At 66.1% G+C, this 54,225-nt stretch carries 55 protein-coding genes, 3 pseudogenes and 1 riboswitch (2 of these 59 running past the window's edge); of the genes and pseudogenes, 31 read left to right on the top strand and 27 right to left on the bottom strand.

The features are described 5' to 3' along the window. The 3 genes in view from ACZ9J7_RS18085 to ACZ9J7_RS18075 are tightly spaced (at most 54 nt apart) and all read right to left on the bottom strand, a layout consistent with a single transcriptional unit that may run on beyond the window. Positions 1 to 2,397, bottom strand: partial view of an HAD-IC family P-type ATPase gene (locus ACZ9J7_RS18085; protein WP_476211339.1) — the 5' portion only. The gene continues 123 nt to the left of window position 1, outside the view; 2,397 of the gene's 2,520 nt are visible here — the first part of the coding sequence; its start codon is at positions 2,395 to 2,397; its stop codon lies off the left edge, out of view. A gap of 25 nt (positions 2,398 to 2,422) precedes the next feature. After that, the gene (locus ACZ9J7_RS18080) at positions 2,423 to 3,286 is read right to left on the bottom strand and encodes a universal stress protein (protein WP_476211337.1); all 864 of its coding nucleotides are present in this window, start codon (positions 3,284 to 3,286) and stop codon (positions 2,423 to 2,425) included. A 54-nt stretch (positions 3,287 to 3,340) separates the two neighbouring features. Beyond that, positions 3,341 to 3,799 carry a pyridoxamine 5'-phosphate oxidase family protein gene (locus ACZ9J7_RS18075; protein WP_476211335.1) on the bottom strand — a complete coding sequence of 153 codons (459 nt, stop codon included), beginning with the start codon at positions 3,797 to 3,799 and terminating at the stop codon, positions 3,341 to 3,343. Positions 3,800 to 4,040: 241 nt separating this feature from the next. On the opposite strand from ACZ9J7_RS18075, the gene ACZ9J7_RS18070 reads away from it, so the two are divergent. After that, entirely contained in the window at positions 4,041 to 5,723 is a 1,683-nt protein-coding gene (locus ACZ9J7_RS18070; RefSeq protein WP_476211334.1) for a GAF domain-containing sensor histidine kinase, read from the top strand. A 17-nt stretch (positions 5,724 to 5,740) separates the two neighbouring features. Here ACZ9J7_RS18070 and ACZ9J7_RS18065 read toward each other — a convergent pair whose 3' ends face one another. Continuing rightward, positions 5,741 to 6,415: a response regulator gene (locus ACZ9J7_RS18065; RefSeq protein WP_476211333.1), complete on the bottom strand. Its 675-nt coding sequence runs from the start codon at positions 6,413 to 6,415 to the stop codon at positions 5,741 to 5,743. A gap of 245 nt (positions 6,416 to 6,660) precedes the next feature. On the opposite strand from ACZ9J7_RS18065, the gene ACZ9J7_RS18060 reads away from it, so the two are divergent. Then, complete coding sequence (locus ACZ9J7_RS18060) at positions 6,661 to 7,161, top strand: universal stress protein (protein ID WP_476211332.1); 501 nt, start codon at positions 6,661 to 6,663, stop codon at positions 7,159 to 7,161. 90 nt (positions 7,162 to 7,251) lie between these two features. Here the strand turns inward: ACZ9J7_RS18060 and ACZ9J7_RS18055 are convergent, their stop codons facing one another. From ACZ9J7_RS18055 to ACZ9J7_RS18025, 7 genes are all read right to left on the bottom strand, one after another. Continuing rightward, positions 7,252 to 7,782, bottom strand: a complete 531-nt coding sequence (locus ACZ9J7_RS18055; protein ID WP_476211331.1) for a hemerythrin domain-containing protein — start codon at positions 7,780 to 7,782, stop codon at positions 7,252 to 7,254. Further along, positions 7,779 to 8,096 (bottom strand): DUF3040 domain-containing protein, encoded by a 318-nt coding sequence (locus tag ACZ9J7_RS18050; RefSeq protein ID WP_476211329.1) that lies wholly within the window; start codon positions 8,094 to 8,096, stop codon positions 7,779 to 7,781. Before ACZ9J7_RS18050 ends, ACZ9J7_RS18055 begins: the two co-directional genes overlap by 4 nt. A 40-nt stretch (positions 8,097 to 8,136) precedes the next feature. Further along, positions 8,137 to 8,415 carry an SHOCT domain-containing protein gene (locus ACZ9J7_RS18045; protein ID WP_476211327.1) on the bottom strand — a complete coding sequence of 93 codons (279 nt, stop codon included), beginning with the start codon at positions 8,413 to 8,415 and terminating at the stop codon, positions 8,137 to 8,139. A gap of 232 nt (positions 8,416 to 8,647) precedes the next feature. Continuing rightward, positions 8,648 to 9,115, bottom strand: coding sequence for a universal stress protein (locus ACZ9J7_RS18040; protein ID WP_476211326.1), 468 nt, complete (start codon positions 9,113 to 9,115; stop codon positions 8,648 to 8,650). Positions 9,116 to 9,190: 75 nt separating this feature from the next. Further along, positions 9,191 to 10,633: a DUF4389 domain-containing protein gene (locus ACZ9J7_RS18035; protein WP_476211324.1), complete on the bottom strand. Its 1,443-nt coding sequence runs from the start codon at positions 10,631 to 10,633 to the stop codon at positions 9,191 to 9,193. Positions 10,634 to 10,675: 42 nt separating this feature from the next. Beyond that, positions 10,676 to 11,542 (bottom strand): universal stress protein, encoded by an 867-nt coding sequence (locus ACZ9J7_RS18030; protein WP_476211323.1) that lies wholly within the window; start codon positions 11,540 to 11,542, stop codon positions 10,676 to 10,678. Positions 11,543 to 11,639: 97 nt separating this feature from the next. After that, positions 11,640 to 12,803, bottom strand: a complete 1,164-nt coding sequence (locus ACZ9J7_RS18025) for an AI-2E family transporter (RefSeq protein WP_476211322.1) — start codon at positions 12,801 to 12,803, stop codon at positions 11,640 to 11,642. A 103-nt stretch (positions 12,804 to 12,906) separates the two neighbouring features. Here ACZ9J7_RS18025 and ACZ9J7_RS18020 point away from each other — a divergent pair, with 103 nt between their 5' ends. From ACZ9J7_RS18020 to ACZ9J7_RS18005, 4 genes are read left to right on the top strand one after another with little or no spacing between them, the layout of a single operon-like run. Beyond that, positions 12,907 to 13,338 carry a hypothetical protein gene (locus tag ACZ9J7_RS18020; RefSeq protein WP_476211321.1) on the top strand — a complete coding sequence of 144 codons (432 nt, stop codon included), beginning with the start codon at positions 12,907 to 12,909 and terminating at the stop codon, positions 13,336 to 13,338. A 49-nt stretch (positions 13,339 to 13,387) separates the two neighbouring features. Beyond that, positions 13,388 to 13,912, top strand: a complete 525-nt coding sequence (locus tag ACZ9J7_RS18015; protein WP_476211320.1) for a mycothiol transferase — start codon at positions 13,388 to 13,390, stop codon at positions 13,910 to 13,912. After that, positions 13,905 to 14,852 carry a ribonuclease Z gene (locus ACZ9J7_RS18010; protein ID WP_476211319.1) on the top strand — a complete coding sequence of 316 codons (948 nt, stop codon included), beginning with the start codon at positions 13,905 to 13,907 and terminating at the stop codon, positions 14,850 to 14,852. Before ACZ9J7_RS18015 ends, ACZ9J7_RS18010 begins: the two co-directional genes overlap by 8 nt. Then, entirely contained in the window at positions 14,836 to 16,299 is a 1,464-nt protein-coding gene (locus tag ACZ9J7_RS18005; protein ID WP_476211318.1) for a protein adenylyltransferase SelO, read from the top strand. The genes ACZ9J7_RS18010 and ACZ9J7_RS18005 overlap by 17 nt, the downstream gene beginning before the upstream one ends. A 108-nt stretch (positions 16,300 to 16,407) precedes the next feature. On the opposite strand, the gene ACZ9J7_RS18000 is transcribed toward ACZ9J7_RS18005, so the two are convergent. After that, positions 16,408 to 17,247, bottom strand: a complete 840-nt coding sequence (locus ACZ9J7_RS18000) for a LysM peptidoglycan-binding domain-containing protein (protein WP_476211317.1) — start codon at positions 17,245 to 17,247, stop codon at positions 16,408 to 16,410. A gap of 3 nt (positions 17,248 to 17,250) precedes the next feature. Continuing rightward, positions 17,251 to 17,421, bottom strand: a riboswitch (cyclic di-AMP (ydaO/yuaA leader). A gap of 251 nt (positions 17,422 to 17,672) precedes the next feature. Between ACZ9J7_RS18000 and ACZ9J7_RS17995 the strand changes: the two genes are divergently transcribed. Genes ACZ9J7_RS17995 through ACZ9J7_RS17980 form a run of 4 tightly spaced genes read left to right on the top strand, consistent with a single transcriptional unit; the run spans position 17,673 to position 20,397 of the window. Further along, a complete protein-coding gene (locus ACZ9J7_RS17995; RefSeq protein WP_476211316.1) occupies positions 17,673 to 19,022 on the top strand; it encodes an aggregation-promoting factor C-terminal-like domain-containing protein in 1,350 nt (449 codons plus the stop codon). A gap of 21 nt (positions 19,023 to 19,043) precedes the next feature. Next, positions 19,044 to 19,403 (top strand): TraR/DksA family transcriptional regulator, encoded by a 360-nt coding sequence (locus ACZ9J7_RS17990; protein WP_476211315.1) that lies wholly within the window; start codon positions 19,044 to 19,046, stop codon positions 19,401 to 19,403. Further along, the gene (locus ACZ9J7_RS17985) at positions 19,400 to 19,930 is read left to right on the top strand and encodes a DNA alkylation repair protein (RefSeq protein WP_476211895.1); all 531 of its coding nucleotides are present in this window, start codon (positions 19,400 to 19,402) and stop codon (positions 19,928 to 19,930) included. The genes ACZ9J7_RS17990 and ACZ9J7_RS17985 overlap by 4 nt, the downstream gene beginning before the upstream one ends. A 20-nt stretch (positions 19,931 to 19,950) precedes the next feature. Next, a complete protein-coding gene (locus ACZ9J7_RS17980) occupies positions 19,951 to 20,397 on the top strand; it encodes a DUF1810 domain-containing protein (protein ID WP_476211314.1) in 447 nt (148 codons plus the stop codon). 56 nt (positions 20,398 to 20,453) lie between these two features. Here ACZ9J7_RS17980 and ACZ9J7_RS17975 read toward each other — a convergent pair whose 3' ends face one another. Further along, on the bottom strand, positions 20,454 to 21,347 hold the full coding sequence (locus ACZ9J7_RS17975) for a glucose 1-dehydrogenase (RefSeq protein WP_476211313.1): 894 nt from the start codon (positions 21,345 to 21,347) through the stop codon (positions 20,454 to 20,456). A gap of 223 nt (positions 21,348 to 21,570) precedes the next feature. Between ACZ9J7_RS17975 and ACZ9J7_RS17970 the strand changes: the two genes are divergently transcribed. Beyond that, complete coding sequence (locus ACZ9J7_RS17970) at positions 21,571 to 22,539, top strand: IS481 family transposase (RefSeq protein WP_476207300.1); 969 nt, start codon at positions 21,571 to 21,573, stop codon at positions 22,537 to 22,539. Between the two features lie 34 nt (positions 22,540 to 22,573). Here the strand turns inward: ACZ9J7_RS17970 and ACZ9J7_RS17965 are convergent, their stop codons facing one another. Beyond that, positions 22,574 to 23,080 carry a metallophosphoesterase family protein gene (locus tag ACZ9J7_RS17965; RefSeq protein ID WP_476211894.1) on the bottom strand — a complete coding sequence of 169 codons (507 nt, stop codon included), beginning with the start codon at positions 23,078 to 23,080 and terminating at the stop codon, positions 22,574 to 22,576. 73 nt (positions 23,081 to 23,153) lie between these two features. Between ACZ9J7_RS17965 and ACZ9J7_RS17960 the strand changes: the two genes are divergently transcribed. Then, on the top strand, positions 23,154 to 23,345 hold the full coding sequence (locus ACZ9J7_RS17960) for a DUF1918 domain-containing protein (protein WP_476211312.1): 192 nt from the start codon (positions 23,154 to 23,156) through the stop codon (positions 23,343 to 23,345). A 48-nt stretch (positions 23,346 to 23,393) separates the two neighbouring features. Continuing rightward, positions 23,394 to 23,924, top strand: a complete 531-nt coding sequence (locus ACZ9J7_RS17955; RefSeq protein WP_476211311.1) for an NUDIX domain-containing protein — start codon at positions 23,394 to 23,396, stop codon at positions 23,922 to 23,924. Between the two features lie 48 nt (positions 23,925 to 23,972). Here the strand turns inward: ACZ9J7_RS17955 and ACZ9J7_RS17950 are convergent, their stop codons facing one another. Continuing rightward, complete coding sequence (locus ACZ9J7_RS17950) at positions 23,973 to 24,650, bottom strand: endonuclease/exonuclease/phosphatase family protein (protein WP_141160303.1); 678 nt, start codon at positions 24,648 to 24,650, stop codon at positions 23,973 to 23,975. Between the two features lie 161 nt (positions 24,651 to 24,811). Between ACZ9J7_RS17950 and ACZ9J7_RS17945 the strand changes: the two genes are divergently transcribed. The 4 genes from ACZ9J7_RS17945 to ACZ9J7_RS17930 all read left to right on the top strand — a co-directional run bounded on the left by ACZ9J7_RS17945 (position 24,812) and on the right by ACZ9J7_RS17930 (position 28,806). Beyond that, a complete protein-coding gene (locus tag ACZ9J7_RS17945; protein WP_476211310.1) occupies positions 24,812 to 25,615 on the top strand; it encodes a thioesterase family protein in 804 nt (267 codons plus the stop codon). Between the two features lie 76 nt (positions 25,616 to 25,691). After that, positions 25,692 to 26,231: a PadR family transcriptional regulator gene (locus ACZ9J7_RS17940; RefSeq protein WP_476211309.1), complete on the top strand. Its 540-nt coding sequence runs from the start codon at positions 25,692 to 25,694 to the stop codon at positions 26,229 to 26,231. Between the two features lie 5 nt (positions 26,232 to 26,236). Then, positions 26,237 to 27,949, top strand: coding sequence for an ABC1 kinase family protein (locus ACZ9J7_RS17935; RefSeq protein WP_476211308.1), 1,713 nt, complete (start codon positions 26,237 to 26,239; stop codon positions 27,947 to 27,949). Between the two features lie 107 nt (positions 27,950 to 28,056). Further along, positions 28,057 to 28,806 (top strand): lipoate--protein ligase family protein, encoded by a 750-nt coding sequence (locus ACZ9J7_RS17930; RefSeq protein ID WP_476211307.1) that lies wholly within the window; start codon positions 28,057 to 28,059, stop codon positions 28,804 to 28,806. Between the two features lie 28 nt (positions 28,807 to 28,834). Here the strand turns inward: ACZ9J7_RS17930 and ACZ9J7_RS17925 are convergent, their stop codons facing one another. Next, positions 28,835 to 29,092, bottom strand: a complete 258-nt coding sequence (locus tag ACZ9J7_RS17925) for a mycoredoxin (protein ID WP_476211306.1) — start codon at positions 29,090 to 29,092, stop codon at positions 28,835 to 28,837. Between the two features lie 151 nt (positions 29,093 to 29,243). Here ACZ9J7_RS17925 and ACZ9J7_RS17920 point away from each other — a divergent pair. Beyond that, positions 29,244 to 29,549, top strand: a pseudogene (locus ACZ9J7_RS17920) (SOS response-associated peptidase family protein); the annotation flags it as partial. Between the two features lie 168 nt (positions 29,550 to 29,717). Here the strand turns inward: ACZ9J7_RS17920 and ACZ9J7_RS17915 are convergent. The 6 genes from ACZ9J7_RS17915 to ACZ9J7_RS17890 all read right to left on the bottom strand — a co-directional run bounded on the left by ACZ9J7_RS17915 (position 29,718) and on the right by ACZ9J7_RS17890 (position 35,652). Beyond that, a complete protein-coding gene (locus tag ACZ9J7_RS17915; protein ID WP_476211304.1) occupies positions 29,718 to 30,362 on the bottom strand; it encodes a hypothetical protein in 645 nt (214 codons plus the stop codon). Next, positions 30,359 to 30,970, bottom strand: coding sequence for an RNA polymerase sigma factor (locus ACZ9J7_RS17910; protein ID WP_476211302.1), 612 nt, complete (start codon positions 30,968 to 30,970; stop codon positions 30,359 to 30,361). The genes ACZ9J7_RS17915 and ACZ9J7_RS17910 overlap by 4 nt, the downstream gene beginning before the upstream one ends. A gap of 165 nt (positions 30,971 to 31,135) precedes the next feature. Next, entirely contained in the window at positions 31,136 to 31,855 is a 720-nt protein-coding gene (locus ACZ9J7_RS17905) for an SOS response-associated peptidase (RefSeq protein ID WP_476211300.1), read from the bottom strand. 89 nt (positions 31,856 to 31,944) lie between these two features. Beyond that, positions 31,945 to 32,358 carry a DUF6262 family protein gene (locus ACZ9J7_RS17900; RefSeq protein WP_476211299.1) on the bottom strand — a complete coding sequence of 138 codons (414 nt, stop codon included), beginning with the start codon at positions 32,356 to 32,358 and terminating at the stop codon, positions 31,945 to 31,947. Continuing rightward, a complete protein-coding gene (locus ACZ9J7_RS17895) occupies positions 32,355 to 34,487 on the bottom strand; it encodes a tyrosine-type recombinase/integrase (protein ID WP_476211297.1) in 2,133 nt (710 codons plus the stop codon). The genes ACZ9J7_RS17900 and ACZ9J7_RS17895 overlap by 4 nt, the downstream gene beginning before the upstream one ends. After that, a complete protein-coding gene (locus tag ACZ9J7_RS17890) occupies positions 34,474 to 35,652 on the bottom strand; it encodes a tyrosine-type recombinase/integrase (RefSeq protein WP_476211296.1) in 1,179 nt (392 codons plus the stop codon). Before ACZ9J7_RS17890 ends, ACZ9J7_RS17895 begins: the two co-directional genes overlap by 14 nt. Positions 35,653 to 35,832: 180 nt before the next feature. On the opposite strand from ACZ9J7_RS17890, the pseudogene ACZ9J7_RS17885 reads away from it, so the two are divergent. Next, positions 35,833 to 36,276, top strand: a pseudogene (locus ACZ9J7_RS17885) (SOS response-associated peptidase); the annotation flags it as partial. A gap of 25 nt (positions 36,277 to 36,301) precedes the next feature. On the opposite strand, the gene ACZ9J7_RS17880 reads toward ACZ9J7_RS17885, so the two are convergent. Continuing rightward, a complete protein-coding gene (locus tag ACZ9J7_RS17880) occupies positions 36,302 to 36,724 on the bottom strand; it encodes a VOC family protein (RefSeq protein WP_476211294.1) in 423 nt (140 codons plus the stop codon). Positions 36,725 to 36,743: 19 nt separating this feature from the next. Here ACZ9J7_RS17880 and ACZ9J7_RS17875 point away from each other — a divergent pair, with 19 nt between their 5' ends. Then, positions 36,744 to 37,064: a chorismate mutase gene (locus tag ACZ9J7_RS17875; RefSeq protein WP_168223142.1), complete on the top strand. Its 321-nt coding sequence runs from the start codon at positions 36,744 to 36,746 to the stop codon at positions 37,062 to 37,064. Positions 37,065 to 37,070: 6 nt separating this feature from the next. Here ACZ9J7_RS17875 and ACZ9J7_RS17870 read toward each other — a convergent pair whose 3' ends face one another. Beyond that, positions 37,071 to 37,460, bottom strand: a complete 390-nt coding sequence (locus ACZ9J7_RS17870; protein WP_476211292.1) for a hypothetical protein — start codon at positions 37,458 to 37,460, stop codon at positions 37,071 to 37,073. 131 nt (positions 37,461 to 37,591) lie between these two features. Between ACZ9J7_RS17870 and ACZ9J7_RS17865 the strand changes: the two genes are divergently transcribed. The 6 genes from ACZ9J7_RS17865 to pdxS all read left to right on the top strand — a co-directional run bounded on the left by ACZ9J7_RS17865 (position 37,592) and on the right by pdxS (position 45,890). Next, complete coding sequence (locus tag ACZ9J7_RS17865) at positions 37,592 to 37,942, top strand: DUF6504 family protein (RefSeq protein WP_476211893.1); 351 nt, start codon at positions 37,592 to 37,594, stop codon at positions 37,940 to 37,942. Between the two features lie 11 nt (positions 37,943 to 37,953). Then, positions 37,954 to 41,469, top strand: coding sequence for a DNA polymerase III subunit alpha (locus ACZ9J7_RS17860; protein WP_476211290.1), 3,516 nt, complete (start codon positions 37,954 to 37,956; stop codon positions 41,467 to 41,469). Between the two features lie 128 nt (positions 41,470 to 41,597). Continuing rightward, complete coding sequence (gene thrS, locus ACZ9J7_RS17855) at positions 41,598 to 43,607, top strand: threonine--tRNA ligase (RefSeq protein WP_476211289.1); 2,010 nt, start codon at positions 41,598 to 41,600, stop codon at positions 43,605 to 43,607. An 18-nt stretch (positions 43,608 to 43,625) separates the two neighbouring features. Further along, a complete protein-coding gene (locus ACZ9J7_RS17850; RefSeq protein ID WP_387565203.1) occupies positions 43,626 to 44,213 on the top strand; it encodes an HIT family protein in 588 nt (195 codons plus the stop codon). Further along, entirely contained in the window at positions 44,203 to 44,826 is a 624-nt protein-coding gene (pgsA, locus tag ACZ9J7_RS17845; protein ID WP_476211286.1) for a phosphatidylinositol phosphate synthase, read from the top strand. Before ACZ9J7_RS17850 ends, pgsA begins: the two co-directional genes overlap by 11 nt. A gap of 137 nt (positions 44,827 to 44,963) precedes the next feature. Continuing rightward, a complete protein-coding gene (pdxS, locus tag ACZ9J7_RS17840) occupies positions 44,964 to 45,890 on the top strand; it encodes a pyridoxal 5'-phosphate synthase lyase subunit PdxS (protein ID WP_476211285.1) in 927 nt (308 codons plus the stop codon). A gap of 288 nt (positions 45,891 to 46,178) precedes the next feature. Here the strand turns inward: pdxS and ACZ9J7_RS17835 are convergent. Next, positions 46,179 to 48,192: pseudogene (locus ACZ9J7_RS17835) on the bottom strand (M3 family metallopeptidase). 167 nt (positions 48,193 to 48,359) lie between these two features. Between ACZ9J7_RS17835 and ACZ9J7_RS17830 the strand changes: the two are divergent. Next, positions 48,360 to 49,730 carry a ferredoxin reductase family protein gene (locus tag ACZ9J7_RS17830; RefSeq protein ID WP_476211283.1) on the top strand — a complete coding sequence of 457 codons (1,371 nt, stop codon included), beginning with the start codon at positions 48,360 to 48,362 and terminating at the stop codon, positions 49,728 to 49,730. A 16-nt stretch (positions 49,731 to 49,746) separates the two neighbouring features. Here ACZ9J7_RS17830 and ACZ9J7_RS17825 read toward each other — a convergent pair whose 3' ends face one another. Together ACZ9J7_RS17825 and ACZ9J7_RS17820 are read right to left on the bottom strand one after the other, a co-directional pair. Then, the gene (locus ACZ9J7_RS17825; RefSeq protein ID WP_476211281.1) at positions 49,747 to 50,502 is read right to left on the bottom strand and encodes a type 1 glutamine amidotransferase; all 756 of its coding nucleotides are present in this window, start codon (positions 50,500 to 50,502) and stop codon (positions 49,747 to 49,749) included. Then, on the bottom strand, positions 50,499 to 51,791 hold the full coding sequence (locus ACZ9J7_RS17820) for a MurT ligase domain-containing protein (protein WP_476211279.1): 1,293 nt from the start codon (positions 51,789 to 51,791) through the stop codon (positions 50,499 to 50,501). Before ACZ9J7_RS17820 ends, ACZ9J7_RS17825 begins: the two co-directional genes overlap by 4 nt. 90 nt (positions 51,792 to 51,881) lie before the next feature. On the opposite strand from ACZ9J7_RS17820, the gene pdxT reads away from it, so the two are divergent. The 4 genes from pdxT to ruvA all read left to right on the top strand — a co-directional run. Further along, complete coding sequence (pdxT, locus tag ACZ9J7_RS17815; RefSeq protein ID WP_476211278.1) at positions 51,882 to 52,592, top strand: pyridoxal 5'-phosphate synthase glutaminase subunit PdxT; 711 nt, start codon at positions 51,882 to 51,884, stop codon at positions 52,590 to 52,592. 4 nt (positions 52,593 to 52,596) lie between these two features. Further along, complete coding sequence (locus ACZ9J7_RS17810) at positions 52,597 to 53,352, top strand: YebC/PmpR family DNA-binding transcriptional regulator (RefSeq protein ID WP_141160323.1); 756 nt, start codon at positions 52,597 to 52,599, stop codon at positions 53,350 to 53,352. Between the two features lie 68 nt (positions 53,353 to 53,420). Beyond that, complete coding sequence (gene ruvC, locus ACZ9J7_RS17805; protein ID WP_141160324.1) at positions 53,421 to 53,999, top strand: crossover junction endodeoxyribonuclease RuvC; 579 nt, start codon at positions 53,421 to 53,423, stop codon at positions 53,997 to 53,999. A 90-nt stretch (positions 54,000 to 54,089) separates the two neighbouring features. Further along, on the top strand, positions 54,090 to 54,225 hold the beginning of the coding sequence (ruvA, locus tag ACZ9J7_RS17800) for a Holliday junction branch migration protein RuvA (protein WP_476211275.1). It continues 509 nt past the right edge of the window; 136 of the gene's 645 nt are visible here — the first part of the coding sequence; its start codon is at positions 54,090 to 54,092; its stop codon lies beyond the right edge, outside the window.

Genomic DNA, 54,225 nt, shown 5'->3' with positions numbered 1-54,225 from the left:
CCGGCCGATGATTTCGATGGCCACGCATCCCGCGGCGGCCACTGCTGCCGCGGGCACCAGCAGGCCGGCAGGCGGCACGTTCACACGGAAAAAGTCCTGCGTCAACGGCACCGTGAACAGCAGGACCAGCCCCCCGTACATTCCGGCAAGGATCAGGACCTTGGTCCAGTTCAGCGGGCGGGAGGCCAGCACCAGGATCCACGCCGCCACCAGGCCCAGGGTCACCGTTGCCGCGGACTGGGCGTCTTCCTGGCCGTAGCCTTCCCAGGATTGGGCGTAGACGCTGACGGCCAGGACGCACAGGGCCGCGCAGGCACCAGCCGGCAGGGCGAAGGCCAGCGAGCGCCGCAGGAATCCGGGTGCGTAGCGCTGTCCGCCGGGCTGCAGGGCCAGGAAGAACGACGGCAGGCCAATGGTCAAGCCGTCCAGCGCGGACATTTGCCGGGGCAGGAACGGGAAGGCGAGCAGCATAATGCCGGTCACGACGGAGATGACCGTGGCGTAGACGGTCTTGCTGAGGAAGACCAGGGAGACGCGCTCGATATTGCTGATAGCCCGGCGTCCCTCGTCCACCACCGCCGGCAGCCTCTCGAACCGTCCATCAAGGAGCACCAGCCGCGCCACCGCCTTGGTTGCCGGTGACGCCGAGTCCATGGCGATGCCCAGGTCCGCCTCCTTGAGGGCCAGGACGTCATTCACTCCGTCCCCGGTCATCGCCACGGTATGTCTGCGCCGTTTCAGGGCCTGGATCAGGTCCCGCTTCTGCGACGGCGTTACGCTTCCAAAAAGGTCGCAGCCCTCTACCGTCTCCTCAAGCCGGAGGGGGTCCTCGGGCAGGCTGCGCGCGTCGAAGGCAACGCCGGTTCCAAATCCGACGGCGCGCGCCAGTGCAGCAACGGTCCGGGGGTCATCACCGGAAATGATCTTGACCGAAACCCCCTGGCGCCGGAAGTAGTCGAGCGTGTCGGCGGCATCACGGCGGATGCTCTCACGGAAGGTCAGCAGCAGCACCGGCACCAGATCCATCGGGAGGCCATCCTCCGGGGCTCCCTGCGGGAGCGGGGCAGGCAGATGCGCCAAGGCAAGGGTCCGGAGGCCGGTGGTGGCAAGGGCCGCGGCCTGGCTGTGCGCCGCGGCGCTTCCGGGTGAGGCAAGGACCGCGTCGGGTGCTCCCAGGATCCAGGTGCCCGGGGCCGCCGACTCCGGCGCGAATGTGACCGAGCTCCACTTCCGGGCTGAAGAGAACGGCACCGAATCCTGCTCACGAAGCGGCAGCAGGACCGGAAAGGCGGCTCCGATGGCGGCAGCGGTGCTGCTGGCGTCAGCGTTGCCGCCGAACCATTCCAGCGCCGCCTGCCAGCCCGCTGCCCGGGCCCTCCCGGTGTCGTGGAGGCCGTCGAATTCGATGGCCCCGGAGGACAAGGTCCCGGTTTTGTCGAGGCACAGGACGTCCACCCTGGCCAGGACCTCCACCGCGGCAAGTTCCTGGATCAGGACCTTTTGGCTGGCAAGCCGGAGCCCGCCCACGGCAAACGCCACGCTGGTCATCAGGAGGAGCCCCAGGGGAATCATGGCCATGATGCCCGCTATGGCGCCGACCGCGGCCGGGACCCACTGTCCCGATCCCATGGCCCCGGCCCAGCCGCCCTGCTCCAGCATCTGGGCATTCGTAAGCAGCAGGGCCGTCGGAAGGAGCAGCCACGTGATGACGGCAAAGACTTTTTCCAGCCCCCTGCGGATCTCGGACGTGACCAGGGAGAACCTGCGTGCTTCGGCTGCCAGCCGGTAGGCGAACGTCTCTGGACCCACGCGGAGCACCGTGGCCCGGCCGGTGCCGGCCAGGATCAGTGAACCGGACAGCAGCACCGCGCCGCCGGTTTTGGGTATCGGTTCGGATTCGCCGGTCAGGAGGGATTCATCCACCTCGAGCGGGGCTCCGGCCAGGAGCAACAGGTCAGCGGTGACCTGGTCCCCGGCGTTGAGGACCACGAGGTCGTCGGGGACAAGGTCCTCGGAGGAGATGGTTTCCCGGGCGCCGTTCCGGACCACCGTGTTCCTGGCAGCCTGCAAAATGGCCAGCTGGTCCAGGGACCGCTTGGCCCGGTACTCCTGGATGATGCCGATCAGCGAGTTGCTGACTGCCGACAGGCCGAAGAGCGCATCCCGCCACTGGCCAAGGACCAGCAGCAGGATGAAACACCCTCCCACCACCGCGTTGAAGAGGGTGAACACATTCGCCTGGACGATCTCGCGGACGCTCCTGCTGGTTGCCGTCGGCACGCTGTTGACGCGCCCGGCAGCGGTCCGTTCGAGTACTTCGGCGGTGGAGAGCCCGTCCCGGGAATGGCGGATGTCCACTCCCGGGCCCGGTGCGCTGTGGTCCCCAGGTATCGGCATCGCGCGGCGAGGCGGCAGGCCCCGGTCAGCCGTCGTGCTGCTTGTGCATCCGGGTGATCACGGTGGGGCACGGTGGTTGGCTGAGCACGGCATGTGCCGTGGACCCCAGGACGAACCTTCCGAAGCCACCTTTTCCGCGGCTTCCCAGGACCAGCAGCCGGGCCCCGGCGGCAGCGCGCAGCAACGCATCGGCCGGTTCCAGCACGGTTTCCATGACCGTGTGCACCGCGAGGTCCGGGTAGTCCTGCCGGAGGCCGGCCTCCGTTTCGGACAGCACGATCCGTTCCTCCTCGACCACATGGGTGGCAAAACTGCTCTGCGGGAGCCCTGCAGCGATCCACCGGTTGGGGCCGGTGAAGGCGTAGAGAATGGTCAGTTCCTCGCCGAGCGCGTCAGCTTCGGCGGCCGCGAACGCTACCGCCTGGGTTGCTTCCCGTGAGCCGTCCACGCCGACCAGGATGCCGCGGCCCTCCGCCTGGCCGTCGCCGATGACGGCCACGGGGCACTCGGCCGTCGCAGCTGCCTGGAGCGCCCGGTCCGTCAGGGCGCCGCGGTTGTGCCCGCTGGTCCCGAGGACAAGCATGGACGCATTCTTTGAATAGTCACCCAGTGCAGCCCCCACACCGCCTTCGAGGAGCTGCAGCGAGACCTCCAGGCCCGGTTCGGCGGCGGTGGCCTTTTCGCCGGCCTCCTTCAGCAGCCCCAGGCCGGATTCCCGCAGGACTTCCAGGTAGGGCAGGACTTCTGCTGCCATCCATCGGTCGTCAACAACGTTCACGACGGCGAGCGGGCAGTGGAGCCTGTTGGCCCGGGCGGCTGCCCACATCAGGGCAGCATTGGCAGCGGACGTTTCTGAGATGCCGACGGCGATAGGCTTGGCAGGTGCCATGGGGACCATCCTTTGCTGGTTCTATGAAAGTGGTGACGGGTGGGGCTGCACGGCCTAGTCTGCGGTGGGCTCCCGGGGCGGCCACCAATGGGTTGGGGCGGCGATGACGAACCTGCGGCCGCTGATGTCCTCCGGCGTGATCCGGAGCAGGACGTTTTTCTGGCCGGGCTGCCACGGGGACAGGCCCGCCTCCATGGCATCCCTGATTTCCTCGTCGTCGGACACCACCATGGCATGGCCCTTCAGGATGACGCTCCAGGCGATGGTGCCGTACTGGTTCATTCCGTCCGCTTCGACGGCCACCGCCTTCCGGTCCGGAAGGGAGGCCAGCCTGGTTCCTTCGCCGGTACGGATGAGCAGCGTGCCATTGGTGGGAACAAAGTTCACCGGGTAGTTTTCCACCCCGGCCCCGTCGGCGAAGGCGATCCTGCAAAGGGACGTCGATCGGAGGTACCGCCAGCAGTCGTGGACGCCGAGTTCCTTGATTTCCGGTTCTGTCGCTGCGCTGTTCATGGCCGTAGCCTAGGGCGGCAGGCCCGCTGCGGCTAGGGAAGAAGGTCCCGCCCCACAGCCCGGGCCGGATACCAAGACTACTGAGGGTATTTTTCGCCGTGCTCTCCTACCATTGGAGGAGAAGCGTCTTCATGCTCTTGTGAAGGCGGAATTGGGGGCGGAGGCCGGCACTTCCGTTTCGGATACTTAGACCGCGCCAGGGATCCGCAGCGCCGCAGGTTCCTTCCGCAGGAGGTGGGACGTGGGCACTGAGCAGCCGTGGCGCTCCCCGACGAGGGACACTGTGGAGGACCTGCTCCGGGACTTCGCTGCCCGGGGAGACGAACCGCCGGATAACCAGGAACGGATCAACGGCTTGTTGGCTGCGGTGGTTGCCCTCGCCCAGGATCTCAGCCTGGAGGCTGTCCTGGACCGCCTTGTCCGCTCGGCCTGCGCCCTGGTGGGCGCGAGGTACGGCGCGCTGGGGGTCATCGGCGAGGACCGCACGCTGAGCCACTTCATAACCGTGGGAATCGATGAGCAAGGTATCCGTGCCATCGGCGAATTGCCCACTGGCCATGGCGTCCTGGGGCTGCTCATCCGCGAACCGAAGCCCCTGCGCCTCCACGACCTTGGCCGGCACCCCATCACCTCCGGGTTCCCGCCGAACCACCCGCCCATGAAAACCTTCCTTGGCGTCCCTGTCCGCGTCCGCGACGAAGTCTTCGGAAACCTCTATTTGACCGAGAAACAGGGCGGGCAGGACTTCACCGCGGAGGATGAAGACCTCGCCGTTGCTTTGGCGGCCGCCGCCGGAGTGGCAATCCAGAATGCCCGCCTCTTTGAAAACAGCAGCCGCCGGCAGAAATGGCTGGAGGCAGGCATGGAACTGAGCAGCCGCGTGATCATGGCCTCCCAGCCGGGTGATCCGGACGACCTCGACCTTGTTGCAGGCACCGCTTTGAAGGTCTCAGACTCGGTGCTCGCGGTCATTGCCGTTCCTGCCGGCGACGGAGCGCTGCGGTGCCGGTCGTCCCTTGGCGTCCAGGGCATTCAATCCGGCCAGGAGCTGATGGCCTCCAGTGCAGTGTCCAACGTTATCCAGGACGGCGGTTCAGTCGTGGCACGGGACCCGCGGCAGGTTTTCGACGACGGGATGGCAGGAAAACTCGGTTCCGTCCTGGTGTGCTCCCTGGGGCACAGCTCCACCGAAAACGGGGTGCTCCTGCTGGCCCGCGCCCACGGGTCACCCGTGTTTACGCAGGCGGAGGCGGAATCCAGTGCCATTTTTGGGAGCCGCATAGGCCTGGCGCTGGACCTGGCGCGCGTCAACGCCCTGCGTGAACAGAACCTCCTTTTCACCGACCGGGAACGGATTGCCCGGGACCTGCATGACCTGGTGATCCAGCGCCTGTTTGCGGCCGGACTCAGCATCCAGAGCCTGCGCCGTTACACCCTTGATCCGGTAGCGCACGAACGGATTGCCGCCGTGACCACCGAACTCGATGACACCATCCGCAAGCTGCGGGACACCATCTACTCGCTCAGGACCGCCGACGAGGAACGCGAACCGTTGACCGGCCGGATCCTGCGCGTGGTCAGGGAAAGCTCCCGCAGCTACGCGGTGACGCCCAAGGTATCCCTGGACGGGCCCGTGGACTCGGTGGGGGAAGACGTGGCCGTCCACCTGCTGTGCGTGGCGTCGGAGGGACTCAGCAATGCCCTGCGGCATTCAGGTGCGGAGGACATCCAGGTCTCGGTGGCCGTGGGCCCGGACCAGGTGCAGCTCCTCATCAGCGACAACGGCCGGGGCTTCACCGAACCGGACCACGAAAGCGGCCTGGCGAACATGCGCCAACGAGCAGGCCAGCTGAAGGGCAGTTGCACCATCGACAGCGCGCCCGGAACAGGTACCAGCCTGACATGGACGGTCCCGCTGGCGTAGCCCCGGCCGGCGGGGCGTCAGGCAGGGTCCGTGGAGCTCTTGGTGACGAAGACGGCTGCCTGCGTCCGCCGCTCGAAGCCCAGCTTGGCCAGGATTGACGAAACGTAGTTCTTGACGGTTTTTTCGGCCAGGAACAGGTCATCGCCGATCTGCCGGTTGGTCAGCCCCTGGCCGATCAAAGCGAGCACTTTCTTCTCCTGCGCGCTCAAGCCGTCCAGCCGGGGGTCGGTAGGCGCCGTGGACAGGCCAGCAATGATCTGCTGCTCAACTCCCGGATCAAAGAGGGACTCGCCGGCAGCAGCCCTCCGGATTCCGGCAAGGAGATCATCACTCCTGATCTGCTTCAGGATGTACCCCGATGCGCCGGCCAGGACCGCTCCCCGGAGGGCCTGTTCGTCGTCGTAGCTGGTGAGGATCAGGCAGCGCAGGCGCGGATCAAGCGAGCGCACATCCCGGCAGACCTCGATCCCGGTGCCGTCCGGAAGCCGGCCGTCGAGGATGGCGATGTCCGGGTGCAGGGCGGGGATACGCCGCGTGGCTTCGGCCGCGGAGCCACTCTCGCCCACCACGAGGAACCCCTCACCCTCCAACAGGTCCTTCAGTCCCTGCCGGACGAGTTCGTGGTCATCAAGGATGAACACACGGACCTGCCCGGGAGATCCCGCCGCTTCGTCAGCCCCAGTCTCATGCATCTGCACCGAACGCTCCCACAATCTCCACGATTCAACCCGCCTGCGCGGGGCGGCCCCCAGGAAGGGCCTGGTCCCATTGTTCCCTGCGCCGCGGGGCGCGGGAAGGGACCAAAGTCCGGCAGGCCCGGCATGTCGCCGCCGCGGCTGCGGCCGGGCACCGTGGCACCGTCCCGCCGTGATGACCTTTGGCCCTGTCCTCCGCTGCGGTTCCAGTCCACGCTGGGGTGGGAGAAACAGGAGGCAACGTGGCAGACCAAGGGAACGGGGCGGCGGTGCCTGGCTCCGGCCAGCGTCCCAGGATCATTGTGGGCGTGGACGGATCCGAGGCGTCCGTCGCAGCGCTGCGGGTGGCCCGGACCCTGGCGGAGCCGCTCTCGGCGCCGGTGGAAGCCTGGGCATGCTGGGACGTTCCAGCCGGCTACGGGGTGTACCTCGCCGTGGGGATCGAAGGCTTCAAATATGCCGCCGACCAGGTACTCCAACAAACGCTGGTGGACGCTTTCGGTGAGGTGCCGGCCTTCGTGCACCCCCGCCTGGTACGGGGCAGGCCCGGCCCCGCGCTGATCGATGCGAGCCGAAACGCCTCACTGCTGATTGTCGGAAGGCGGGGGCACGGAAACTTTGTGCCGGGATCGGTCAGTTCAGCCTGCGTGAGCCATGCCTACTGCCCGGTGCTCGTGGTGCACGCCACGGAAGGCAGAGACAAGGCTGACGCCGGCGAAACCCATTCCGCTGCCGCCCCCTAATACGACAGGGCGCCTCCGGCGCCCTGGCCGGGTGCCCGCGTGAGGCTGGGCACGGTGGGGGCGCCGTCGTCGTACGGGCGCCGGAAGGTCCTAGTGCGTGTGCCGGCCCTGCCCATGGTGGTGTGCTGCCTCTTCCCCCACCAGTTCGTGAAGCCCTTCGACGGCCCTGGCGAGTGACAGGCCGGGGGAGTCGACGATCAAAGGCATCAGGAGCCGGTTCTCCTTGTCCAGGTGCAGGGCAAAGATCCGCTGGATGGCGCCCGCGGCCACGGCGGCCGCAACGCCCCCGGCCGTCCTGAGCTCGTCCACCAGTCCCACGATGGCCTGGTGCTCGGCCAGCATTCCGTCAACCAGCAGCCTGCCCTCAGGCATGCCGTGGGGGCCGCTGTAAAGGGGGCCCTCTTCCGCGAGGGCATGCGGCACCAGCTCTTTGTCGCACCAGTCCAGCAGGGCAGCCTGTGCCTGCTCCGCAGCGCCGGAACCGCCCGCCTCCACCGCTTCGGTGAGCAGGCCCACCAGCCCGTTCAGATGCCGCAGCATGGCGCCATGGTGCGCCTCCACCGCCTGCAGTGCCGCTGCCTCGGCGGAGGCATCCTTGGCAGTCCCGGGTTCGGCGTTCATTCGCTGTTGCCCTCCACGTGGGTGGCATGGCGGCTGGTGGTGCGCAGGGACCAGCGGAGGTCCTTGATGGCCCAGTAGGCCGCCGCGTTCATCACCGTGAAACCTGCGATGCCCAGCAGCGGTACCCGGACCACCAGCCCCAGGATCAGGACGGCCGCGCCCGCGGCAACCAGCGCAAGTCCGCGCCGGAAGCGGGTACGCAGTGAAACGGCAAAGGCATCCTTGTTGAGCATGGCTGCCAGCCTTGGGTCTTCCGACTCAAGGGCGTTGCTGATCAGGTCGAGTTCGCGTTTCTCGAATTCAGAGAGTGGCATGGCTGCAGCCCACTGTCCTTTGCCTGCGGGAGCCACGGTCTCAGGTACCCGGGTGGCCGCGCAGGACGGCCAGCCTGTTCTTGTATTCCGCAGCGTCGATCTCCCCGCGGGCGAAGCGCTCGGCCAATACGTCCTCGGCCATCCGAGGGGGCTGTGGGTGGGTGCCGTAGGGGGAGGGGGCCCGCAGGGAACGGGCCAGCAGCACGATGCCGGTGATGATGGCGCCCCAGACCACCACCATGCTGATGCTCATCAGGACGTAGCCCCACAGGCCCATGCCATCGTTCCAGCCGTACACTTCCGCGACCTCCGGTCCCATGAAGGCGGACGCCAGCCGTCTGCTTTCCGTTCCAGTATTGGGCCCCCGCAGGGTTGCCGGGGAGAGCCATTGGTCCCGTTTCGGCCTGCGTCAAAGCCCCAGCAGGGCGCCGGGCGTGGCGAAACCGTACCCCGCGGCCGTGACGCGGTCGACCACCTGCGGGATGGCCCGCTCTGCACCGCGCACCTGCTGGGCGATTGGGTCAGTGTCCAGGCCGATGAACGCCGGGTGGTCAGGAATCCCCGGACCCGCCGGGTTCGCTGTCCGGAGTGTGGACTACCAGCACCGGGCAATGGGCGTGCGCCACGATGGCGGAGCTGACTGAACCCAGGAGCAGGCCGCCGAATCCGCCGTGCCCCCGCCGGCCCACCACGACCATGTCGGCCTCGCGGCTCGCGTCGATCAGCGCTTCGCGGGGATGGCTGCGGACCAGGGTCGACGTGACGTTGGCCGGTGCCTCGCCTCCGAAGGCTTGGGCCAGGGCGTCATCCAGGACTTTCCGGGCACCCTCCTCGAAGCCCTCGACGCCCATCATCACGTAGCCGCTGTACATTTGCGGGTATTCCCAGCAGGCGATGGCCTGGACCTTGGCGCCCAGTGGGGTGGCCATCCGTTGGGCCTGCCGAAGTGCCTCCACGGACGCTTCCGACCCGTCGACGCCCACCACGATCCTGGCTATTGGTGCCCCGGCAATGCTCATGTCTGCTCCCTCATTGGACCCGCGTTTGTCACGCCCATCATGCCTGCGGATGCGTGCCGGGGCTAGGGACGAAGGTCATGGCGCTCCGGGAGCAGGGGGCACGGCCGGGGGAAGGGGCGCTGCGGGCCACCCGGGTTCGGCGGCGCCCTGGTCCAGCCGGAAGGGCGGATATTCGTCCCGCATCAGGGCTGTGTACACCACTACACGGTAGATCCAGCGGTTGATACCGAGGATGAAATCGAAGAGCGGGCGCTGGTACCGGCCGGTGAACAGCAGGATCACTGCCGCGACCAGGACCAGCAGTCCCAGCAGGGACAGTCCGGATCCCCGTTCGTAGGTGCTGCCGATGACGTTGTCGTCGCCCTGCCACCGCCAGACAGCGCCCGTTGTCCCCGCGAAGGCGCCCACCAGGAGCAGGTGCGGGATGGCCAGGAGCCACCACTTCACCAGGACCAGTCCGCGCGAGAGCCGCTGGGGGTAGTCCACCTCGAAGTCGGCGGGGTAGTTGGCCCGTTTGAGCGTGAACGGCGGGTAAAGATCGGTTCCCACGGCGGCGTAGGCGTAGAAGGCCACACGCCAGTTCCACCGCAGGACGCCGACGTTGAAGTCGAAGAGTGCCCGCGGGTAGCGGCCCGTGAACAGGATGGCGAATCCTGCCACGATGGTGGTGATGGCGAAAGCGAACCAGAGGAAGAAGAGCAGGATGAAGTGGGGTATCGCCAGGAACCACTTGACCAGCCACATCCACCGGGTAAGGGCCGGATCGATCTCGCCGAAGAGCCGTGCAGGGTAGCCGGGGCGCCCTCCCGCCGCGACTGTTCCCACGGTGGATGGCGGTGGGGGAACCGCGTGGCGGCCCAGTCCGGTGGCGCCAATAATGAGGAGGGGCACACCGATCAGCAGGGCTATGGTGCCGCCCACCAGCAGCCCTGTGGCGGCCGGTCGGATCAGGTCGGAACGGAAGCCGGCCTGCGCCTGCACATCGACCCCGGCGGAGGCGTCGGCGTTCATTACCACCACTTCCCAGGTGCCGGGCGTGATGTTCCAGCTAAGCTCCTGTGCTCCCGTTCCTGACACGGAGGCGGTCCAGAACAGCTGGTCCGCGGGCGGTGAAGCCGGGTTGCCGCCCGGTATGTCGCGGTATTCGGCGCGGAAGGGCCGCTGGCGGATGTCGAGCAATTCCGAGTGGTGAACCCCTGACAGGTACTGTTCGGCGTCGGCCTGCGGGGCGATGCCGACGAAGACCGGTTTGCCAGGGGCCACCGGTTCGATGCGCAGCCGCAGGGTGCCGACGTCGAAGGGCAGCCTGCCCGGAACATCGTCTCCGATGGCGTCGGCGCGCGGGGAAGTCAGGGCGTAGGAAGTGACGGAGAAACGCGACGTGCCGGACGTCAGGAAGCCATCTCCCTGGATGGTTCCCACGGCTGATGCCACGGCCCCGCCTGCCAACGCGGCCAGGCCCGGGAGTGTCAGCAGGATCCCGAGGATCAGCATGATGATGGCCGCGGTCTTCTTCATGGCAGTGGACCTTCCGCGTTGCAGGGCGGCCGGCGCTGCGGCCTAGATGGCGTTCTTGGCGGCCTGCGTCCGGGTAATGATGGTGGGGCAGGGCAGGTGCTTCAGGACACCGTGGGCCGTGGAACCGAGCAGGAGCCGTTTGAAGGCGCCGCGGCCCCGGCTGCCGACCACCAGGAGCCGGGCTCCGGCGGCGGCGTCGACAAGTGCGTCCACCGGGCCCCTGTCGGTTTCCAGCCGCTGGTGGACGGTTAAGTCGGGGTAGTCCTCCTTCAGCCCGGCGACGGTTTCGGAGAGGACCACCCTGTCCTCATCCACAATGAGGTCGGCAAGGGCGGCCGGGGTCAGGCCGGCATCGACAATGGGGTTGGGCACGCTCACCGCATAAACCACCGTGAGCTCGTCTCCCTCCCGGTCCGCCTCGGCGGCTGCGAAGGCAACGGCCTGGGTGGCTTCGGGGGATCCGTCGACGCCCACCACCACCCCTGACCTGCCTTCGAGGTCCTGGGTTCCGACGACGGCGACAGGGACTTTGGCGGCGGTGGCGACCTGGAGTGCGCGGTCGGCAAGGGAGCCGCCGAGGTGCCCGCTGCCGGAGCCGATCACCATCATCGACGTCTTCTTGGAGTATTTGGCCAGGGACCCGCCCACGCTTCCGGTGAGCAGTTCAGTGGCAGGGGTCAGGGGAACGGCTCCTTCGAGGCGTCCTGCGGCGGTCTTGAGGAGTTCCTCGCCCGCCTGCTGGAGTGTGCCGAACCATGGGTAGGGCTCGGCAACCCAGCGGTCGTCCACCACGTGGAGGACCACCAGCGGCAGGCCGGCGCGGTGGGCGCGGCGGGCTGCCCACAGGACGGCGGCCTGGCTTTGGGCAGAGTCGTTGGTGCCCACAGCGATGGGTTTCTGGGATGTCATTGCCGCACTTCCTGCTCGTCGTGAACTGGGTTCCTGCCTTTCAAGACTGTCCCCGGCCCGCGCCGGGCTGTAGGGCCAAAGGTCACCGAAGCGCTGGTCAGGACCCTGCAGGCCCGGGTCCGCTGGGGGCGGCGGGAGCGGCGGGCTCCGGCCCGGGCGCATCGCTTTCTGCCAGGGTCTTGTAGATGGTCCAGCCGACGGCGGTGAGCGGGACCGCCAGCAGGGCACCGATGACACCTGCGAGGGTGGCTCCAGCCGCCAGGGCCAGGATGATCACCAGTCCGTGGATCCGCAGTACCCGGCCCATGAAGAGGGGCTGCAGGATGTGGTGTTCAAACTGGTTGGCGGCCACCAGGAGCACCAGGACGATGAGCGCGGGAACAGGCCCATTTTCGACCAGGGCCACCAGCACGGCCAGGCTGCCCGCGGTGGTCGCGCCGATGATGGGAATGAAGCCGCCCAGGAAGACCACCGCTGCCAGGGGGACTGCCAACGGAACCCTCAGTACCAGGAGCCCGATCAGCACGATGACGGCGTCAATGGCGGCAATGACAAGGGTTCCCCGCACATATCCGCCAAGTACCACGATGCTGCGGTCGGCAGCGAGATGGGCCTTTCCCTGGCGTCTTCCGGGAAGGAAGCCGATCAGGAAGGCCCGGATCTGCTCCCCGTCCTTGAGGAAGAAGAACAGGATGACCGCCGTCAGTACCGTGCCGGCGGCAATCTCACCCGCTGTCCTCAACCCGGTCAGCGCGTCGGCCCCCAGGGTGCCCCCGGCCAGGAATTTCTGGAACTCCGCGCGGGCGGCATCGATCTGTTCGTTTGTCAGGGCGACGGGTCCGGTGGTGATGAATTGCTGCAACTGTCCGATTCCTGCTTCTGCCCGGGCCGCCAGCACGGAGGCTTCCTGGCGGACCAGGGCGATGATTCCACCCACCACGCCTGCGGCAATGGCCAGGATCAGCAGGAAGGACGACAGAACCGCCAGGGCGCGGGGCCAGCCGCGCGCCGCGAGCCAACGGACCGCGGGAGCCATCGCCGAGGCCAGGATCAATGCCACCAGGACCGGGATGGTGACGAGAGGAACCCGGACAGCCGCCGTCACCACCGTCCAGGCGAGCGCCAGCACGGCGAGCGTCTGGACGGCCCGTATGCTTGCCCGGCCCAGGCCATCGGTCCACAGCACCGACATCCTGGCGGTGAAGGACTGCGGACGGGACGGGCCTGCCGCGTCCCCGTTGGGAGGAACAATCCGTTCCATGGGCTTTCTCCTTGCCTGCCGTGTGCACCCAAGGTTCCATCGGCATTGGTTGGTCAGTATGCTTACTATTGTCTGCCCAACAGTCAACCAGAAAGGCACCATCATGACTGAACAAAACGTCCCCGACGATGAACTGGAAATCGTGGCGGAAGACGACGTCCTTCTGGATGAGAGCCCGGGCGCGGCGTCGTCCCTGGAACTGGACCCCGTAGCGGGGGAGCCGGACAACTATCCCGGTGCTGCCGAAAACAACCCGGACCGCTGGCAGGAAGACCCGTTGCTGCAGGACGAGGCCCGTCCGGACGGGGAGGAAGACTTCCCGAGCGACCAGGCACTGCGGGATGAAAGCGCCCAGGCGCGGTACCGCTCCGGCGATGAGCAGGTGCCGCCGGACGCCCCCACCCTTGGTGAAGCCGCCGCGGACGTCGATTTTGGGGAAGTCCCCACTGGCCTTGAGGCCGATGCCAGCGACGACGAGGAGAACTTTGGCGGCTCGCCCCTGAGCGAGTTCGAGCCTGACGACCTGGAACGCTAGCAACCCTGCCGGCCGGGAATCAGGCCCGGCCCGAAGGGGGAGGAGAACCATGCAATCCAAGGAACTGCTGCAGGAAGCCTTCGGCCGGCTCCCCGGCCTGGTCCGGCAGGCACTCGACGGCCTCGAGGCAGCGCAGCTGCAGCACCGCCCGGGCGGCCACGGCAATTCGATAGCCTGGCTGATCTGGCATACGGGCCGGGTCGAAGATGCGCAGGTAGCCTCCGCCGCGGGCCTGGAACAGGTCTGGATGGCGGAGGGATTCGTAGGCCGCTTTGGCCTTCCGCTCGGCGAGCGCGACACAGGCTATGGGCACTCCAGTGAGCAGGTCGATGCCGTCACGGCGCCCCGGGAACTGCTCCAGGAGTACTACGATGCGGTTCACCGCCAGACCGCCAGGGTGCTCGACGGCATCGGCGACTCCGACCTGGACCGCGTGGTTGACAGGCACTGGGATCCGCCGGTGACCTTTGGGGTGCGCCTCATCAGCATCCTGGGGGACTGCCTCCAGCATGTCGGCCAGGCAGCCTACGCGCGGGGCCTGCACCCGGGGACGGCGGACTCCCGGGGTGCGTGAACTGGCGATACTGGGCACCGCCTCCCAGGTCCCTACGCGGACCCGGAACCACAACGGTTGCTTTCTGCGGTGGGACGGCGCGGGCTTGCTCTTCGACCCCGGCGAGGGCACGCAGCGCCAGATGATCCACGCCGGCGTGGCGGCCGGCCACATCACCAGGATCTGCCTCACCCACGTGCACGGGGACCACTGCTACGGCCTGCCCGGGGTGCTGTCCCGCATGGCATTGGACCGCGTGCCGCACCCCGTCCATTTGCACTATCCGGCCTCCGGCGAGGCGGTGGTGCGGGCGCTGGTGTCGGTGAGTTCACCCGGCATCGACCTTCGGCTCCACCCGCATTCGGGACCCGGACCCGTGGCGGAAGGCCTGGAGGTCCGGCCGCTCAAGCACCGCATCGAGACGTTCGGCTACCTGCTCCGGGAGGCTGACGGGCAAACACTGTTGCCGGCGCGGTTGCGGGCGGCAGGAATTGCCGGCCCGGACGTGGGCCGGCTGCAACGCGACGGCGTCCTTGGGACAGCCAGGCTGGAGGACGTAAGCATCCCCAGGCCGGGCCAGCGCTTCGCCTTCATCATGGATACGGCGCCGTGCCCCGGCGCCGAAGAGCTGGCGGATGGGGCGGACCTGTTGGTCGCCGAGTCGACCTTCAGTGACGACGACGACCCCCTGGCAGGTCGGTACCTCCACCTCACTGCCGGGCAGGCGGGGGCCCTTGCGGCGTCCGCCGGCGCACGCACCCTGGTGCTCACCCACTTTTCCGCACGGTACGGTGACGACGTTTCCGTCCTGGCAGACCAGGCCCAGGCGCGGGCCCCGGGGGTTACCGTGATCGCCGCCAAGGACCTTGACCGCATCCCTGTTCCGCGGCGGCGGCAGCCGGCGCGGGAGGCTGCCGGCCCAACAACGGCGATAGGGTTAAACCATGACGGCAGCAGCTGAATCCACGGTCACGTTCGATGGCCGTTTCGCCCGGGAACTGGCGGAACTCGCCGTACCCTGGCGGGCCGAGGAAGCGCCCAGCCCGGAGCTTCTCGTCCTGAATGACAAACTGGCAGCAGACCTGGGCCTTGACCCGCAGTACCTGCGCAGCCCCGAGGGTGTGCGGCTTTTGGTGGGAAACCACGTTCCAGCGGGTGCCACACCTGTGGCACAGGCGTACGCCGGACATCAGTTTGGCGGGTACTCGCCGCTGCTCGGTGACGGACGGGCCCTGCTGCTGGGCGAGGTCACTGACCGGCGGGGCCGCCTCCTGGACGTCCACCTCAAAGGCTCGGGGCGGACGCCCTTCGCCCGCGCCGGGGATGGCCGTGCCGTCGTCGGGCCCATGCTGCGTGAATACATTGTCAGTGAGGCCATGCATGCACTGCACATTCCCACCACCCGTTCGCTCGCCGTGGTGGCCACCGGGCGGCAGGTCCGGCGCGATGATATGCTGCCCGGCGCCGTCCTGGCGCGGGTTGCGGGCAGCCACCTGCGCGTTGGCAGCTTCCAGTACGCGCGCGCAACCGAAAACATGGACCTCCTGAAGCGCCTGGCGGACCATGCCATCAGCAGGCACTACCCGCATGCGGCCGGTGCCGCCAACCCCTACCTTGCGCTGTTCGCCGCGGTCGTCTCCGCCCAGGCAGAGCTCATCGCCCGGTGGATGCTCGTCGGCTTCGTGCACGGGGTCATGAATACGGACAACATGACCATCTCAGGGGAGACCATCGATTACGGGCCCTGCGCGTTTATGGACGCCTTCAACCCCGCCGCCGTCTACAGTTCCATCGACGTCGGCGGACGCTATGCCTATGCCAACCAGCCGGTCCTGGCCGAATGGAACCTGGCCAGGCTCGCCGAGGCCATGCTGCCGCTGATTGACCAGGACCCGGAGAAAGCCGTGGCCCCGGCAGTGGAGGTCCTGGGCGGTTTCCGGGGCCAGTACAGCAAGGCCTGGACCCGCGGAATGACGGCCAAGATGGGCCTGGACAGCGCCGATGAAAACGGCGTTGCCGGGGCCCTGGTGGATGATGTCCTCGACATCCTCAAGGACGGACCCGTGGACTACACCCTGTTCTTCCGCAACCTGGGTAAAGCCGCCCGTGGAGACCGCCGGCCCGTGCGCGGCATGGTCCCTGACCTTGCCGCCCTCGATTCCTGGCTGGTGCGGTGGCACGAGCTCAAGCCGGCCGCGGAGCTGATGGACAGCGTGAATCCCGCGTACATTCCCCGGAATCACCTTGTGGAGGAGGCGCTGTCGGCAGCAACCGGCGGGGACCGGGGGCCGTTGCAGCAACTGCTGGCGGCTGTCAGCGACCCCTTCAATGAACGGCCCGGCCTCGAACGCTATCTTCAAGGGCCCCCTGAGGACTTCGGCAGCTACATGACGTTCTGCGGGACCTGACCGCGGCGGCCCGTCGAGTGCTTTAACGGCAGGAGGGTGGCAGCCGGTTTCCCGGCTGCCACCCTCCCACAACGGTCGGCACCGCCAAGCGGGCCGGACCGGCGAAGACTAGGCTACGCGCACTGCGGAGTACCCGCCGAGCCAGCTGATGGAGTGCACCTCCGTGTCGAAGCCGTTGACGCCGCCGCTGACAACCTGGCCGTTGCCTGCGTAAACGCCCACGTGGCCGGAGGTGATGATCAGGTCACCGGGGGCGGGAGCGCCCACCACCGTGCCGTACTGGAAGAACTGGGTGGGGGCCAGGTCGCCTACGGACTTGCCGACCGAGCGCAGTGCCTTCTCAACCATTGCGGTGCAGTCCTGCTGGACGCCCAGCTGGCTGTAGGCCGAGGCGAGGATCGCGGCTCCGGTGCCCGAGCCGGTAGTGGAAGCTACAGGCGTGGCGGAGGCGTAGGACATGTTCATGCCGGTGTTGGCCGGTGCGGTGGCGGCTGCCGCCTGCACGGGTGCTGCAGCAGGGGCCGGTGCCGGCGCTGCGGTGTAGCCGGCGCCGGGAATCTGGATCTGGTCGCCCGGGTAAATGACCGAGGACAGGCCAAGGCCGTTGGCGGACAGGACGTCATTGAGGTTGACGCCGTACGCCGCGGCAATGGCGCCGAGGGTGTCGCCGGAAACGACGGTGTGGACATTCCCTGCTGCAGCGGCAGGGGCTGCAGCCGGTGCCGGGGCGGTGGCCTGCATGCTGGTCTGTCCAGTGGTGTCCGGTGCGGTTACACCAGCGTGCGCCGGGGCGCCGACGCCGAACGCAATGCCGGACGCTGCTGCCACAGCAAGCGCCGGGCGGCCCAGTGAACGGGCCTGCGACTTGGCGGTTACGGCGAGGCCCTCGAGCACAATGGAGCGGGCCGGAGTCGCGCGGTGACGGGCTGGAATGGAATTTTTTGACACGGTTGATCGCCTCTCCCATGCCTGCGGGGTGAGCTGTCGGGTTCGGGCTGGAGATACCCGGCCGGAAGCGGCCCCGCGATGGAGGGAGGCGCTATCGACTTAACCCCTAGGCCACATGTGGCCGTGGAAACTTGGTTCCCCCGTCCCTGCCAACTGGAGCGGTTGGATCCCATGGTCAGCGGCAGGGCTCGGCATACTGACGGGAATGTCCCGTCTGGGAGGGACACCTGAAGACCCTAACCCATGTGCACGCCGATTGTCACATTTAGATAACATACGAGGCTGCCCTCTCGAATTGCGCAAACGTGTGGACGATAAGCCTGCTTGCGGTCTGACCTCGGCTGATGCCAGCGCCGCCGTTCACGGTAACAATGTGGAAACGGCTTCCTGTGTGACCCACCAATCCGCCGGTAAGCTTCGGGACTATGCCCCTGTTCGTGACCACCGCCAGGTTCCCTTTGCTCGGGAGCCTGGTGGCTGTTGCCCTGGCCGCCACCGTTGTCCTTCCGGCCGCTGCCGACGACCCGCCTCCGCCCGGCGGGTACCCCTCTTGGGCAGACGTGCAGGCGGCCCAGTCCTCGGAAGCTTCGAAGGCAGCGGAGATCACCACCATCAACGGGCTGCTGTCCGGCCTTGAAGCAGAGTCTGCGGCGGCAGGGGAAGCGGCCGTCCGCTCGGCGGCCGGGTATGCTGCCGCCGCCGCCGGGCTGCAGGCAGCTTCTTCCCGCCTGGAAACACTGTCCGGCCGGGCCGCCCAGGCCAACGCGGAGTTGGCGCGGTACCGGAAAGACCTCGGCGCCTTGGCAGTCGAGTCCTACAAGACCGGCGGAACCAACGCAGGGTTCTTCGTGGCGCTGGATGCCCTGGGAACCAACAGTGTCCAGGGACTCAACCTGGTAAAGCTCGTGGGGGACAAGACTGCGGCCCTGGTCGCTAAGGCGGCGGCTGCGGAAAAGGCCGCCGCCGCCCTTGCCGACCAGGAAAAGGTTGCCAGGAGCGAGCAGGAGCGGCTTTCCGCGGAGGCGAAGGCAACGTTGGATTCCGCCCGCGCGGCCCAGGATTCGCTGGCCCGGCAGGTCGCGGAGGAACAGCGGCATGGCGGCGAACTGACAGCCCAGCTCGCAGCCCTGAAGGGCACGACGGCGGCCCTTGAGGGTGAGTACCGCCAGGGCCAGGCGGCGCAGGCAGCCTACGAGGCGGCCCAGGCGGCCAAGCGCGCCGCCGCGGAGGAGCAGGCACGGCAGCAGGCGGAGGCGGCGGCCAGGGCTGCCGCCGCGGCGGCGCAGCAGCCGAAGGCGCCAGCGCCCGCAGCAAACCCTGCCCCGGCGGGTCCTGACCGGCCAGGCGGTGTCCAACCCGTTCCGGCCCCGCTTCCCGCCGTCGATCCCGGACCGGCCGCCCCGGAAGCGCCGGCCCTGCCGGTTCCGCCCGCCGTCGTCGTTCCTTCCATTCCCGGCGGCGCGGTGAACGATCCGGCCGGAGCGAAAAGCTACGCATCCGGGCGCCTGGCCGCCTTCGGGTGGGGCCAGGACCAGTTCCTGTGCCTGGCCCAGCTGTGGACCAAGGAGTCCAGCTGGCTGACCACCGCCACCAACGCCTACTCCGGTGCCTACGGAATAGCCCAGGCGCTGCCGCCGGGCAAGTACGCCAGCGCCGGCAGCGACTGGCTCACCAGCTACCGCACGCAGGTCGACTGGGGCCTTGGCTACATCAAGGACCGGTATGGTTCCCCGTGCGCGGCCTGGAACCACTCTGTGGCCCTGAACTGGTACTGATTGACGCGTTAGGCTGTTTCCATGCCTGATTTCGAACGGTTCCGCGCGCTGCTCGAAGAGGAGCGGGCGCGGCGCTTGGCACTGCTGCCGGCGCTGCGGGCAGATATCGAAGCCGCAAATTCGGCGCGCCAGGACTCCAATGTGGATGACGAGCACGATCCCGAGGGTGCCACCATTGCCTTCGAACTCTCCCAGGCTTCAGCGCTCCTGAAACAAAGCTCGGCCGGCCTTGGACAGATTGAGGAAGCCCTGGCGCGGCTGGCCGCGGGAACCTATGGAACCTGCGCGGTGTGCGGGGAGCCTATTGCCGAGGGCCGCCTGGAAGCGCGGCCGTGGACGCCGTTCTGCATCCTGCACGCCTCGTCCGGCCGCGGGCGATGACCGGGACCGCGGAGGTGGTGTCGGCGGCGGCGGACTTCGTCGACCGGACGCTGCAGAATGAGGGCTCCTGTTACCGGGCCGACGACGTCGGGAGCCGGCTGGGCGGGCAGCTGGCCTCCTATGGATCGTCGGTGGGGGCCGTCCGGGGGACGGTCCGTGATGCGCTGCGGAAATTCAAGGACCTGGACCACGACGGTACCGTTATGCTGGCCTCCGCCCTGTGGGGACAGCCGCGGCCCGGTTCGCGGCCGGTGTTCGAGCGCCGCCTCGCCGCCGTGGTGCTGCTGCAGACGCGGGTAAGGCTACTCCGGCATTCCGACCTGACCCGGCTGGAGGGGTTCCTCCGTTCCGCCCGGGCAGGGGACCTGGCGGCGCCCCTGCTTTCCGACGTCCTGGTCCCGCTGCTGGCGGGGCTGGGCGGGCGTGAGCGGCAGCGGGCCGGTGTTGTCCTGGCCCGGTGGCGGGAAGATCCGGACCCCGGGCTCCGGGCGGCAGCGGACGCCCTTGAAGAAGACTTGTCCATTTGAAACGCACCGAGGAGATCCACATGAATGAGCCGTTTGACCTTGAGCGTTTTGTTGCCGCGCAAAACACCGGCGGAACCTATGAGCAGGCGCTGGGCGAGCTGCAGGTGGGCACTAAGTCGGGGCATTGGATGTGGTTTGTCTTCCCGCAGCTTGCCGGGCTGGGGCAGAGCGACACGTCACGCAGGTATGCCATTTCGTCCCTTGCGGAGGCGCGCGCGTACTTGGACCACGAGGTGCTGGGTCCACGGCTGCTGGAGTGCGCGCTGGTCCTGGCGAACCATGCCGACCAGTCCGCCGAAAACATCTTCGGTGGCATCGATGCCAAGAAGCTCCGCTCCTCCATGACACTGTTTCTCCGGGCGGCGCCCGGAGAAACAGTGTTCAAGACCGTCCTGGCCCAGTTCTTCAACGGAGAACCGGACCCGGCCACCGACGAACTCCTGGCCGGCCTGGACGCGGGGGACTGACCGCGGAGGCGGTGCGGCGGCAGCGTGTGCGCCGCACCGCCCAGGCGGCCGGGGGGTTACGGCGTCGGGCTGCCGCCGTTGACGTTGAGCGTTTCGCCCACCACGTAGCTGGATTCGGGCGAGGCCAGGAACACGTAGGCCGGGGCAAGCTCAGCAGGCTGGCCCGCCCGGCCCAGGGGAGTGGACTGGCCGAATTCCGGCAGTTCCTCCTTGGGCTGGCCGCTGCTGACCTGCAGCGGGGTCCAGATGGGGCCCGGTGCCACGGCGTTCACCCGGATGCCCTTGGGGGCCAGCTGCTGCGCCAGGCCCTTGGTGAAGTTGTTGATGCTGGCCTTCGTGGTGGCGTAGTCCACGAGGGTCGGCGACGGGTTGTAGGCCTGGATGGACGTGGTGTTGATGATGGTTGAGCCTGCCGGCATATGCGGCACCGCGGCCTTGGTCACCCAGAACATGGCATAGACGTTCGTCTTCAGGGTGTGGTCGAACTGCTCGTCGCTGATGTCTTCCAGCTCCTCCTGCGCAACCTGCTTTCCGGCGTTGTTGACCAGGATGTCAACCCCGCCCAGCACGGCCACCGCCGTGTCCACCAGTTCCCGGCAGGCGGCGGAGTCCTTGAGGTCCCCCGGTACCTTGACGGCCTTGCGGCCCGCAGCCTCAATGATTCCGGCAATGCGCGCGGCGTCCTCTTCTTCCTGCGGCAGGTAGGAAAGCACGACGTCGGCACCCTCCCTGGCAAAGGCGATCGCCGTTGCTGCCCCGATGCCTGAGTCCGCGCCGGTCACGATGGCCCGGCGGCCATCGAGGCGGCCGGTGCCCCGGTAGGTTTCTTCGCCGAGGTCGGCCTTGGGCGCCAGTTCCGCATCAAGTCCCGGCTCCGGCTGGTGCTGCTTGGGCGGGGAGATCTTTTCGTAGGCAGTCACGGGATTACGGAAGGTGTACTGGTCGGTCATGGTGGTACTCCTGTTCGTGCGGGACACGGGCTGGTTCGTCGCCCGGGATGGTGAAGCAGCAAGGCTGCGCAGGGCAGCCGCGAAAAACTAAGCATGCTTACCGTTCCAGCCTAGGTGTATTGACCACGGAGGTTAGGAACATGCGGCGTGGTTAGGTGACAAAAAGAAGACCTCCAAGTGGAGTGGGGCTTGTCTAAGAGTCCGATCCACAAGGAGGTCTTCAATGTCCCATGCTAACGCGCTTCTGACGCCGAAGGGACGGCTCCGGCTGGCCCGGTGCATCGTCGATGACGGGTGGCCGCTGCGCCGTGCTGCTGAGCGGTTCCAGGTGTCGGTGACGACCGCAGCGCGGTGGGCGGCCCGTTACCGGGAGCACGGTGAGCACGGGATGGGTGATCGTTCCAGCCGGCCCATCAACTCCCCGCGACGGACCTCCATGCGGCGGGAGCGGCGGATCGTCGCGATCAGGGTCAACCGCCGCTGGGGCCCGGCACGGATCGGCTATCTGCTGGGCATCCACCCCTCCACGGTGCACCGGGTCCTGTCCCGATTCGGGCTGGCGAGGCTGTCGTGGCTGGACCGGGCCACGGGCCGGGTGATCCGCCGCTACGAGCACCACAGACCCGGGGACCTGGTCCACGTCGACATTAAGAAACTTGGACGGATCCCCGACGGCGGGGGCCACCGCAGTGTCGGCAGGGCCGCCGGAAACCGGAACAAGACCGGCACCGCGGCGAACAGGAGACCGGGCCACGCTTTCTTGCACAACGCCGTCGATGACCACTCCCGGCTCGCCTACACGGAGATCCTGACCGATGAGAAAAAGGACACCGCGGCCGGATTCTGGGAACGTGCCAACGCCTACTTCGAGTCCCACGGGATCACGGTCAAACGGGTCCTGACCGATAACGGTTCCTGCTACCGCTCCTACGCGTTCAAAGACGCCTTGGGCCCGGACATCAAGCACAAACGCACCCGTCCCTACAGGCCTCAGACCAACGGCAAAGTCGAGCGCTACAACCGCACCCTGCTCGACGAATGGGCCTACGCCCGTCCTTACAGATCAGAGGCCGAGCGTGTTGCCGCTTTCGCTGGCTGGCTCCATCACTACAATCATCATCGAGGTCACACCTCACTCAAAGGTCAGCCACCGGCCAGCCGCGTCACCAACCTCTCAGGTCAATACACCTAGGCAAAAGCTGCCGCGCTGCCAAGCGGCCCCGCGATCAGCCGCGCTGGACCTCCACCAGCCTGACTTCGGCCAGGCGGCCGCCGTCCACCACGGCCTCCATGTAGGTGCAGGCCGGCTGGCGGCGCCGATCGGTGGGCGAGCCGGGATTCAGCAGCCGCAACCCGCCGGGCGACACCGTGTCCCAGGGAATGTGGCTGTGCCCGAACACCAGCACGTCGGTGCCCGGATACAGTGCCTCGCACCGCAGTTCGCGGCCCTTTGCCTGGCCGGTCTCGTGGACCATCGCAAAACGCAACCCGTCCAGGACCGCGGTGGTTTGCGCGGGCAACCGCCTGCGAAGGTCGGGGCCGTCGTTGTTGCCGTAAACGCCCAGCAGGCGCCGGCTCCGGTGCTCGAACTCGTCGAGCAGCGCCGCCTCTACCCAGTCACCCGCGTGGAACACCACGTCGGCCTGGTCTACGGCGTGCCACACCTGCGCCGACAGGCTCCTGGCCCGCTTGGGCACGTGCGTGTCGGCGATCAGGAGCAGGTTCAACGGCATATCCGAATCCTGCCATGACGCCCTGTTCCCGTGCTGCCCGGAGTCGTAATCTGGGGGCTGGGAGGTGATTGCCATGGAGGCAGCCCAAGGCGACCGCATCGTGGTGCACGGGAGGACCGTGGGGTCCACGGACCGGCACGGAGTGATCATCGAGGTGCGGGGCGAGGGCGGGCACCCGCCGTACCTTGTCCGCTTTGATGACGGGCACGAAACCGTCATGTATCCTGGCGGCGATTTCGCCGTCGACCACGGACACGGCACCTGACGGTCCAGCGGGACTGCAGCCCCCCGCTTCACCTGTCAGACTGGACCAATGGATCATTTCCCGTCCGCCGGCATGTCCGCCACTCCACCGCAGCGCACCGGTCCGCGCGACCCGGGCGACGCCTGGGTGGAAGGGGACCGCGGCCGCTACTGGGGCCGGTTCGGAGCGGCCGGCGTCCTCGCGTGGGACCCCGCCAAGGGTGTGCTCCTTCAACACCGTGCCGTCTGGAGCCACAACGGGGGCACCTGGGGCCTGCCCGGCGGCGCGTTGCACCAGGGCGAAGAACCCGTTGACGGCGCCCTTCGTGAAGCCTATGAAGAAGCCGCCGTCCCGTCGGAGAGCGTGGAAGTGCTGTTCACTTCCGTGCTGGACCATGGTTACTGGTCCTACACCACGGTGGTGGTGCGGGTGCGGGAATCCTTTGAACCGGTGATCAGCGACCCCGAAAGTATCGCCTTGCTCTGGATCCCGGTGGCGGAGGTGGACGCCCTGGACCTGCACCCCGGTTTCGCCGCGGCCTGGCCGGACCTGCTGGCACGGCTGGACACTGACGAACCCTGGGCCGGCGAGCGCTGGTAGGCCGGCCTCCCGGACCGTTGACCAAGGGCCGGCGCCGGGATACCGGGGCTAGTACCCCTCGCCGTACTCCGCGGTGACCAGGATGGGCAGGTGGTCGGAATTTCCGCGCGGCAGCGTTTCCACGCTGGCGATGTCCAGGCCCAAGGACGTGGCAAAGTCGAAATGGCCCTTGAACACCTTGTACCGGGTGTAGGTCCGCCGGTTGCTCAGGGAGAGGGCGTACCCGGAGTTCTTCATATGCATGTCCAGGTTCTTTGTGAAGAACGGGTAGTTGAAGTCGCCCACCATCAGGGTCATCAGGCCCCTTCCCATGCTCAGCAGTTCCGCATGGGCCGCATGGATCTGTTTCCGCCGCAAAGAGTTTGACGCCGTCAACGGGGCTGCATGGAAGGAGCCGATCACCAGTTCATGCTGCGTCTCGGTGTCCATCACCCGGGTGCCGATCAGCCGCTCGTGTGCCGGCGCCAGCACCCTGTCGTGCATGGACTTCTTCAACGCGAAGGACTGCGTGTCCAGGGCGGTGAAGCGGCTGGTGCGGTAGTAGATGGCCAGCCCCAGCCGGTTGCCCTTCGTGGCATCCGCCAGGTGCAGGGGTCCAAGGGTTTCCGGGAGGTCGCTGGCGTCCACTTCCTGGAGGCACAGCGCATCGATGTCATGGTTCCGGGCCAGGGCGAGGAGCTCGCCGCTGGCCTTGTGCTTGCGGAGGTTGTAGCTGATGACGCGCATGAAACACCTCTTTTGAGGGTTGCTGACAGGACCAGTTCCTTACTCTAGTCCGATTGCCACCCGCACCCTCCAACATTTCGCTGCCTGCGCGGCCGTGCCGTGCCATGTCCCCGGGAGATAGAGTTAGTGGCAATTCACTGAATTTCCGTAAGGGGCCAGCCTTGACCGCAGACCTGCCTGAACTCGCCGACGGCAACTTCTACTACCAGGACCTGGGCGGCGCCCGATTCCGGTCCACCATCCATGCCCAGGGCGCCTGGAACGCCCACGAACAGCACATGGCGCCGGCATCGGGCCTCATGGCGGACGTCCTTGAACGGCACCAGCCACGGGACGACATGCGGATGGCCCGCATCAGCTACGAGATCCTTGGGCTGATTCCCGGCGGGGAATTCCGGATCGACACCGCCACCCTGCGGCCCGGCAAAACCATCGAACTGGTGCAGGCGGAACTGGTGGCCGGCGGGCGCACCGCCATCCGCGCCACCGGGTGGCGCATGCTGACCAGCGATACCGCCGGCGTTGCCGCCGTCGAGGACACCGCCATTCCCGGCCCGGACGAATGCAAACCGTACGACGCCGCAGCCATTTGGCCCGGCGGCTACATCCGCTCCCTCGAAATGAGGGTGGCTGAGGGCCACCGCCCTGGGTCCGGCAAGGTGTGGCTCCGCACCGACCACCCGCTGACCAGCGCCGCCGACAGCGGCGACCTGGCCCGGCTCATGGGCCTGGTTGATACAGCCAACGGCATCGCTGCCCGGGTTCCGCCGGGAGAGGGCAGCTACGCGTTCCCCAACCTGGACCTGCAGATCCACATGTACCGCCGTCCCCAGGGGGAATGGCTGGGACTGGACAACGCCGTCTCCTTCGGCAGCGATGGCATCGGGCTGACATCCACCGTGCTCCACGACCTGCAGGGCCCGTTCGGCCGGGCCGAACAAATCCTGACATTGCGCAAATCCTGACTTTCCCCGGCTATGGTGCAGGCATGTATCGTTGGGTATCGTTGTATATCGTTCGCGATCGGCAAAGGAGTTCATCATGCGTGCTTCACACCCTGCAGGCGGATTTGGCGGAAACAACCTCGATGGCATGTGGCAGGCCGTCGAGGAGCTGCGTTCCCGGTTTGAGAAGCGGGCCGGAACCCGGGCCGGAAAAGGCGAAGTGCGGGCGGCGGTCCTGGCACTGCTCGCGGAGCAGCCCATGCACGGGTACCAGATTATCCGGGAGATCGAGGAGCGCAGCGGCGGCAGCTGGAAGCCGAGCGCAGGTTCGGTGTACCCGACGCTGCAGCTGCTGGCGGATGAAGGATCGATCAGTGCCGAGGAAGCGAACGGCCGCAAGATCTATTCGCTGACCGAAGCCGGCCGCGAGGAAGTGGCGGCCACCCATGGCTCGGCCCCCTGGGATCCGGCCGGTCAGATGTCCGGCGGCGTTGCTTCCCTCCCCAAGGCCGGGATCGAGCTGGCCCAGGCCGCGGCGCAGGTGGGACGCACGGGGTCCCAGGACCAGGTGCACCAGGCCGTGGCGGTGCTGGATGAGGCCCGCCGTCGCCTGTACGCGATCCTCGCCCAGGACTGAACCGGGTGGCGTCCACGGTCCAGGGCGGGGCCAACCCTCCGCCACCCCTGCGGGAGCACCGCGGGCGCTACCGGCGGATCCTGCGCTTCGCGGCATGGAACCTTGCCTCCACCTGGTGGTTCGAGCTGTTCCTGCCGCGGGTGGGACTCGGCCCGATGGCCGCTCGGAGCCGTTCCCGGCGGATGCGGCGCTTCGCCCAGCGGTTCCACGACCTCGCCGTGGAACTTGGGGGGCTCATGATCAAGGTGGGCCAGTTCCTGTCCTCGCGCCTTGATGTCCTGCCGCCGGAAATCACCAAGGAGCTGGAGGGGCTGCAGGACGAGGTGCCCCCGGTGGCCTTCCCCGCCATCTCTGCCCTCGCGGCGCAGGAACTGGGGACGCCGCTGGAGCGCGTCTTTGCCTCCGTCGATCCAGCGCCCATCGCGGCGGCCTCCCTGGGCCAGGCGCACCGGGCACGCCTGGATTCCGTCGATGCCGGGGACACCGGCCTGGATGCCGTGGTCCTGAAGGTGCAGCGGCCGGGCATCGGCGCTATTGTCGACGTCGACCTCGCCGCCCTGCGCAGGGTTGCCGGCTGGCTCAGCCACATCCGGCTCGTTTCCCGCCGGGCGGACATGCCGGCGTTGGTGGAGGAGTTCGCACAGACCAGCCTGCTGGAAATCGACTACCTGCATGAAGCCGTCAATGCCGAGCGTTTTGCCGCGGACTTCGCCGGTGATGGCCGGGTGGAGGTTCCGGGCGTGGTGTGGGAGCGGACCACCCGCCGGGTGCTCACCCTGGAAGACGTCACTGCGATCAAGATCACGGACGTCCAGGCCCTGCGTGCCGCCGGCATCGATCCAGCAACCGTGGCCCCGGTGTTCGCGTCCATCATGTTCGACCAGCTGTTCACCAACGGCTTCTTCCACGCCGACCCGCATCCGGGGAACATCTTTGTCACCCCGGTTCCGCCAGGGGAAGGGGAACTGCCCTGGAAACTGACGTTCATCGATTTCGGCATGATGGGCGAGGTGACTGCCTCCACGCGCAGCGGGCTGCGGAAGCTGCTGATTGCGGCCGCCGCCCGGGACGGGAAGGGCCTGGTGGCGGCCATCAACGACGTGGGCGTCCTGATGCCGTCCGCGGACAGCGTTGGCCTGGAGCGCGCCATGACCCAGCTTTTTGCCCGTTTCGGCGGTATGGGCTTCGCCGAACTCCGCGACGTGGACCCCCGCGAGTTCCGTGACTTTGCAGTGGAGTTCGGCGACGTGGTCCGCTCACTGCCGTTCCAGCTGCCGGAAAACTTCCTGCTCATCATCCGGGCCATGTCCCTCACCTCCGGAGTGTGCAGTGCCCTGGACGAGCGTTTCAACCTCTGGGACTCGGTGGAGCCGTACGCCGCCCGGCTGCTGCGGAACGAGCGGGGCAACGTGGTGCAGGACGCGGCCCGGCAGGCCATCGACGCCGCCGCTGTTGCCTTCCGGCTGCCAGGCCGGCTCGACGCCCTGGCGGGCCGCCTGGAGGAGGGCTCGCTGCAGGTTGCCGTCCCGCGCCTGGAGCGCCAGGCTGCCCGGCTGGACCGGGCTGTGCGCCGCTCGGCGTCCGCCCTGGTCTTCGGAGCCCTGCTGCTCGCCGGGGCAGTGGTCCGGCCTGACGATGTTGCCCTGGGCAATGTGCTGATGACCGCATCCGCCGTTCCGCTGCTGCATGCCCTGTGGGTGGGGCGCCGGGGGCGTTAAGGCCGCCGCCGGCGTCGGGCGTAACCTAGGGATGGCCTGCCCATCCGCAGGCGTTGAACCTGTCGCCACCGAAGCTGTCGACGCTGAATGCCTGGGAGCCCCGCACTATGCACCACACCGGTACCGGATCCAGCACGCTCACCGTGGTGCGGCAGGATGTGTCGCTCGGGGCGGGCCGCGACCTTGAATTCGGGCTGGAGCTGCTGGCGAGGGCGCGAAGCGGCGGAATCGGTCCCACCCTGCGGCTGTACCGGCCCGCGCCCACGGTGGCGTTCGGGCAGCGGGACACCCGGCTGCCGGGATTTGAGGCCGCCGCCCAGGCATGCCGCGACAACGGTTTCGAACCCCTGGTCCGGAGGGCAGGCGGACGCGCAGCCGCCTACCATTGGGGCACCCTGGTGGTGGACCACATCGAGCCGGACACGGATGCCGTCGCCGGATCCAAGGCCCGGTTCGGGTACTTCGGCGGCCTGTTCGCGGACGCGCTGCAGCACGTAGGCGTGCAGGCGGCGGTAGGGGAGATCCCCGGCGAGTACTGTCCCGGCGAGTTCAGCGTCCACGGAACCGATGCCACGGACAGTTCCCGCAGGGTGAAACTGGTGGGCACCGCCCAAAGGGTGGTCTCCGGTGCATGGCTCTTCAGCTCGGTGATCGTGGTGGAGGACTCCGCCCCGATCCGCAAAGTGCTTACCGACAGTTACGCGGCGCTTGGCCTGGACTGGGATCCTGCCACCGCCGGCGCCGCCAATGACCTGGTGCCGGGTGTGGACGTGGCCGCTGTTGAACAGGCCCTCCTGCAAACGTATGCGGGCCATGCCACCCTGGAAACTGCTTCCTTCAGCAGCCTGGGGGCATGACCCGCAGCAATTGGTCCGGGGCGGCCGGTCAGGCAGCCAGGCGGCTCTTGACCTCGGCGGCTGAGGGGTTGGTGGCCGCGGTGCCGTCCGGGAAGAGGACCGTGGGTACGGTGCGGTTGCCGCCGTTCAGCTGCTCCACGAGCTCGGCAGTGCCGTTCACTTCTTCGATATTGATTTCGTTGTAGCCAATCCCCTGGGCGTCCAGCTGCTTCTTGAGCCGGTTGCAGTAGCCGCACCACGTGGTGGAAAACATGGTGATGGTGCCGGATTCGGGAGTGAAGTCCACAGGGATCTCCTAAACGTCGCTTGAAAGGTTTCCTTACTGTCAACCGTAGCGCGGCGGCCGGTATTCCCGGGTGTCGATAGGCTGCTGCGGTGCCCGGATGACAGTTTGTGGCGCGCGGTGGCAAGCTGGTGCCATGTGTGGACGCTACGTAATGGCACGAGCCGTGGGGGACCTCCTGGCCGAGTTCGACGCCGAACTCGAGGATGAGGTGAGCATCCCGCCGTCGTGGAATGTCGCACCCACCGACGCCGTCCCGATCGTGCTGGAGCGGCTGGTGGAGGACAGTGCCGCGCCCCGCCAGGTGCGCCAGCTGCACGTGGCGCGCTGGGGCCTGGTTCCGTCCTGGGCCAAGGATCCAGGCATCGGCTCCCGCATGATCAACGCCAGGAGTGAATCGGTGCTGGACAAGCCTGCCTTCCGCAAGGCTGTGCAGTCCCGACGCTGTGCCGTCCCGGCTTATCTGTAGTTGTTTAGTCGGCGGCCCCGACGCTTGGGGACTGAAACTGCTGAAGACGCGTCATCAATGCGGGTGATTCGTCTGTTAGGTTCCATTTCGTATGCCAGCTCGCTCAATGTCCGACGGTCTTCCCCCTACCGAGGAAATGGATCTGTCAGCTCAGGAGAACTAGTTGTTGTTACGGGCCAGGAAGTTTGGAGCTTGCTGGGTCCAGCCGCCCTCTTTCTTGACGGATTCCAGGCTCGTTTTGGCGGCTGCGGGAACCACAAGCCACCCAGCTTCGGTCCGGTCCGGAGTCTCGATCTTGAGGCCGTAGGATTCGAAGCTTTTCAACAGAGTGCACCCTATGGTTTTGCTTTCTCCGTGGGCGTCGACTGGAATCATGCAAATCGTCTTGCCGGCGGGAGCACCGGGGCTGAGGTTCTCTGCAGCAGGGGCGCCGTAGTACGTGATCGTCGCGCTGTGTCCCAAGAGCCGGGTATCCGAGGCATTAATGCCTGCATTCCCTATAACGGGGAGTGCTCCGGCAGGAACCCTGTCCGTCTCCTGCTGTGGGTGGTTTAGTGCTTCGATGATCCTGGAGGCGTCCTCTGATCTGTCCTCAGGGGTTGTCGCTAGGGCCAGTGCGCCAAGTACTAGAGCGCCTGCGAGGGTGCCAGCACCCAGGCGCCGGCCTCTTCGTTTCCTATCCCTTGCCGGCGCTTCCGGACGCTCGCCATCATGGATGAAGGGGTGTTGGACAGGCACTGGCAGCTGTACGAGCTGCTGGCGCAGCGCGGCGCTTCTCTCAGCATGGAATTGGTAGGGGCTCACAATGTCCTGCCTTCGAAAAATACTTGTTCAGTCGGAGGGGTGTTTAGGTCCAGAGCCCTGTAGAACGCTCCTAGCCTTGTCTTCGCGCGGTGCAGACGTGATTTCACTGTTCCTTCCGCAATTGCGAGGGCAAGGGCAGCTTGTCGAAGACTCAGCCCCTCAATAACACACAGAGTCAGCACGTCACGATCCCGTGGTTTGAGCCGTGCAAAAGCTGCCCGCAACAGCGCTGCCTCCACATCACGTTCGGCGGAATCAGCCAATTCGTCGGCAACATCTGCTCCCAGGGTTGGCGGTGGAAGCTGATCCAGAAAGGCCTTGTACCGCCGTCGCTGGCGGTTGTGGTTGCGGATGGTGTTGTTGGCCGTGACCAACAGCCAGGCGAGTATGGAGCCGTTGACTATGCGCACGTGCTCTCTGCGACGCCAGGCTTCATAGAAGACGATGGCGGTAATGTCTTCGGCATCAGGACCAGGGCCAATAATTCTTATCGAATGACGGAGCACTCGATCTCGGTGCCGATCAAAAAGCCTTCCAAATGCGTCACCATCGCCGTTGATTACCAGCAGCCACAAGGCCTCATCCGTGCTCTCTGATCCCCCGCTCATACTCCATAGTGTCCGGACCATTGAATTGGTTCCACAATGTCCGGGATTTGTTCCAACTCCTAGCTAGAAACGGGGGTTATTTCGGCTTGCCGGATTGATGCGATCGTTCGTGAGATTAGGCGTAGCGGCTCCTGCTGCGGGCGATCCGGCGGTGGCCAAAGGCCGTCAGCTGTCGGCGGGGGCCGGTTCAATAAGCTCCGGACCGTCGTTCCGCACGCTGTTGACGCGGTTGCTGACCACGCGGGGGATCAGGTGCGGTTCGGGCATGGAATCCAGTAGGGCACGGACGTCTGCCTCGGAGGTTGTGTCCGGGTCGAGCCAGTCCGAATACATTTCTGGAGGCACGATCAGCGGGGTGCGGTCGTGGATGTGGCCGAGGGCATCGGTGGCATTGGTGGTGATGATCGTAGCTGTGCGCAACCATTTGTCAGGGTGGTCGTTGGGCAGGGAAGGATCGGGCCAGTTTTCAAAGAGGGCCGCGAAGGCAAGGATTTGGTTGTCTGGCCCGTGGAGGTATGTGGGGATCTTCCCGCCCTCAGGGGTTTTTTCCCACTCAAAGTATCCGTCGCCTGCGAGCAATCCCCGTCTTGCCGATGCGGCTTTCCTGAAGGAGGGTTTCTCGGTGATGGTTTCCATTCTGGCGTTGATGAGTCTCGCACCGCCTTTGGGGTCCTTGGCCCAGGACGGAACAAGGCCCCAGCGTGCGGTGACTAACTTTCTCGTCACTGGTGCGCCGTCTCCTGAGCTCCGGTCCAGAATCAGGGGGACCGTGTCTGTTGGGGCCACGTTGTAGGAAGGCTGGAGTTCGTCGACGTAGGACTCCTCGACGTCGAAAGCCGCGAGAAGATCACCGACAGCTCTGCTCATGACGTATCTGCCGCACATAGGGCCATTATGCCCGCTGCTGCGGCCGCTCATCCTGTCCCGTGGCCTCAACTGTCGTCCAGTGCATCGATGGAAGGGGGATCCGTTGGTCAGTCGGCATCGTGCAAACCAGGGTGGCGCCGCAGCCGCAGCAGTTCGCCATGGGCGGCTTCCAGAGCGGCCTTGAGTTCGGAGATCTCGGCCCGATGCCGGGCCCGTTCGTCTCGGAGGGAGATGGTGAGGGTGCGGACGATGTTGCTTGTGGAGGTTGCCGCGGCGGGCTCGTTGGGCAGGGGCGCCCGCATGCCGGCAGTGCGGCTGCGAAGGTCTTGGATGCGGTTACGCAGATCAGTCGTGCGGTAGAGAAAGTCCTTGGAAACGTGGCCCGCCGTCGCGACCGCCTCAAAGGTGATGGGTGCGCCGGCTTTCAGTAGTGCACGTATTCCGGCGTCAGCGCGGTCCCGCGCTGCTTGGCGTTTTCGTGCCGCAGCCTGGGCGAGTAGTTCCGGATTGCCGCGGCTCACTGCGGCTCCTGCGGATCGTGGCGGTCCGCGTTGATGCGGGTTTGCGCTCCTGCACCTCGGATTGGCTCGTGAGCCTCGTTCGGTGATGTTTTGAGCGTCTCTACTATGGTCTCGAGTGCGCGCTGTTCTCGGCGCCGGAGCGTGAGCCAGACGTGGTTTTCGCTCATCGGTTGCCCCGTGCGTTGCTGGTGCGCAGCCTGCCGGCTGTCGATGAGCTGGTCGAGAGCGACGGCCTCGCCCTCGTGGACGCCCAGGAATCGTTCGTCGGTAACGAACAGGTTGCAGGTGAGGCAGGCGTTGCCTTTGTCGCAACTCTTGGCCGGAGGCAGCGTGCACCAGCCGTTCGGTAGTACCCGGTCGGTGCGTGAGTCCAATGCCATCAGCTCGTAGAGGTCCTCGCCTGCGATCGCCGATGCGGAGCCCGATGTCGTGATCTTGCGGTAGCGGAGGAACTCTGCTTTCGCTGTTGCGTCCAGGGTTTGTGCGTAGTGCATCGTCATTTCCGGGCTTAGATGGCCCATATAGCGCTGGACGACGTGCAGGGGGACACCGGCGTTGATGAGGCCTGTCGCTTTCGTGTGCCGGAACCGGTGTGTTTTGCCTAGATCCAGCGGGGTCCCGTCGGGTTCGGTCAACCCCGCGAGGGCTACGAGATGACGCAGTTGTTGTCGAAACCGCCCGTCCTTGTAAGGGTGCTGGCCGCGCAAATTGCCCTGAGCCTTGACGAACAAGTACTTCGGCGTCACATCGGTCTCGAAGTGTTCGGTGAGCCACCGGCGCTGCTCGGCAACGATCGCAGTGACTTCCTGGTCGACGAAGATCGTGTCCGGCGCGTCCAGGATTTTCGTCTGCTGGTAGCGCAGCTTCGCGATCTTCCCGCCCTCAGGCGTGGGACCCTCAACCGGGATGATCGGGTCAAGGTCCAGCATGCAGATCTCGTTGATCCGACGCCCTGTGGCCATCATCAGAAGCAGAATCCGCATCCCCTGCTCATCCCCCAACCCACCGAGCGAGCGAGGGACGCCAAGCAGGTGAGCGTGTGACGCCAGCGCCGACATGACGGCGTCGGTAAACAGGTGCCGTTCGTCGTAGCGGTTCTTGTGAACCCGCGGAATGTCTCCGGGCCGCCAGAACCTCAAATACTCGGGACCGATGCCGGCCCAACGCTCATCGCCGAGCGCCGCCGCAACCTCGGGGCCGAAATCGTTCATGAACGCGTAGAGTCCCCGGACTGCCGCGGTGATCTGCGCAACGCTCCCGATCGAACGGGGCTTGCCGGCGTTCTTCCCGTTGCGTGTCTTCGTCTGACGGATCTCGCCCAGGAACTCCAACATTAACGGGCGCAGTCGAGCGGGGTCGGAAGTGAGTCGCGGACCCGGGAGACCTCGGGCTGCAGCAAATTGTCCAAAGGCAAGGAGCGAGTTGTGGCGTCCGTGCACGCTTGCCCAGGTTAGCTGGCCCGCCTCGAGTTGGGTCTTGACGTAGAACATCGCGCCGTGACGGAACCACCCGGGTTGGAGTCGGTGCCAGTGGATCGCGACCTGCGAGAGCATCTCCTGCGGCCGCCGGGGGATCCGCAGGTCCATGGTCAGGTCCCAGATCTCTCGCTGCCACCATGGCCTCGTGTCGTATGCGAACCAGAGCAGCTTGCTGACCCGATCCAGCGGAGACAGGATAGTGCGCAGCGTGTTCGGATTGGGCAGCTGCTTTGTGCGGCGCACCCAGGTCGTAGCCAGCTCGGTGCGCCATCCCGCCGGCGTGTAGTCCATCACGCTCTCGAACGGCTGGCCCGCCCGCTGCAGCCGTTTCGATGTCGCGGCGAGCTCCCTCAGGAGTAATCCCAGCGACGCGCAGGGCACGCGCCCACCGAGCTCGACGATGCGCCAGATCGCGAACATCAACTCGTTCTGCATCGTCGTCGTCAGGCCGTCGAGGTGAATGTTGCCGATCTTGTCATGGTAGAAACCGAATGAGCTCAGGTGCTCGGCCGGGACCGAGTCCCGCGTGTAGTGCAGCAGCCGAAGCCCTTCGGGGACCGCGCTGAGCAGTTCCTCGTTCCGTGCCGCGTCGAAGCCCGGCGCTCCGCTCGCACTCAGGATCCCGACCATTTCTGCGTCAGATGTCCGCATGCCCGTCCCTCCATTGTTTTGTCACGGCGGACCAATCGGCCAGTGCCCGTAACTCTTCGTCCTCAGTCACCCAGGCGTAGGTGTTCAGGGTCGTCTGGACATCGGCGTGACCGAGTCGTCGACTGACCACATGAATCGGTCGGCCAGAGAGAAGCAGGGCCGTGGCATGCGTGTGACGGAACCAGTGTGGGGACCAACGCGCCGGCACATGATCGCCAAGCACGCGCTTTATCCTGGCGATCAGCTTGTAAATCGTCTCTGGGCGGATCGGCGCGAAGCGCTCTCCGCCGGCGACGTTCACGAAAACGTATGAGCTGTCGATGTCCTCCACCACCAGGTCCAGGCCCGCCTCGCAGAGGTGCCAGACGTACTCGGCGTAGAGGCGGTCCAGCTCGTCGGAAATGTAGAGCTTGCGGTAATTTCCGCCCTTCACCCGCGCCCCGTGGGGATGGGGATGTGGGACGACCTCGATGTACGGATTCTCGCCGCCGCCAGAATGCCAGTCCCGGTGCTGCAATGACAGCGCCTCGCCCAGCCGCATGCCCGTCTCCTCAAGCAAAGAAAAGAACAGCCGGTCCCTGAGAGATCCCGACCACGACCTCGTGCCGGGATCCCAGTGCGCGCAGGCTTGTTTGATGGAATCGATCTGCGCGGGCGTCAAGGTCGGTGCCGCCCGCCGTCGCCGCTGGACCTTCACCGACACAGACGCCGCACGAGAACCGCGTCGGATGTGAGTCAGGAATGGCAAGTACGGCGAGCTCGACTCCCGACCCAGGAACAGCGCCGGAATTCCCTCGAGGCCGCGCCACTGCTGAAAAACATAGAAAGAGCGAACCGCCTGCAGTCTCTGGGCCGCCGTTGCATCAGCGATCCGCGCCGGCGCTGCGGACAGAGATGCAACTCCCGGCGGGAGCCCCGACCGCATCCAGCCAAGGAAACCAGTGAAATCCTCAACACCGAACACGTCCCAGCTCCGGCCGCGAAGCTCGAGGAACTCCCACCACAAGGCCAAACCTCGCGCATAGGCCTTCACTGTGTTCGGGGACGCGTCGGTCTGCCGCAAAAACTCAAGGTACGACTCGATCTCCCTGGCTGGCAGCAGATCAGCGCCCAGAACAGTCCAAGTGGGCTCCTCGCCCTCCAACCGTATGCTTTGCACCCTCATCACGCGGCTCCTTTGCCAAGCCCATAGTCCACCCGGCAGACTCGCCGACCTCGCAGCGACACGAAAGACGGCCGCAACGTCAAAGACGCGTACCAGATAGTGCCGACTTCAACACTTCCCGGAAGGCAAAGACTGGCTGTTGAAGACTCTAAAGACGGAGGCCTTTCAGTATCGGATAACCCGGCCGATGGCTACTACGAATGGAAGCAAGGCCCGGGGAAGGCGAAGCAGCCGTACTACGTCCATCCCGGTGGGGACCGCGGCCTGGCCTTCGCCGGCCTGTATGAGTGGTGGAAGGACCCGTCCGTTCCGGAGGGGGAGCCGGGCCGCTGGTTGCTGTCCACCTCGATCCTCACGGCGGACACCCCTCCGCCCGGGGCGGAATCCACCATCTTTGGGAAGTTGACCGAACTCCACGACAGGGTGCCGCTGCCCATGGATAAGTCCACCATGGAGGCCTGGCTGGACCCGCAGGCCGATGATGCCGCCGCGCTGGTTGACCTGGTGCGGTCAGGGGTCAAGGACGCCGCTGCGGACTGGCACGTGGAATCGGTGGGCAAGGAAGTGGGCAACGTCCGCAACAACGGTCCGGAACTCATCCGCCCGGTGGAAGCGCTATTCTAGCAGCCCTGCGCGGGGTGTACTGCCCTCAGACGGTGACCGTACCGGCGTCGTCCACTGCCCAGGTGGGGTTGTACGCCACTTCCCAGCGAAAACCGTCGGGATCGGCAAAGTACCCCGTGTAGCCGCCCCAGGCCTTGGTGACGGGCTCGGCAATAACTGCTGCCCCCGCGGCAGCGGCCTGTTCCATGACGCTGTCCACCTCTTCGGGGCTGCCAAGGTTGCGGCTCAAGGTAATGCAGGGAATCCCGTCAGGTCGGCCGGTAACGGCTTCGGCCTGCATCTGGCGGGCATCCCAGAGCGAAAGCACCAGGCCGTGGTTCACCTGGATGAACAGCACTTCCCCGGCAACTTCGCGGTGGACCGGCCAACCGAGGCCATCAACGTAGAAGGCACGGGACTCCTCGACACTGCGCACGCCGAGGGAAATAAAGTCGACTCTGGGCTCCATGCTTCGATAGTGTCAGATGATGGCGACAATTCAAGGAAACGACCGGGATGCCCGCGCCGACAGGGAACAGCTCGCTGCTGTCCGGGTGGCCGTTGACGAAGTCGATGACCAGATCGTCACCCTGATCGCCCGCCGCGAGCGGCTGATCAGGATCGCCGGCACGCTGAAGGGCGACGACGCGGAAGTGCGTGCCCCGGGCCGCGTGGAGCGGATCATCGAACACGTGCGGTCGGCTGCGGAGAAAAAGGACATCGACCCGGACATCGTTGAAGCAACCTACCGGGCCATGATCTCCGCATTCATTGAACTTGAACTGCGGATCCACAAAGAAAACAGCTGAGGAAGCCTAAAGAGCTTCCTCCACCGGCACCCCGTGCTGGAACTCCCGGCCGTCCGCTTCACTGAAGGCTGACAGGACGTGCCCCTTCCCGAGCCCGTTCAAGGCCGTCATGGGAAAGCTTCCGGTGATGCTGTTCTCCGAGTGGGACACTCCGGACAGGTCGAAATCCTCCTCGATTCCCTGGTCCCGGTTGAACGAGTAGCAGGCGATTGCCTCCCCGTTCATGAATTCAATGCACAGCCGGCGCTGCGCCGAATAGTCGGGCGAGGCCCCCATCAGCCCCACCACGTAGGCGCCCGATACCGGAATGGTGCCGTCGATATCGAACGTCGCAACCAGGGTGGAGTCCTGGGTCTTGATGCTGGCCTGCTTCAGGAGCGCGTCATCGGTACTCATGCCAACATCCTGCTCCCTGCCGCACGCCCCGTCCACCCCCGCCTATGTTTTGGTGCGAACCCGGCGTAGACTGATTTTATTCGAATACATGTTCGAATATAGTTGTGATGGGCCAGGTCCGGGAGGTGCGCATGGGCATGTTCAGCGAATCCGTTGACGTGGCGTGTGCTGCCACCGGTGAGCCGGAATCATTGGTGTGGGCCGGTGTGTCCTACACCGTCTGCGCAGAACCCGTCCGCTGGTACGAACGCCGGCAGTGGTGGGCTGAGGACAGCAGGGCTCCGCTGGGCAGCGGGCCCGGAGTAGTGGACCACGAAATCTGGCGGGTCCAGGTGCTGCCAGCCCGGGGGGCCTCCCGTTCCGCCGCCGCGCAGGACCAGCCCGGGGAAGAAGCCCTGACCCTTGACCTTTCCCGCCATCTCCGCAGCAACCGTTGGCGGCTGGTGCGCATCCATGACGCCCTTCACCCCAGAACTGCCTGACCCGGAACAGCATGAGCTTTACCCACCTGCACGTTTCCACAGCCTTCAGCGCCCATTACGGAGTTTCCTGGCCGGAGGAACTGGCCATGGCTGCCGCCGCCGATGGCGCCACAGCCCTCGCCTGCACCGACCGGGAAGGCCTGTACGGCACCATCAAGCACCTCAAAGCCTGCATGGCGGCGGGCATCGACCCCATTGTGGGGGTGGACCTTGCGGTATTTGACGACGACGGCGATCACCGCACCCAGGTAGCCGGCAGGGTGGTGGTGCTGGCCAGGGGGCAGAACAACGGTGCCGGCTACCGCGCCTTGTGCCGGCTTGTTTCCGATGCGCACGCGAGGACCTCCGGGAAAGCCGGGGGAGTGGTGCCGGCAGCGGTTACCCGGGCCGAGCTGGCCTCCCGCACCCTTGACCCCAAGACCCTCAAGCCGGTGCTGACGGTACTGCTCGGCCCGGACTCGGACGTGGGCCGGGCCATGGGCGGGCGGCGCTACCTGCGTCCCAGGACCCTGTTCAAGCAATGGCTTGACGCAATGCCCGCCGGAACGGTGGTGGCGGAAACCGTCTCTCAACTCAGCGCGCCAGGCAGCCCATTCAGCACGGCGCACGCTGTGCGCATGCTGCGGCTCGCGGAGGAACACCACGTTCCTGCAGTCCTCACCAACGCCGTCCGGTATTGCGCAGCGGACGGCGCACCAACCGCAGATGTACTGGACTCTGCACGGACCTTGAAGTCCCTGCCTGAACTGGCAGGGGAACCACTGCTGCAACCCACTGGCCAGGGGTGGTTGAAATCAGCGGATCAAATGCTGGGCCTTGGCAAGGAAATCATCTCCGCCGCCGGTTATGGTGCCGCAGACCTCAAGCAATTGATGGCGCAGACCGAGGCGCTCGCCGACCTCTGCAGGATAGACCCCGCCACTGACATGGGATGGAAACAGCCCGTGGTGCCGGAAGCTGCCGTCATCGGTATCAGCCAGGATCCCCATACAGAACTCCTCCAGCGCTGCCATGCGGGAATCGGCAGGCGGTTCCCTGGCATCGGAGGTACGGCGGAACGGGACATGCTGGCCCGTTTGGACCATGAACTGGGGATCATCAACAACCTGGGCTTTTCCTCCTACTTCCTCACTGTTGCCGAGGTCTCCAGGATGATCCAGGACATGGGGGTCAGGGCGGCAGCCAGGGGATCGGGAGCATCCAGCCTGGTCAACTACTTGATTGACGTCAGCCACGTGAACCCCCTCCAGCATGACCTGATCTTTGAACGCTTCCTCTCCAACGACCGTGCCACGCTCCCGGACATCGACATTGACGTCGAAAGCGCCGAACGCCACAACGTCTACCGCCGGATCTTCGAGCGTTTCGGCTCCGAGCGCGTAACCCTGATGAGCATGCAGAACGGATACCGGGCCCGTGGTGCAGTCCGCGACGCCGGGCTGGCGCTGGGCATGGATGATGGCGAGGTGGGGGAGATCGCCAAGCAGCTGTGGCGGTTTTCCGCACGGAAATTCCGTGAAGCCCTCCAGGAAAAACCCGAACTGCGGGAATTTGCCGGAAGGGTGGAGCAGTCCGACGCGCAGGGAAACCAGCAACTTGACCTGCTGGTAGACCTGACCGAACGACTCGACCGGTTGCCGCGCCACATATCCATGCACCCATGCGGGGTGATCCTGGGCGATGCCACGCTCCTGGACCGCACACCGGTCCAGCCAAGCGGACTTGGCCTGCCCATGAGCCAGTTCGACAAACACGACATGGACCCCATGGGCATGCTCAAACTCGATGTCCTGGGTGTCCGCATGCAAAGCGCCATGGCTTTTGCCGTCCGGGAAATCATCAGGATCCACCCCTCAAAGGAAGAAGTGGTGGAGGCCGGGACCCACCCCGCAGGACCTGTTGGTTCGGGGCCGGATTACATTGCCGCCAACGGCAGGATCGACCTGAATGCCGTCCCCCTCGACGACGAAGCCACCTATGAGCTGATCAGGAGCACGCATACCCTTGGCTGCTTCCAGATCGAATCCCCCGGACAGCGCGAATTGATCGGCAAGATGGCGCCACGGGAGTTCAACGACCTCATCATCGATATTTCCCTGTTCCGCCCGGGGCCCATGAAATCGGACATGGTACGGCCTTTCCTGGAACACCGGCACGGGTTCGCCCCCGAGGTCTACCCGCACCCTGACCTCAAACCAGTGCTGCAGGAAACCCACGGGGTCACGGTTTTCCACGAACAGATCCTGAAGACGCTGGATGTCATGACCGGCTGCGGGCTGGCCAAAGCCGATGAATTCCGCAGGGCGTTGAGCAACGAGGCCGGTGAAGCCAGGGTGGAGGAGTACTTCCGGCGCCATGCCAAGGGCAACGGGTATACCCCTGAAGTAGTGGACAAGGTGTGGGGGACATTGAAGTCCTTTGCCAGTTTCGGTTTCTGCAAGGCCCACGGGGCCGCCTTCGCCGTCCCCACCTACCAGTCCGCCTGGCTGAAGACACACCACCCCGAAGCTTTCCTTGCAGGCCTGTGGGAGCACGACCCCGGCATGTATCCCAAACGGCTGCTGGTGGCCGAAGCCCGCCGGTTGGGTATCCCCATCCTTCCCCTGGACATTAACCGGAGCAAAGCCGAATACCGGGTGGAGCGGATCGCGTCAGGCGCGGATGCGGGCCGGCTCGGAATCCGGCTCAGTCTGAACGGAATCTACGGCCTGTCTGCTGCAGAACTGAAACGGATCGTCGCCGGCCAGCCTTACGACTCGCTGGCGGACCTTCGGGCGCGCTCGCGGCTGAGCAAGCCCAGCATCAGGCGCCTTGCGCAGCTGGGGGCTTTTGATTCCCTGCACCGGGAAGCCGGAGGCCCTGCCAACCGCGCGGACCTGGTGCACCATCTGCAGCAGCTCCAAACAGCAAAGACAGGAAAGAAGGGCGTTGAGGTCCTGGAAGGGCAGTTGTCCCTGCCCCTGGGCGACATCGAACTGCGCAATATCAAACCCGGGCTTCCAGCCCCCACGGTGGTGGAAAACGTCCGGGCGGAACTTGACCTCATGGCCGTGGATGTCAGTACCCACTTGATGGACAGCCACCGGCCCCTGCTGGAGCGGCTGGGCGTCACCACGGCAGATAAGCTCCTCAGCCTGCGCAACGGCACCGAAGTGCTGGTGGCGGGGGTTCGGGTTGCCACCCAGACGCCGCCCATGCGCGGCGGAAGGCGGGTGGTGTTCATCAGCATCGATGACGGTACCGGCTGCGTGGATTCAGTGTTCTTCCACGAGGCCCAGGAAAGCGCCGGTCCGCTGCTGTTTGGTACCCGCCTGCTGCTGATCCGTGGAACCACCAGAAGGACCGGTCCCAGGGGCATCAGCATCAGCGCGTCCATGGCGTGGGACCTGAGCCGAACGGAGAGCCTGCCCTTCCCGGAATCCGGCACAGGGCCCGCCCCTGTGTCCAGGCATGATGCCGCCGGAGATGGGCCGCATCCGCTGGATGGCATCAGCAGGACGCTTGCGATCACCGGGTTCAACGGGTGAGAGCTGCGTCGCTGCCCCCGTGTGCCGCGTTGGTCGCCCCATACCGGAACCGATAGCATTGACGGTGGCTGGCTGTGGTCCCCGTATGCCACAAGCTATGAAGCCTTAACTTTGAATAGGAGACACCCGTGTCAGATGCCCAGCAGATCACCCTTCTCGTCGATGGCGAAGAGACCAAGGTGACTACCGGGACAACCGGTGCGGAACTCTTCTTTGAGCGCCGTGACGTTGTTGTTGCCCGCGTCAACGGCGAGCTGAAGGACCTTGACCAGGAACTTCCCGAAGGCGCCGAGGTGGAGGGCGTCACCATTGATTCGCCCGACGGACTGAACGTCCTGCGCCACTCCACCGCCCATGTCATGGCCCAGGCTGTGCAGCAGTTGCGCCCCGACGCCAATCTCGGCATCGGCCCGTACATCACCGACGGCTTCTACTTCGACTTCGACGTTGCCGAGCCCTTCACCCCCGAGGACCTCAAGACCCTCGAAAAGATGATGCTGAAGATCATCAACCAGAACCAGAAGTTCGTCCGCCGCGTGGTCAGCGAGGACGAGGCCCGCGAAGCCATGAAGAACGAGCCCTACAAGCTTGAACTTTTGGGCAAGAAGAACGAAGCCGCCGAAGCCGGGGAAGGCGTGAACGTCGAAGTCGGCGCCGGCGACATCACCATCTACGACAACGTCGAGCGCAAGGAAGGCACCACCGTCTGGTGCGACCTCTGCCGCGGCCCGCACCTGCCCAACACGAAGCTCATCTCCAACGCCTTCGCCCTGACCCGTTCGTCGTCGGCCTACTGGCTGGGCAACCAGAAGAACCAGCAGCTCCAGCGCATCTACGGCACCGCCTGGCCCACCAAGGATGCCCTGAAGGCTTACCAGGAGCGCATCGCCGAGGCCGAGCGCCGCGACCACCGCAAGCTCGGCTCCGAACTGGACCTGTTCTCCTTCCCTGACGAACTGGGCTCGGGCCTTCCTGTCTTCCACCCCAAGGGCGGCATCATCCGCAAGGAGATGGAGGATTACTCACGCCAGCGCCACGTCGAGGCCGGCTACGAGTTCGTCTACACCCCGCACATCACCAAGGGCCACCTGTACGAGGTCTCGGGCCACCTGGACTGGTACAGGGACGGCATGTTCCCCCCGATGCACGTCGACCCTGAACTCAACGAGGACGGCACCGTCCGCAAGCCCGGCCAGGACTACTACCTGAAGCCGATGAACTGCCCCATGCACAACCTGATCTTCCGCTCCCGCGGCCGGTCCTACCGCGAACTGCCGCTGCGGCTGTTCGAATTCGGTTCGGTATACCGCTACGAGAAGTCCGGCGTGGTGCACGGCCTCACCCGTGTCCGGGGCATGACACAGGACGACGCCCACATCTACTGCACCCGCGGGCAGATGAAGGACGAACTCACCAAGACACTGACCTTCGTCCTGGACCTGCTCAAGGACTACGGGCTGAATGACTTCTACCTGGAGCTCTCCACCAAGGACCCTGAGAAGTACGTCGGCGACGACGCCACCTGGGAGGAAGCCACCGCCACCCTCGCCGAGGTGGCCCAGGAGTCCGGGCTGGAGCTTGTGCCCGATCCGGGCGGAGCCGCCTTCTACGGCCCCAAGATTTCCGTGCAGGCCAAGGATGCCCTGGGCCGCACCTGGCAGATGTCCACCATCCAGCTGGACTTCAACCTGCCCGAGCGCTTCGAGCTCGAGTACCAGGCCGCCGATGGCAGCCGCCAGCGTCCCGTGATGATCCACCGTGCACTCTTCGGATCGGTGGAGCGCTTCATGGGTGTCCTTACCGAGCACTACGCCGGGGCTTTCCCCGCGTGGCTGGCCCCGGTCCAGGTCGTGGGCATCCCGGTGGCGGAGGCATTCAACGACTACATGTTCGACGTCGTAGGCCAGCTCAAGGCGGCGGGTATCCGTGCCGAGGTGGACACGACCTCGGACCGCTTCCCCAAGAAGATCCGCACCGCCAGCAAGGACAAGATCCCGTTCGTGCTGATCGCGGGCGGGGACGACGCCGAGGCGGGCGCCGTTTCATTCCGCTTCCGCGACGGAAGCCAGGACAACGGTGTGCCTGTTGCTGAGGCAGTCAAGCGCATCACCGAAGCCGTCCGCAACCGGACCAGCTAGCCGAACGGAAACAGCACAGTGCAGGAGAACACAGGCGCAGGATATCCAGGCGATGCCGGCGTTACCGACGACTTTGCCCTCGCCGGTGTCCCGGACGCCTTCCAGCGCCTGTGGACTCCGCACCGCATGGCCTACATCAAGGGCGGCCAGCACCAGTTCAAAAATGAGGACGACTGCCCGTTCTGCGTCGGCCCCGCCCGCACAGACGAAGAAGCGCTCATCGTCTACCGTGGCCGGACCTGCTATGTGGTGCTGAACCTGTTCCCCTATAACCCGGGCCACCTGCTGGTTTGCCCCTACCGGCACATCCCGGATTACACCGACCTCACGGTCGAGGAAACAGCGGAGTTCGCCGAACTCACCCAGACCGCCATGCGGGTCCTCCGAAAGGTCTCCAATCCCGGCGGCTTCAACCTGGGCATGAACCAGGGCGTGGTTGGTGGTGCGGGAATCTCCGCACACCTGCACCAGCACATTGTGCCGCGCTGGGGCGGGGACGGGAATTTCTTCCCCATCATCGCCCAGACCAAAGCCATCACCCAGACCCTTGACGAGGTCCGGCAGCAAGTGGCTGACGCCTGGCCCGGGGAATCGGATGCTGAATAGGCATGCCCGCGGTTTCTTCACCGCACTGTTCACCCCGCTGGCCCGCTGGCTCCTGAAAATCGGTGTCTCCCCGGACGCGGTAACCATTCTCGGAACCGCCGGGGTTGCCGCCGGAGCCCTGGTTTTCTACCCGCTGGGCCAGCTTTTCTGGGGGACGGTCTTCATTACCGCCTTCATTTTTTCCGATGTCCTGGACGGCATCATGGCCAGGATGCAGAACGTCAAAAGCCGCTGGGGAAACTTCCTCGACTCCACGCTTGACCGCATCGCCGACGGTGCACTCTTCGCCGGGGTGTCCATTTGGTTCTTCACCGGAGGCACCAACGCGGCCATCGCCGTCTGCGCCCTGCTGTGCCTGGTGCTGGGCATGGTGGTCTCGTACGCCCGTGCCAAGGCAGAGTCGCTGGGGTTTACCGCCAACGTCGGCATCGCTGAGCGGGCCGAACGCCTGGTTTCGGTGCTGGTGGTCACAGGCCTGACCGGACTGGGGCTGCCGGAGGTGGTGCTCCTGGCGACCCTTGTCCTCCTGGCGGCGGCGAGCCTCGTCACTGTGGTACAGCGCGTTCTTTCGGTGCGCCGGCAGGCTCTGGCGGAGCCTACGCCCGCTGATTAAGCATGATTAAGCCTGCCGTGCAGCGGGGGTCTAGTATATAAGTGCCCGGTCAAGCGACCCGGCAACCCGTGCGTGCACCTCCGGCAGCTGCCGCCGCATGCCCGGCGAAGATCATCTGTCTACCCATAGGGGTTTTTGTGTCTACACCTGATGTAAGCAACGAGGCCGGTTCGTCCGCGAACAGCGTCACGGGCAGCAGCCGCGTGAAGCGTGGCATGGCCGAGATGCTCAAGGGCGGCGTCATCATGGACGTCGTCAACGTCGAACAGGCCCGCATCGCCGAAGACGCCGGTGCCGTGGCAGTCATGGCGCTGGAGCGTGTTCCGGCTGATATCCGCGCCCAAGGCGGCGTGTCCCGCATGTCCGATCCCGACATGATCGACCAGATCATCGACGCCGTGTCCATCCCGGTGATGGCAAAGGCCCGCATCGGCCACTTCGTGGAGGCCCAGGTCCTGCAGTCCCTCGGCGTCGACTACATCGACGAGTCCGAGGTGCTCACCCCGGCCGACTACGTCAACCACATCGACAAGTGGAACTTCAAGGTTCCCTTCGTCTGTGGTGCCACCAACCTCGGTGAGGCCCTGCGCCGCATCAACGAGGGTGCGGCCATGATCCGGTCCAAGGGCGAGGCCGGCACCGGCGACGTCTCCAACGCCACCGGGCACATGCGCAAGATCCGCTCCGAGATCGCCAAGCTCACCGCACTGCCCGAGGACGAGCTGTACGTGGCCGCCAAGGAACTTCAGGCCCCGTACGAACTGGTCAAGGAAGTCGCCGCTGCCGGCAAGCTCCCCGTGGTCCTGTTCACCGCAGGCGGCATCGCCACCCCCGCTGACGCTGCCATGATGATGCAGCTCGGCGCCGACGGCGTCTTCGTCGGCTCCGGCATCTTCAAGTCCGGCAACCCCGCCCAGCGCGCCGCCGCCGTCGTCAAGGCCACCACCTTCTTCGACGACCCCGACGTCATCGCCAAGGCCTCCCGCGGCCTGGGCGAAGCCATGGTGGGCATCAACGTCGACGAGATCCCCCAGCCGCACCGCCTGGCTGAGCGCGGCTGGTAATTTCGCTGTTGTGGGGCGCCCGGCGGCGCTGATCCTCTGCGTGCTATTCCCCGCGTCCCGCTAAAGCCGCTTCGCGGCGAGCCGGGACGCGGGGCCCCTTTTACGCACGCTGCCGGATCACCACCGCCTGGCGCTTCGGCTTTGTTTTTAACTTACGACGCCGGTCCCTCACCTTTTTAGGTGGGGGACCGGTGTCGTTGTTGGTTGAGCTTGTTGAAACCCCGTCGATTGCTCCGTAACGGCCCTTTTGGAGGCTCAAAACGGCGTTTACGGAGCAATCGATGGGGGTTACTCGAGGCCGCGGCGCTTGAGCAGGGGGTCCAGCCCGGCTTCGCGGCCCCTCAGGATCCGGAAGGACTCCAGGGGGTCCCGGCTGTTGCCGCGGCTGAGCAGTTCCTGCCGGAAGCGGTCGCCGTTGGCCCTGGTGAGGCCACCGTTTTCCGTGAACCAGTCGACCGTCTCGGCGTCCAGCACCTCGCTCCAGATGTAGGAGTAGTAGCCCGCGGCGTAGCCGGCGCCGGCGAAGATGTGCTGGAAGTAGCCCGTCCGGTAGCGCGGCGGGATCAACGGATGCGCAATCCCTGCCGCAGCCAGGGCTTTTGCCTCAAACTCCAGGGCATCATCCGGAACGTCGCCCGGCTCCAGCGTGTGCCACGCCAGGTCCAGGAGGGCTGCGCCCAGGTACTCGGTGGTGGCAAACCCTTCGCCCCAGAGCCGGGATTCCTCCAGGCGGTCCACAACGTCCCGGGGAAGGGGTTCGCCGGTGACGTGGTGGCGCGCGAAGTTGGATAACACCTCTGGCCACATGATCCACATTTCGTTGACCTGCGAGGGATACTCCACGAAGTCCCGCGGCACGGAGGTGCCGGAGAAGCGGGGGTACGTGACGCTGGAAAACAGGCCGTGCAGCGCGTGGCCGAACTCGTGGAACAGGGTCCGGAGCTCGTCCAGGGTGAGGAGCGTCGGCTCGCCCGCCGGCGGCTTGGAAATGTTGAGCGTATTGGTCACCACGGGCCTGGTGCCCAGCAGTCCCGACTGGTCCACGAGCGAGTTCATCCACGCTCCGCCGCGTTTGCTTTCACGCGCGTAGTAGTCGCCCAGGAAGAGCCCCAGCCCGGTTCCGTCCCCGTCCCGGACTTCCCAGATCCGGACGTCCGGGTGGTAGGCCGTCAGGTCGGGCCGCTGGTGGAAGGTGATCCCGTACAGCGCCGTGGCGGCAAAGAACACTCCATCCGTGATCACCCGGTCCAGCTCAAAGTACGGACGGAGGGCCTGCTCATCAACGTCGTACTTCTCCCGCCGTACCTTTGCCGAATAGTAAGCCCAGTCCCAGGCCTCCAGGGGATGACCGGCGACGTCCGCCAGGGCAGCTGCCTCGGCGTCGGCGTTGCGGACAGCCGCCGGCGCCATCCGGCCCAGCATCGTTTGCACCGCCGCAAAATCCGGCGCCGTCTGGCGGTCCGCGACAAGTTCGGCGTAGTTCGCGAAAGCCAGCAGTTGGGCCTTTTCGGCCCGCAACCCGGCCATGTCCTTGGCGAGGTCCAGGACATCCAGGTTTCCGCCGCCGCTGCCCCTTGCCACGGATGCCTCGAACAGGCGACGGCGGACGTCCCGGTTCTCGAGCGAGGCCAGGGCAGGCTGGTTGCCGGGCTGCACCAGGGTGAGCAGGTACTTGCCTTCGTGCCCGGCAGTGCGGGCTGCTTCCGCGGCGGTGGCGACGTCGTCAGCGGGCAGGCCTGCGAGCTCGCCGGCGTCCTCCAACAGCAGCGCCGCAGACTTCATCCCTTCCTTGACCCGCTGGCCGTACTCCGTGCCCAGCCGTGCCAGGTCCGCGTTGATGGCACGCAGCCGCTCCTGGCCCGGTGCGTAGAGCTGGATGCCGGATTGGCGGAACTCCTTGAGGTACTCCTCCACCAGGCGCGCTGATTCGGGATCCAGGCCGTCCGTATCGATGGCGGCAAACCGCTCGTATAAAGCTCTATTGAGGTACACCTCGTCCTCGTGGGCCGGGAAGCGCGGCGAAAGCCTGGTCTCAAGTTCCCGGATCTCCGCGGAGGCGTCCGCTGACACCAGGGTGTAAAACGCTGCGGCTGCCCTGTTAAGGAGCTGCCCGGAGCGTTCCATGGCCAGGGCCGTGTTTTCGAAGGTTGCCGGCTGGGTGTTGCCGGTGATGGCCTGGATCTCGGCCAGGTGTGCTGCCAATCCTTCTTCGATTGCGGCGCCGTACTGGCCTGCGGTGAGGGCCTCGAAAGGGGGGGAGGCCATAGGGCAGGGGGCTGGCGGCAAGGAGCGGGTTGGTCATGGGCTAAACCTTTCACAGCGGGGCGCGCTTCTCAATCACATGCAATGGGCGTGGTGCTCCCAGCCGGCATACCTACAATTGCGGCTATGGGGTCCGGTCCGGACCCCGTTTCGCGCGTCCTGCAGGGCAGGCTCACGGGATTGGCAGTGACGAAGGGACCTTGCTCAATGAGCAACCATGGAACGACGCCGGCAGCTGCCTTCCTGGGTATCCCGCTCCGATGGATCGGTCCGGGCGCAATAACTGTCGTCGTGGCCGCTTACGGCATCTTCTGGTACCTGGCGCGGCCGGCGGGCGAACCGTTGCTTAGGCACGTGGGCCAGCTCTTCGGCGGTGAATCGGTGCTGCTGTATTCCGTCGCCCTGGTCCTGGTCAGCACCCTTCCGCACGTGGAACCGGTGTTTGGTGGAATTGACCACGCCGCCATCTGGCACCGCCGTGCGGCCATAACGGCTACTGTCCTGCTTCTGCCGCACATCGAGCTGGCCTCAAACCCGGAGGCAACAAGCGTGGGAAAGACGCTGGCGGTGGTGGCCATATCCGGCTTGGCCGCCCTGGTGGTGTGGGCGGTGCTGCCGCGTTGGCGGACCATGCTGCCCGCCCCGGCCAGGCGCCTGGTCGTTGCAGCGCTGCAGGCCAAAGGAGTCCGCCTGGTGGTACGGCTGCTGGGCGGTTATGAACGCTGGCGCGGCTTCCACCGCCTCACAGGGCTGTTCGTCGCAGCCGGCTTCCTGCACGGACTGTTCGACGCCAGCGCGTTTGAGGCGGCGCCCGGCCTGCGGTGGAGTTATGTGGCAATTGGCGGAACGGGGATGGCGTTCTACGTTTACCGGGAACTGCTGGCGCGGCGGTTCCTGCCCCATCACGACTACCAAGTGGCCGGTGTCCGCCCGGTCGCTGCAGACTTGGTGGAAGTAGCCCTCCGGCCACTGGGCCGTCCGCTGGAGTTCAAACCCGGGCAGTTCGCCATGGTCTACCTTGAAACGGCGGACGGCTGGCAGCGGCACCCTTTTTCCATCTCGGGTCCCGCACCGGAAGGTGGAATCAGCATCACGGTCAAAGCGCTGGGAGACCACACCACACGGCTGCCCGACGTGGTCCAGCCGGGAATGCCTGCCGTTGTGGGCGGCCCCTACGGCCGCTTTGACCGGCACAGGGGCACTGCCCGCCAGGTCTGGATCGCCGGCGGCGTGGGGATCACACCCTTCCTCAGTTGGGTGCGGTCGCTGGAAACAGCGGGGGCGGACGTGCCCGGGGAGGTGCACTTCTTCGTTACCTCGGCCGGCCCCTCACCGTTTGCCGAGGAGATCCTCGCCACCGCCAGGAACCACCCGTGGCTTCATATCCATGTGGTCGACACCGAAACAGACGGGAGGCTGACTCCGGAAGCGGTCCTTGCGGCTGTGGACACGGAGCCACGTCAGCTGTCCGTCTTCATGGGTGGACCCGATGCCATGCTGCGGCAGTTCCGCAGGGCCTTCCGGGCAGCCGGTGTCCGCCGGGCCAACATCCACCGGGAGTACTTCCAGTGGCGGTAATCCAGGCAGTTGCCGCCTAACGGGGCCGGCGTCCGGCGTGCTCCCGTGCCAGGACCGCATAGGTGTCGTCAGGGCTGCCGGGGGAGAAGCTGCCGAACTTGCGCTCCGCGGCGGTGCGGATGAGGAAGTCGGCGATGGCAGGGTTCTTGGGAAGCAGGGAACCGTGCAGGTAGCTGGCTACGATGTTGCGGTACCGAGCCCCTTCCTGGCCGTCGTTGCTGTTGTTTCCCGTCCCTTTTGCCACGGTTCCCAGCGGGCGTACGCCGCTGCCCAGGGTGGTCTGGCCGCTGTGGTTTTCGTAGCCCAGGACCTCGCCGAACTCGGTGGTTGAGACCTTGACGTTGCCGATCAGGCGCTCATCCGTGCCGTGCGTTTCCACGTCCAGGACGCCGATGCCCGGAATGACGGTGCCGGTGCGGGTTTTGAAGAACCTGCCAAAAAGCTGGTACAGGCCGCAGATCACCAGCATGGGGGCGCCGTCCTCGGCCAGCTCCTTCAAGTGGCCGGCCCGGGCCTGCAGGTCGTCCTGGATGACCAGCTGCCCGCTGTCCTGCCCGCCGCCGCCGACGATGATGTCCACGTCCTCGGGGAAGGGGTCGCCCACGTTGTACTCGAGCAGTTCGGGCGTATAGCCGTGCCAGGCGATGCGGCGCTGGAGGACCAGGGCATTGCCCCAGTCTCCGTATATGTTCATGTCCCGCGGGTACAACTGGACTACCCGAAGGGTGCCTTTGGACTGGTTGCCAGCTTCCGTTGCTTCTGCCGGACTCATGAGACAACCTCCACGGTGGTGATTTTGGACAGTTCGCGGCGGATGGCGAGCATGGCGGTGTAGGTGCAGAAGATCCGCTTGGGTTTGCCCTGGCCTTCCCGGATAAAGGCGGCAAGGGCCTCGGGGATGTCGGTGTCCACGACGCCCACCGGGACTTCGTCGTACTGCAGCCGCAGTGCCATGTCGTAGGCGCGCGACCCGGTCAGCAGGTCCACACCGCCGCCGCGAAGCGAATCGAATTCCACGTCCCACAGCCAGGACATGTCCCGGCCGTCCGCGTAGTTGTCGTTAATGGCGATCATGGTGGCGTAGCCGCTTGCGGGGAAGGACTTCAGCCCCAGCCGGAAGCCGCTGGGGTTCTTCACCAGCACGAGGTCCAGGGGCTGCCCATCCACCGTCAGGCTCTCACCGCGGCCGAAGGCGGGTGCCACCTGGGACAGCGCCTGCAGCAGGGTTTCGTGGTTCGTAGTGGCGGCGCCGCCCCCGCAAATGCTGCGGGCGAGGGTCAGTGCCGCGGCCGCATTGAAGATGTTGTAGACGCCGCGCAGCTTCATCCCGGTGGTGACCGTACCGCCGTCGTACTCAAATTCGGCGCTGTCCGCGCCCACCTTGCGGAGTACGACGTCGGCCTGCGGCTTTGCGGGCAGGCCCGCCGGGGCGGGGCTCCCGGGAGCGGCGCGCATGTCATCGTCGTTGGGGAAGGTGGCCAGCAGGGAATCGTCGAGGCCGAAGTACTTGACGTCCTGCCCGGTCAGCGTTTCCGCGATCCTGGCAACACGCGGGTCCTCACGGTTCAGGACCACCGTTCCCGTGGTCTTGGCGGCGATGTGCTGGAGCAGCTGTGCGGTCTTGTCGATCTCGCCAAAGCGGTCCAGCTGGTCGCGCAGCACATTGAGCAGCAGGCAATAGCGGGGCGGGACACTGTTGACGAAATGGACGGCGTGGGCCTCGTCAAGTTCCAGGACGGCAATGTCCGCGTCCAGCCTGCCGCGCCAGTCCACTTCGCCGAGGAGGGCCGCCGCCACGCCCCTGGTGAAGTTGCTGCCGGTCCGGTTGGTGAATACCTTCAGGCCCTGGCTTTCCAGCAGTTCAACCACCATTTTGGTGGTGGTGGTCTTGCCGTTGGTGCCGCTGACCACAGCCACGCCGTGGGGAAGGGTGGTGAGTGTCCGCCGCATGAAGCCGGGGTCGATTTTCTCCACCACCAGGCCTGGAAGTGCGGAGCCGCCGCCGCGCAGCCGGGAGACCCTGCGGACCAGCTTGCCGAGCGGAACACTGAAGAAGACCATGTTTCGAATATATCCCAGCAGCGGCATGCAACCTTTGCCGGGGGCCACCTGCCTGCAGCAACCGGCAGGCCGGGACCGTATGCTGGAAGGATGACAAACCCCCCTTCTGCTGATCCTGCGCGCGTGGGCTCGGGCCTTCGGATTGGTGTCCTGGCCCTCCAGGGCGACTTCCGCGAGCACCTGCGCGCCGCGGAAGCCACCGGCGCACAGGGCATCGCGGTCCGCCGGCCGGCTGAGCTGGATGGCCTGGACGGCCTCATCATTCCCGGTGGCGAATCCACCACGATCGATAAGCTGGCGCGTGCCTTCGACCTTGCGGACCCCCTGCGCAAGTACATTGCCGAGGGCCTTCCCGTCTATGGCTCCTGCGCGGGAATGATCCTGCTGGCCGCAGACATCGCCGATCCTGCCACCGACCTTTCCGGCGCCCCGCAGCAGACCTTTGGCGGCCTGGACATCACCGTCCGCCGCAATGCTTTCGGCCGGCAGCGGGAGTCCTTCGAAACGGATCTGGACTTCAAGGGACTGGACTTCAGCGCGACCGCTTCGGGGGTGGAACCGGTGCACGCCGTCTTCATCCGCGGCCCCTGGGTGGAACGGGCGGGGCCGGACGTGGAGGTCCTGGCCCAGGTGGAACCTGCGGACCCCGGCCAGGCATCGCACGCCGCAGCGCTCCCCGGGGCGGCTAGAATTGTCGCAGTGCGTTCCGGCCAGCTGCTGGCCACCTCCTTCCACCCGGAAGTGACCGGCGAAAAACGCGTACACGAACTTTTTATCCGAATGATCAGAGGAGAAGCGTAAAGCCATGTCAGGCCACTCCAAATGGGCAACGACCAAGCACAAAAAGGCGATCATTGACAGCCGCCGCGCCAAGTCGTTCGCCAAGCTGATCAAGAACATCGAAGTTGCCGCCCGCATGGGCGGACCGGACCTCGCCGGCAACCCCGGCCTGGAACTTGCCGTGACCAAGGCCAAGAAGACCTCGGTCCCTAACGACAACATTGACCGCGCCATCAAGCGCGGCGCCGGCCTGACCGGTGAAGTGGTGGACTACACCGAAATCATGTACGAGGCCCGCGGCCCCCAGGGCTCCGCCCTGCTGATCGAGTGCCTCACCGACAACAAGAACCGGGCTGCTTCCGAAGTCCGCCTTGCCATCTCCCGCAACGGCGGAACCATCGCCGACCCGGGTTCGGTCAGCTACCTCTTCACCCGCAAGGGCGTGGTGAACCTGCCCAAGAACGGCCTGAGCGAGGACGACGTCCTGATGGCCGTGCTGGACGCGGGCGCGGAGGAAGTCAAGGACAACGGCGAGACCTTCGAGATCCATTCGGAACCGGGTGACCTCCAGGCCATCCGCGAAGCACTGGCTGAAGCCGGCATTGAATACGACACTGATGAAGTTGAGTTCGTTCCTTCCATGCAGGTGGAACTCGATGTCGACGGCGCCCGGAAGTTCCTGAAGCTGGCAGACGCCCTGGAGGAACTCGACGACGTGCAGAACGTCTACAGCAACGCCGACCTCAGCGACGAAGTCCAGGCCGCCCTGGAATCAGAATGACGTCCGGCTTTGCCAGCTAAACCACCACGCAAGGCCCGCCCCGGCCCGCCGGCCGCGGCGGGCCGGAAGTGACCCTCCGTGTCCTCGGCGTAGACCCCGGCCTCACCCGTTGCGGCATCGGCGTGGTGGATGTTGAACGCAACCGGCGGGCCAGCATGGTGGCGGTAGGGGTCGTGGGCACGTCCCCGGACGAGACCCTTGACCGGCGCCTGCTGGTGATCGCCACGGCCATCGACGAGTGGCTGGACCGCTACGAACCGGAAGTCCTCGCCGTCGAACGCGTGTTCTCGCAGCTCAACGTCAGCACGGTGATGGGTGTGGCCCAGGCGTCCGGCGTGGTGATCGCCGCGGCGGCCCGCCGCGGCATCCCGGTGGCGCTGCATACGCCGTCGGAAGTCAAGGCGGCCGTGACCGGGAGCGGAACCTCGAACAAGGATGCCGTAACCAAGCTGGTCACCAAGATCCTCCGGCTTGACGCTCCGCCCCGGCCGGCTGACGCCGCCGATGCGCTGGCGCTGGCCATCACCCATGCATGGCGGGCCGGGAGCGGGGCCGCCGTGGCCACCACCGGTCCCGGCAGTTCGGCCCTCACGCCGGCCCAGCGGGCCTGGGCGGAAGCCGAGGCGAAAGCGCGCCGTGCACGCTGATTGTCCCTGCCGCTTGCTAGGGTATTCGTAGATATGTTCGGATAGCCGGGTTCTCGCTTACGAGTCCGGCAGTACAACGGGAGCCCGGCTTTGATCAGTTTCCTCCGCGGAACCGTAGCGCACGTAGGCCTGTCCACGGCCGTGATTGACCTCAACGGTGCCGGGCTGAGCGTCAACGCCACTCCGCAGACGCTCAGCCGGCTGCGCGTGGGCGAAGAGGGCCAGC

The sequence above is a fragment of the Pseudarthrobacter sp. TE9888 genome, assembly GCF_056279345.1.
Note: the sequence above shows the minus strand (reverse complement) of the source record. Positions and strands in the feature narration are given on the sequence as shown.

Coding starts and splice junctions, on each gene's coding strand:
- ACZ9J7_RS18080 (WP_476211337.1), bottom strand. CDS start 3,286: ATGGCACCTGCCAAGCCTATCGCCGTCGGCATCTCAGAAACGTCCGCT.
- ACZ9J7_RS18075 (WP_476211335.1), bottom strand. CDS start 3,799: ATGAACAGCGCAGCGACAGAACCGGAAATCAAGGAACTCGGCGTCCAC.
- ACZ9J7_RS18065 (WP_476211333.1), bottom strand. CDS start 6,415: ATGCATGAGACTGGGGCTGACGAAGCGGCGGGATCTCCCGGGCAGGTC.
- ACZ9J7_RS18055 (WP_476211331.1), bottom strand. CDS start 7,782: ATGAACGCCGAACCCGGGACTGCCAAGGATGCCTCCGCCGAGGCAGCG.
- ACZ9J7_RS18050 (WP_476211329.1), bottom strand. CDS start 8,096: ATGCCACTCTCTGAATTCGAGAAACGCGAACTCGACCTGATCAGCAAC.
- ACZ9J7_RS18045 (WP_476211327.1), bottom strand. CDS start 8,415: ATGGGACCGGAGGTCGCGGAAGTGTACGGCTGGAACGATGGCATGGGC.
- ACZ9J7_RS18040 (WP_476211326.1), bottom strand. CDS start 9,115: ATGAGCATTGCCGGGGCACCAATAGCCAGGATCGTGGTGGGCGTCGAC.
- ACZ9J7_RS18035 (WP_476211324.1), bottom strand. CDS start 10,633: ATGAAGAAGACCGCGGCCATCATCATGCTGATCCTCGGGATCCTGCTG.
- ACZ9J7_RS18030 (WP_476211323.1), bottom strand. CDS start 11,542: ATGACATCCCAGAAACCCATCGCTGTGGGCACCAACGACTCTGCCCAA.
- ACZ9J7_RS18025 (WP_476211322.1), bottom strand. CDS start 12,803: ATGGAACGGATTGTTCCTCCCAACGGGGACGCGGCAGGCCCGTCCCGT.
- ACZ9J7_RS18020 (WP_476211321.1), top strand. CDS start 12,907: ATGACTGAACAAAACGTCCCCGACGATGAACTGGAAATCGTGGCGGAA.
- ACZ9J7_RS18015 (WP_476211320.1), top strand. CDS start 13,388: ATGCAATCCAAGGAACTGCTGCAGGAAGCCTTCGGCCGGCTCCCCGGC.
- ACZ9J7_RS18005 (WP_476211318.1), top strand. CDS start 14,836: ATGACGGCAGCAGCTGAATCCACGGTCACGTTCGATGGCCGTTTCGCC.
- ACZ9J7_RS17995 (WP_476211316.1), top strand. CDS start 17,673: ATGCCCCTGTTCGTGACCACCGCCAGGTTCCCTTTGCTCGGGAGCCTG.
- ACZ9J7_RS17990 (WP_476211315.1), top strand. CDS start 19,044: ATGCCTGATTTCGAACGGTTCCGCGCGCTGCTCGAAGAGGAGCGGGCG.
- ACZ9J7_RS17985 (WP_476211895.1), top strand. CDS start 19,400: ATGACCGGGACCGCGGAGGTGGTGTCGGCGGCGGCGGACTTCGTCGAC.
- ACZ9J7_RS17980 (WP_476211314.1), top strand. CDS start 19,951: ATGAATGAGCCGTTTGACCTTGAGCGTTTTGTTGCCGCGCAAAACACC.
- ACZ9J7_RS17975 (WP_476211313.1), bottom strand. CDS start 21,347: ATGACCGACCAGTACACCTTCCGTAATCCCGTGACTGCCTACGAAAAG.
- ACZ9J7_RS17970 (WP_476207300.1), top strand. CDS start 21,571: ATGTCCCATGCTAACGCGCTTCTGACGCCGAAGGGACGGCTCCGGCTG.
- ACZ9J7_RS17965 (WP_476211894.1), bottom strand. CDS start 23,080: ATGCCGTTGAACCTGCTCCTGATCGCCGACACGCACGTGCCCAAGCGG.
- ACZ9J7_RS17960 (WP_476211312.1), top strand. CDS start 23,154: ATGGAGGCAGCCCAAGGCGACCGCATCGTGGTGCACGGGAGGACCGTG.
- ACZ9J7_RS17955 (WP_476211311.1), top strand. CDS start 23,394: ATGGATCATTTCCCGTCCGCCGGCATGTCCGCCACTCCACCGCAGCGC.
- ACZ9J7_RS17950 (WP_141160303.1), bottom strand. CDS start 24,650: ATGCGCGTCATCAGCTACAACCTCCGCAAGCACAAGGCCAGCGGCGAG.
- ACZ9J7_RS17940 (WP_476211309.1), top strand. CDS start 25,692: ATGCGTGCTTCACACCCTGCAGGCGGATTTGGCGGAAACAACCTCGAT.
- ACZ9J7_RS17930 (WP_476211307.1), top strand. CDS start 28,057: ATGCACCACACCGGTACCGGATCCAGCACGCTCACCGTGGTGCGGCAG.
- ACZ9J7_RS17910 (WP_476211302.1), bottom strand. CDS start 30,970: ATGAGCGGGGGATCAGAGAGCACGGATGAGGCCTTGTGGCTGCTGGTA.
- ACZ9J7_RS17905 (WP_476211300.1), bottom strand. CDS start 31,855: ATGTGCGGCAGATACGTCATGAGCAGAGCTGTCGGTGATCTTCTCGCG.
- ACZ9J7_RS17895 (WP_476211297.1), bottom strand. CDS start 34,487: ATGCGGACATCTGACGCAGAAATGGTCGGGATCCTGAGTGCGAGCGGA.
- ACZ9J7_RS17890 (WP_476211296.1), bottom strand. CDS start 35,652: ATGAGGGTGCAAAGCATACGGTTGGAGGGCGAGGAGCCCACTTGGACT.
- ACZ9J7_RS17880 (WP_476211294.1), bottom strand. CDS start 36,724: ATGGAGCCCAGAGTCGACTTTATTTCCCTCGGCGTGCGCAGTGTCGAG.
- ACZ9J7_RS17875 (WP_168223142.1), top strand. CDS start 36,744: ATGGCGACAATTCAAGGAAACGACCGGGATGCCCGCGCCGACAGGGAA.
- ACZ9J7_RS17870 (WP_476211292.1), bottom strand. CDS start 37,460: ATGAGTACCGATGACGCGCTCCTGAAGCAGGCCAGCATCAAGACCCAG.
- ACZ9J7_RS17865 (WP_476211893.1), top strand. CDS start 37,592: ATGGGCATGTTCAGCGAATCCGTTGACGTGGCGTGTGCTGCCACCGGT.
- ACZ9J7_RS17860 (WP_476211290.1), top strand. CDS start 37,954: ATGAGCTTTACCCACCTGCACGTTTCCACAGCCTTCAGCGCCCATTAC.
- pgsA (WP_476211286.1), top strand. CDS start 44,203: ATGCTGAATAGGCATGCCCGCGGTTTCTTCACCGCACTGTTCACCCCG.
- ACZ9J7_RS17830 (WP_476211283.1), top strand. CDS start 48,360: ATGAGCAACCATGGAACGACGCCGGCAGCTGCCTTCCTGGGTATCCCG.
- ACZ9J7_RS17825 (WP_476211281.1), bottom strand. CDS start 50,502: ATGAGTCCGGCAGAAGCAACGGAAGCTGGCAACCAGTCCAAAGGCACC.
- ACZ9J7_RS17820 (WP_476211279.1), bottom strand. CDS start 51,791: ATGGTCTTCTTCAGTGTTCCGCTCGGCAAGCTGGTCCGCAGGGTCTCC.
- pdxT (WP_476211278.1), top strand. CDS start 51,882: ATGACAAACCCCCCTTCTGCTGATCCTGCGCGCGTGGGCTCGGGCCTT.
- ACZ9J7_RS17810 (WP_141160323.1), top strand. CDS start 52,597: ATGTCAGGCCACTCCAAATGGGCAACGACCAAGCACAAAAAGGCGATC.